Origin of the sequence: Sphingobacterium lactis (assembly GCF_051951495.1) — a bacterium.
In the GTDB taxonomy this organism is placed as follows: domain Bacteria; phylum Bacteroidota; class Bacteroidia; order Sphingobacteriales; family Sphingobacteriaceae; genus Sphingobacterium; species Sphingobacterium lactis_A.
This window is the reverse complement of sequence record NZ_JBNHAS010000003.1, coordinates 173,015-230,685: the sequence shown is the minus strand read 5'-3', so window position 1 is coordinate 230,685 and position 57,671 is coordinate 173,015. Positions and strand designations below refer to the sequence as shown.

Sequence of the window (57,671 nt, the reverse complement as noted above, 5' to 3'; positions counted from 1 at the left end):
TAAATTGAATTATCCCAAGCTGGATTAGTTTTGGTTTTATCCGCCCAGGTTTTTATATTTCTTTTTTTTGCCAAAGCTCCAGGCATAATAGTTTCGCCGTCATTATCGATAACATTCAGCTCGAACCTGATACTTTTATCTTGGGAAGGATGAATGCCCAATGAGTTCCAAGGTATTTTACATTCATAAATATATCCCATATCATATTCCTTATAAGAAGATTTAATTTCAGAAAAAGAACCAACAGTAGTTATGTCTCTGCCTTGAAGGCTAATTGTATCTGCCCCATAAGTAAGCCTGAAATAGCTAACCGTATTTTCCTTTTGCTCTTTCAACCCGTTGTCAAAATATAGCTCTATGCCATCGAGCTCTCTAATTCTAAGATCGTAAACTCTTTCTATCTCAGACTCTGCATAAACAACAAACCGTTTATCATCCTCAACTTTAATTAGAAAATATAAGTATTCGGAGTCCCACAAACCTTTAAAATTAGCTTCCAAATCTTTGGGTTCTACTATGCTAGTCCGGGAAAATCTTACATTGGGGACGGGCTCCCACTCACATACGTCCCAAGAACTCTCGATATCTGCGTCTATTACTATCGGTTGTTTGGTTTCCTTGAGGGAGAGAGTTTTAACTTCATGTCTGACACAAGCATTTAAAAAAAAATAGGCTTGTGATAACAAAAAGCACTTTTGATGCTGTTTTCATAAGAACATATATCTAGTGTTGGAAGAAATTATTTGCTATCAAAGAATCAAACAGAGCGTTAGCTATCATTGTGTGTCCGCTTTCATTTATGTGGCTATCAGGATACGATATATTCTTACGGTCAAACTTTAGGTTCAGAAATAAGCTACTGATCCCATGTTGACTAAAAAAATGAGCCAAATTATTTTTTTCAGGATAATAGGAAACTAGTATAAGTTTGGCCCCGCTCTTTTTTACCTTATCATTTGCTGCCACTAACAACTCCACCGTCTTTGCCGTACTTAAATAATGCTCCTCCATCTCGTCGCCTCTTGATATTTTATCCCGATACACCCTCATTAAGGCTGCGCGGCGAGATTTAGTAACGTTATTTATATCTACTCTACACAATGCTCTGTATATGTAGGAAGAGTTATACATGAATCTAAATATTTTCATATCCTCTAACTCGTCCACCATATCCTTCGCTACCATTTTTGTAGATTCACTTTTGTATGTTAATGAATAACCTTTGTAAACATCTCTGTGCATAACGCCGATACTTAGTGGGAAGCTCATCTCGAAAAATATTATATCTGGCCGATAATCGAGAAATTCAGATTCGATCATTTTTAAATTCGATAAACCCCTGCCTAGTCCATCTATACTGAGGTTAACAACTTCTACCTTCCTTTTTGAGTGATTAAGTAATTCCTGAAGTTGGACCGCATAATTTTTCTCTCCGTCCATATAAATCCCTGTAGCGAAAGACGCGCCAACAATTGCTATTCTCAGTGCACCCGGTTGCTTCTCTTTCTTCATCTCAGGATTATACAGCCCATATGAATTAATCCTCACATGTCTTCTTCCAATTCCTGGCTTACTTAAGAACCCTTCACTTGAAGGTATATGCCTATAGCCGATAGCACTATCTGGTCGAAAGATCGTCGGAGCAGCTTGGTCTTTTAACTCTTCCTTGTAATAAGTCCTAAAGAAAACTTCGAACAAACCAAGTACTGCCAACGCGATAATCAAAGAAAATACGATTATTTTTTTCATTATAATATTTTAAATAGTCTATATTTTATTACCTCCAACTTATAGCTAACTGGCTTTTTCAAAAATTTTCTGATAATTATAATATTGGTGATAATAAATATCGAATAGGGCAATATATACTGCCATGGTGCAGATTTGACAATTGGAAAAAGAATCATTATAAAAGTGAGCAAGATCGAGGCTAAATCAAAATACTTACGATTCAAGCGCTTTTTTTCCGTCAGAACAAAAGATGGTATAAGTACAAACGTTATAATGATGGGATAGGCACCGGCACATAGAGATATCTTTAAATCGAAGAATTGAAAAAACCTTCAAAGACTCAAAATAAGAAATCGCTGAGATTAAGATAGATGAGGGAATTTTATGATTATAGCTCTCCATTTTATGTAAAACAAAATAAAGAGCAAATAAGATGTATTTTTCTCAAGAGTCCTCTATTCCTAAACATCTTCACAAAGAAATAGTACCTTCAGTTTTGTTAAACAATGGAGTGTAATTAGCCTGAAAACTAAATTCGTTATCTAGGCATAAACCGTTATCTCGCATTTGCAGAAAATACAACAGATTTGAAATTGTCAGATTTTTTCTCTCTTATGCTACTGCGGAAAGACCGCGTATCGGATTGCTTCTTCCGAGAAAATATTTTATATTTAAAGCATATAGCAATTGCAGCTAAAACGTATGTCAAACCAGTGAGCGATTCGGTGAGTAGGGAAACCGAAAGTTTGCAAACTACTGATAAAGAGACTGATGCCCGAAGGGTGTTATTCCCCTACGGGCTACGGAAAAAAGCGACTTGAAAAAGTCGCTTTTTTAGTATATAGTAGTTAGTATTTAGTAGTTAGACCTATTGCTGCTAAGGGATTCGATCACAGAGGTTTTCTTGGGTAATAAAAAGCGCGATTCTTTCATTAGGATCCATAATGGACATTTTAATTTTTTAGTAACTTTGGGAAAGTGAGATTAAGATGTTCTGATATGGAAATCAAAATAAAAATTGATAAGCGAAGTAAGCAAGCAAAAGTATTCTACGAATATCTTAAAACGCTTCCTTTTGTTGAGATTGAGGAACCTAGTTTCAATAAGGATACTGATAAGGCAATAAAAAAAGCTAAGGTAGGAAAGGTGAGCAAAATTAGCCTTGAAGATTTTAGAAAAGAACTTTATTCTTAATGTACTGACTGCTCACTCTTGGAAAAGAATAAACCTCACAAGTTAAATGGTAATTATAAATGAACTAAGTGTTTTGGCATCAGGCTTCTGGTGGATATTCTGTATATTTACATTAACAATTCTGTAAAAAATGCATGAAAAAAAGGAAGATGACAGTGGTTGTTAACCAAGTAAAAAAAGAAGATGAAGACCAACTGGATATTGAGTTTTGGTTAAGTCGTCCTGCTTCAGAAAGGATAGCTGAAGTGACAAGATTGCGTAAGGCATATTATACTTGGTTGCTCGGAAGCTATCCCCAAAACATGGAAAAGGTAATTACAAAACGTAAGAATGTTATTTGACCAAGATTTTATCGACTTCATCGATCTACTGAACAAGTACCAAGTAAAGTACATGGTGGTCGGGGCTTATGCTCTCTCTTTTCACGGAAGACCGAGACATACTGGTGATCTCGATATTTGGATAAAACCAGATTTAGAAAACGCAAATAAAATGGTCAAGGTTATAGTAGAGTTCGGCTTTGGTCAGCTTGGACTTATTGAGGAGGACTTTTTAAAAGAAGATTATGTCACTCAATTGGGTTATCCTCCATTGCGGATAGATCTCCTAAATACCATATCAGGTGTTAACTTTGATGAAGCATACCATACTCGATTAGAAACCGAAATTGACGGTTTACAAATATCGTTGATCAGTGTAAATGACCTCATACGTAATAAACTGGCAGTCGGAAGACCCAAAGATATTGGTGATATTGAAGAACTTGAAAAACTAATTAAGAAGAAGAGAAAGGATAATTCCAATAAGGGGTAAAATGGACTTTAAAAAATAAACTCTTACTCCAACTATAAATCCAATCCATTTAAAATTTCCCATAATTCTTCTTTCTCTGAAGGTCTTGGCGCATTATAATCCACAATATTGCCGTTTGGATCTATAATTATATATCTTGGTATGGAATTAACAGCATACCCTAAAATAAATTCATCATTTTCTTTGTTCACCAATAACTGGATTCCTTTTAATTGATGTTTTTGTCTGGTTGTTTTCCAAATTTCTTCATCTTTATCTATGGAAATACCTATGATCTTTATGTTTTTACCTCTTAATTCTTTTTCTAATTGATTTAAATACGGCAATTGAACCCAGCAATTCACACACCATTCTGCCCATACATCGATGTATAGATAACTTCCTTTCAGGTCGTCAAGTGATCTTGTTCCTCCATCAGATGATTTATAACCATGGAATTTAGGGGATGGTGTTCCTTTTTTCAATGATGTAAGCCTTAAGTTAGCATCTAGCATAACTTCTTTAAAGGAAGAATTGGTACCGGAATAATAACTAAGAAAATCTTGATAATTGGATTTAACATCATCAGATTCTAATAGAAAATTATATCCATAGCGTTCAAGAAATGCATTACGAATATTTTCATCTAAAATTAGTTCATTCGTCAATCGAAACTTAGTTTTGTGTTCTTTTCTAGGTTTCAAAGAAAGCGATTTAAAGGTTTTATCAATTTGTGCACTATTGTAATCGTCTACTAAAGCTCGATAATAGGAATGCTGTCTATAATGTGATAAGTTACTGTAATTAATATCAAGTTCAGATTGATCTTTAGATGTTGGTAAAAAGGAAGAATCTTTCTCCGATAGATAATCTAAGTAGATATTCAGTCGGTTTAAATATTCATACCTGACTCCGATTCTTTCAAATTTTTTCAGACTATCAGGGAGTTTGTATTTCTCGATTCTTTGTAGTGACTGTTCATACTTTTCATTGAGGAATTTTCTTTGTTCAGCTTCGGTTTTATTTTCACCATAGACATCGATGAAAGCTTTCTGTCTTTTGTCAAGATAATAGTTGTTGATGTTTTCGTCAGGTCCATTGAAATTGATCGGGACAGTTAAAAACTTACTGGCATCATATTCAATTTGATTTTTACTGTCAGCGGCAAGGTGTAATCTGAAATTAAATCGACCGTCTTCAATCCTGTAGTCATTACCTGTTCGATTTATTGTATCGAGGAAATTTCCCTCCTTATCAAGATAGATCTTTTTGATAACGGTATCTTGATGATAATCGCTTATGATGAGGAAAGGTCTTCCGTTTTCTTCTTGGGTGACATTTGTGACTTTTCCAGAAAGGATTACTTTATTCGTTTGGGAATAGGTTGTTGACCATGAAAACATAATGCTAATTAATAAAGCATAATATAGTTTAAAGGAAGTCCTTTGATTGATTTTCATAATCTTTTTTCTAATGTACTTTATAATAATTTAAAAGAGAAAGGTGATTCTATTAAAAATCACCTTTCTCACCTAATATTAACTATTTCCTTGCTTACCTATTAGGTATTCATACAAAAGAAGTCTTAAAGCCTTTTAATTATTTAGTCTTTCCATTGATATAATCTGACAATATGCTGCTGTGAACTGTTGGGAAGTCTAATTTTATATTGCTTATACTGATTCCGCTATCGTAGGCATTTTTCACCTTCGTTCTATTTTCTGCTAGCTTATCGTTGTTTGGCTTTTCCCCAAAAAGCTGGAAATAATTAATTGGGCCTTGACTGGATAGGGTGATTATTTTTTTACCTGCGTAATTAACATCGTAGTTAATAACGTGGAATCTAATTTCCTTTTCTGCTTCTTGAATAATGTTTGTTGGGATGCTGCTTGCGGGTATAATTTTACCATCCTTGGCAATTACTTTCAAGATTTTCACATCCGTATAGCTGGAATTAAGGTTTAATGATGCTCCCGATGAGTAATTCTCTTGATAAGTTGCCTTTACCACAAATGAAATATCTACTGTATGGAGACGGTTGTAATTGTTCTCTGTTGGCTTTGGATGCACCCATTGAACAGGACCTTTAAAAACCGTTTTTTGAGCAAACGCTTGTCCGATAATAAATAGTAACATCGATAATAAGTATAACCTTTTCATATCCTAATAAATAAGTTAATAATGAATTAAAGTTATAGCCATTCACTAAACAATAAAATAACTAATTCTCGGTATTTTGCAGTTTGAATAACACCTCTTATTTGGCATTAATATTCCTATTTGTTATGATTGGATAATTTTAAATTAAAAAAATTCATTTAAAGAGCATTTGGCATCATGTAGGGCAACATTATTTAATGCTAGTTTTTATACCTCTTTTGGCTTGTTATTAAGGATAAATATTTGATGTTTTAGGGGTCATTTGCATGATGATTTTGTGGACCAAAGAAAGAAAAGTTACCTCCTCTGAAAGCATACTACATCGTTTTCGTATGTTACGCAATCGATTGATAAACCCATCTTACCTCCTATTAACACAAATATTATACAATATTGTGGCGTGATAGAACCTAAATTCTGAAAGAGCTTCTCTCTCGGAGTTTATGCCAAATTATGAAACCATACTAAAGAAATTTTACATGAAACAGTTGTACACGCAATTCTTTATTGTGTTTGTCTGGTTGCTACCAAGCCAAGTTATGGCAAGGGGTGAATCTGTTGGCTCTAGTGTATTTAAAGAATCCTTTGATACCTATAATATTAGCCAAAAAGACACAAATGAAAATCCGAACGCTCTCAACGTCATCAAAATCGGAAGCACCAAATTCAAACTCAGTAATGATTCAGTTGCGGTAAAAGAATTAGCTAAATATCCATTGACTTCGCTTCAACAGGTATTAAAAGGAGCAACTTCTGGGGTATATGTTCAACAATCGTCTGGTGAACCCGGTACGATTAAAGAAAATATGACCATCCGCGGAATTAGTCGCCCTATATTGAATGCGAAAAACTTCAGTGATAATAAACCCTTGGTTATCGTGAATGGCATTCCATTGATTGAGGATCCTAATCTGGTTTATGATATTCAGAACAATGAGAACACACCTGTTGGTGCTGCAACGAATATCTTTTCACTAATGGATTTGGATAATATCCAATCCATCCATGTATTAAAAGACCCTAGTACAACAGCCATCTATGGACCTCGAGCAGCCAATGGTGTAATCTACGTAACTACCAAAAATGCAAGCTCTGGAGATCGTAGAATTTCCATTAATGGTTATACAGGTTTTGCTACTCCACCTAGTTTATATACCATCAATGCAGAGTTTGAACGTGATTTCCGTCAGCCCTTCTATGATCGCTATGCTACTGAGGCACAGAAAGCAACCTATCCAAGCTATTTAAGTGATTCTTCCAATGTCAATTATTATGGACCTTCGAATTGGGTAGAAGAATATTATAGGACTACACCAATTTATTCCTTAAACGGTAGTCTGGAAGGTGGAGGCGATCGTTCTAACTTCCGCTTCTTTGCGAACCATATGAAAAATGCCAACTCGGCAGATGATACGAAACTAAAGCGTTATATGGGAGCCTTCTATGTAAATATGATTCCTACAACTTGGTTAAAAGTAACCGGAAATATCCAATTAGGAAGATTAGAACGTGGAAGAAATAGATCTTTAACAGAACGTTTCGCTGAAACTAACTTTGTACCCGATTTAAGTACACCATTTGCACCAAATAAATCCCTATACAGCAAATATCTTTACGAGTATGATAAAAAGTCCTTTGATGATAATATCAATACCTCGCTTTTAGGTCTTTTCTCTTTAGACTTCAGATTAACTAAAGACTTGAATTTCATGTCTAGAATCAGCATGGATTACAATGAAAACCGTAGAGATCTGTTCTGGCCGTCTACATTGATGACCTATAATAATTACGCATCCAATTACTTTGGTTATAACGAACGATTGTCATTTGACAATGTTGTCAACTACCGTAAAGAGCTAGGTGAAGGGTCAATCTACTTAGAAGGTGGTTTTTCTGTTCAGGCAGATAAACAGAAGTACAATTATATTCAAGCATACAGAGGACCGAACGATTATATTAAAATCAATAAAGTAAGTGGCGATAAAAATAAAGCCGAATACTTACAGTCTATTGGTTTTATTCCCTATTTGTATACCGACAAAACACAGCATCGTTTAATTTCTGGATTCCTGAAAGGGACTTATAGTCACGATTCAGGATTTGATGTTTCTGCCTTGTTCCGTCGTGACGGCTCATCGCTATACCAAGCTTCTAAGCGTTGGTTTAATTCCTTTGCATTTGATGCCAAATATGATATAAATAAGCTGATTGGTTCTGATGGTTTTGATTATTTAAAAGCTAGTGCTTCCTATGGCCGAATGGGTAATTTACCATTGAGCGATATGGAAGCCGCTGGCTTACAATATTCATCGGCTTTGGGTTGGGACGGTAATAAAGCTGTTCTTTCTTATAATGGAATCGGAACGATCAGTAGACCGTATTCTTTCGGTTGGGTGGGATATGATATCCCTTGGTCTTACCAAGATGTAATAAATCTTGGTTTAAGCCTTAAAACTAAAAGTAACTTCGGTGCTAATATCGAGTATTATCAAAAACAATCCCACAATGTGTTATTCCCTATTCCAACTGTAGCCGAGTCAGGTTATAAGTTTGAATACTCTACAGGTATGGCTGTTAAGAATAACGGGGTTGATTTAACATTAAATTACAGCTTGCCAACTGATGAGAATAAGTTTGGCTGGAATTCCTCTTTTAACATCTCTTACAATACCAATGAACTGACCAAACTTCCTAAAGGATTTGATGAATTGGTAGTTGGAAGAAACAAGTTAAAAGTTGGAGAACGTGTAGATGCTTATTGGTTATTGGAAAACCAAGGTATTTATGTGAATGACCTTGATGTTCCAGTTCGTGCCAATGACTATAAGATCATGACTTATAACGGGGTTGATATGAAAGGTGGAGATCCTCGTTGGTTAGACAGAAACAATGACTTTGATATCAATAACGATGACCGTAAGTTAATGGGTAATATCTTACCAAAATGGACTGGCGGATTCATGAACCAGTTTACCTATAAGAATTTCGATTTATCCTTCTTGTTGTACTTCAACTTGAAACGTGATATCCTAAATCAAAATGCGGCTCGTTATTATGATTTCGTGAATGTTTCGGAGTCCACTTCGCTAGCAGGTGTTCGTGAGATTACTTATTGGGAGAAACATTTTGATACAGATAAATATCCTTTATACAATCCTTGGTCTTCGGTATCACCCTATCAGGTAGAGCAAGACATGTTTTTAGAAGATGGTTCTTTCTTGAAATTGAAAAACTTGTCTTTGGGATATGATCTTACCAAGGTCTTGAATAATAAAAAAGTTCAACGAGCTTATGTCTATGTAACTGGATCCAACTTATTGACCATTACCAAATACTCCGGTCGTGATCCAGAATTAGTGAATTATTATGGGTATGACACAGGTGCAGGTCTTGGCTTGGACAAAACATTCACCCTAGGTTTTAAACTTGATTTTTAAGAAGATGATGCGCTGTTTAAAAAATTGGAAACGTAGTGGTATTGCTATCGTTTTAACAGGAAGCTTAATGCTTTCTACGGTAAGCTGCGATAAGTTTTTGGATGTTGAATCCAATCATATTGTGAATGAAAAGAATAAGTGGAAAGATATTAACGATATCCGAAGCTCCTTACTGGGTGTCTATGGTTTACTGCGTACAGCATTAGCAGAGAAGAATGCACACTGGATGTACGGAGAGTTAAGAAGTGGAGATTTTCAATCTGTATCTCGTCGTGACTTACAAAACATCATAGATGGTGAGTTGAATACTTCTTATGACTTGCTTACAAACATGTCAGACTGGAGAAGATTCTATGCGGTTATTAATGCTGCCAATTTGTTTATAGAACGTTCAGCAGAAGTTATTGAGCACGATTCGCAATATACAGCGATCAATAATCAAGCTGATATTGCACAAATGAAAGTTATTAAAGGCTTTGTGTACTATCTATTAGCACGTACTTGGGGTGATGTTCCAATTTGGGACAAAGCTTATGAAGGGACATTCCCGAAGATTAAAGCTAGTAGTGTAAATGAGGTCCTAACCTATGCAGAGAATCAAATTCTATCCGTAAAAGATGCTTTGCCTTATCAATATGGCATATCTACCGATCCTGTTCTACCGATGGACAGGTATTTAGGCTTTAGTTCTTCAAAATGGAATGGTGTTTTATTTAATCGCCTTGCGGCATATGCTGTATTAGCACACATTAATGCTTTTGAAGGTAACTATCTAGAAACCGTATTCTATGCAGACTTTGTTATGGCAAATGCCGCTAAAGCTAACTTGACCCAAAATGATTTAAATACTTTAACTGGGACAACCAATACTGGATTTTATTTTGGAAATCGTGCTGCTCATTTAATAGCTTTTCCTTTCCCGAATGGCTCAAACGAAGGGACACAGGAGGGGCATATCGAAAGTTTAACCTTAGCGGCACCTCTAGTCTCTAAGCCAACCCCAGATATGTTTATCCCTGTAGAAAAGATCGTAAGTATTTTCAATGAGCCAGGTGATAACCGCTTCAATATCGATAACACAGGTAAAGTTACTACACGCTATTTCTCTGAGTTCGGAGGTGTAAGACCTATCTTCTCCAAGATAAGAATGATACGTACAGGTACTTCGGGTACAGATGGTTCAATTCCTTTGTACACCTCTACCATGGTATTTACGCGCTTTGAAGAAATCAACCTGCTTCGCGCGGAAGGCTATGCAGCATTAGGTCAAATTGACCAAGCGAGAGCAATTGTTAATCAGAACAGAAAAAACAGAGGATTAGCTGATTTGAATCCTGCGGAAAATATTGTGGATGCGGTATTCAATGAACGCCACAAAGAATTGATGGGTGAAGGATGGAGATGGTTCGACTTAATTCGCTATCAAAAAATTAAGAACAACAACCCAGCATTCTTAAGCCTTATCAGCAATAAAGGAATTTTCTGGCCAGTAAATAAACAGGTGTTATCAGCGAATGACCAATTAGAACAAAACCCTTTCTGGAAATAATATGAAACAGATAAAATCACTACTCGTTTATACTGCTGCCCTTGTATTTCTTATGAGCAGTTGCAGCAAATATGATGGCTATTTCGATTATGAAAATACAGAGAAGGTATTTCAAGGAACTAGCATTTCGTACCTGGAATCTAAAAAAGGCACATTTGACTCTCTTTTAGTGGCATTAAACAGATTGCCAGAATTGAAGCAGGCATTGAATGATCAGGAGCTTACCTTATTTGCGCCTACCAATGCCTCCTTTCAGATTGCTATTAACAATTTAAATCTCGTTCGTAGCAACCAAGGGAAAAGCAAGCTGTATATACAGAATTTAAATCTTGTTGAACTAGATACCTTAATGACCAAATATATGGTTAAGGGGATTGTTCCTACAGATTCCATGAACCGTATTGACGGTTTATTCGTAGAGACCTTTAAAATTTCACACCCTATGCACGCACAGCGTATCAAAGAAGATGCAAGTGGTTTTGTAAGTGGGGGTATGGAGTTGGTTTACTACAGCGATACGAAAGACAACAATTTCATCTCGCAGTGGAATCGTACAGCCTCCCAAGCTGTAAATATTTATACCACTACTGGTATTGTTCATGTTTTGGGGAGTAAGCATGAATTTGGATTCGGGGATTTCTTAACTAGAATGAATAAGTAACATGAAAAGCGTAAAGAAATTATTTATAGGCCTGGCTTTACTAGCCCTTAGCTTACCTGCTTTGCATAGCTGTAAGAAATATTGGCCAACAGAAAACGATGCTTTCAACTTGGATATGAATTTTTCTGTAACAGAGTTTAAACCTATCCTTGGTCGTAACACCTATTACACAAATGTTTTCAATGACAACCAATCAACTTTGCCATTGACCTTCCGTGTGCTGAATTTACGTTCTTTTGATGGTGATCCAGTTCCTGAGTTACTGAAGTTATTCCCTGTTCGTATTTGGACGAAACCATATACAGGTCTTGAGAAGAGCCTAGATGAAATCTATGCGAAGACCGATACGATTATGCGTCCTATCTGGGAAATCGGAAAGCACTCTGGAGCATTTACCATGTGGGATGTTGCCGGATCTGACTTGATCAAAACCGAGCCTGATTCGTGTTATCTTTTTGATGTAGAAGTGAGCAACAATGGTGGACGCCGTTACTTCCGTGATCTGAAGTTAAAACCTCAGGTAGAAATGGCATCAGAAATCAGTACAGGATTTTCGGTTAATATCCTTGGCGATTCTACTCGTCAGAATATTAACGATATCAAATATTGGGTGAATCGTAAGGGAGATGGAAACAGTATCACGTTCAAATTCTTAGATCCTAAATTAAAACCTATTAAGCTTTCCAAATTCAACGATATGAAAACCGAAGATTGGAAAAAAATAATCCATGGATTTAATATGAGGTTCGCTGCGGATTCAACTTCTGTAACCTATGATGTTGCTTACCCCATTCCATTGGTGCCAACATTAAACACAGATTATAATCAGGGTACTTTAGCATCCTCAAATTTCGGGTATAGCCGAACAGCTTTCGGTGGATCTAGAGAAAGCTCGATTTTATCATTGAAATACAGAATTTTCCAACAAGGAGATTGGGAAATAGTTGTGTATTTCCCAACCGAGGCTCCATTATTTAAAAACGATTAACCTAAGTTGAAATGAAAAGATATATACTAGCCATATATTTAGTCCTGTTTTCCTTATTGACTTTTGCTCAAAGTTCAGTGACGATTACTGGTACTGTAACGGATGCGGTGAGTAAAAAGCCACTGGAAAGTGTAAGTGTAAGATCGGCTAAAACCAATAAATCCCTTGGGGTTACTCAAGCAAACGGTTCTTACCGAATTACGACTAGCTCCGATGATATTTTGAGCTTCACGTATGCGGGTTATGAAAAAAGTACCGTAAATCTTGCCGGAAGAACAAATCATACCGTCAATGTTTCTTTAAAAGAAGCAAAAAATTTCATTGAGGATATCGTTGTACAAGGTTTTACAAAACGTTCTAGAAAAACCTTAACAGGATCATCCATCAATATCAGTGGTAAAGACTTACAAGATAATCCTGTACCCAATTTAAATGAGCTCCTTCAAGGTAAGGTTGCGGGTCTGAATATTCAGATGAACAATGGTACACCAGGGGTTCGTGGATCGGTATTCATGCGTGGTCTTTCCAACTTGTCCATTCAAGGTACCGGGGTTGACTCTTATTTGACACCAACTTCACCATTATATATTGTCGATGGTGTTCGTGTTGATGATAACACCAACTTCGAATATGGTTTTGCAAGTGCTGGTACAGGGATTAGTCCTTTATCACTTATTCCACCTGAAGATGTGGAATCGGTGGATATCTTGAAAGATGCAGCATCAACTGCATTATACGGTTCGCGAGGTGCTTATGGGGTAATTATTATTACCACCAAACGTGGTAAATCTCAAGTGCCGGTAATTCAATATACAACCAATCAGTTCCTTTCTGTACCACCACAATTACGTGATGTATTAGGTGGTAGACAAGAGCGTTTGTTGCGTATGAATCAGGTGTTGAATTATTCGGATAGCTACTGGAAAGGTCGTGATGATTTAAATCAACAACAGATTCTAACGGATAGTTTGAACCCTTATTTTAATAATTCGACCAATTGGCAGGCGGTTTTTATGAAACCTACCTATAACCAATCGCATAACGTTTCTGCTTCTGGTGGGGATACCCGTTTTAATTATAAAATCAACGGGAACTATTACCAAGAAAAAGGTATTATTCAAAATACAGGATTCAACCGTTATACCTTGGATATGAATTCACAGTATCAGCCGAACAACCGTTTTAGAATGTTTGCTTCGATGTCTGGTAAATTTGGTGAACAACAAACAGGGTCGGGTACTTCAGTAACGCAGGGTGGTGTTGCCTCAGCTTCATCCGCTTCATCGTTATTACCTTCTCCAGAACAGGGTTTTGTAACCGGTGATTTGGTATCTGCTTTAGATGGCCGTAACGATAACCGTAGCACCAACCTTGTTGGTATGTTGGAACTTGACTTTGAGATTCTGAAAGATTTCCGTTTCAAAAATACTTTCTCCTACAATTACTCAACCGATCGTACAGACTCGTATACACCAGCTATTGCCAATAACAACACCTCTAAATTCTATAATTTCGATGGTCAACGCAATACGTTAAATAACATGGCTTTCTTATCCTACTTTAAGAAAGTGAATAAACATAACTTCAGTTCCTATCTCTTCAATGAGCTAGACATGAAGAATTATTTGGCAAAAGCTTATTTAAAGACAGGATTCCCGAATGATCAGTTAGAAGGTCCTTTTGGTTATGCAAGTTCTAAAGGTGGAGCAATCTCCCTAGAAGATTACCGCAGTGCGGGTTTTGGGGCAACCTTTGCCTACAACTACGACCTTAAATATGTGTTGGATCTTTCTTACCGTATTGACAAAACATCTACTATTGGTCCTGAGCAACCTTGGGTTAAGAATCCTGCGGTTTCTGTTCGTTGGAACATGGAGAATGAGTCTTTCTTAGAAAATGCAGATTGGATTGGAAACTTAGCACTTCGTGGTTCTTGGGGAAAGAATATTGTTCCTACCGGAACTGTGTTTGATGCCTATGGTAAATACATCTATACGGGTTATTTCAATAATCAACCTACCATTGGATTTAACTGGGGACAAATGCCAAACCCGGCTTTAAAACCATCAACGACAACAACATTTAGTGCAGCTTTAGAAGGTGATTTCTTCGGCGGAAAATTCAATACCATCCAAGAGGTATATTACAAACAAGTGGATAATGAGTTGTTCAAAATGGACTTAGCAGACCACAATGGTTTCGGTGCTTTAAACTCCAATGATCTTGCTCACGTAACATACTGTTATGAATTTACTTTCAGCTTTAGACCATTGCCAGCTACAAGTGACTGGTCATGGCGCTTTGAATTAAATGGTGCTTTAAACCGTGATGTGTTAACCTTATTGCCTTCTCAAAATCGCCGTGTATTAATTTATGATGCAACGAATAAATATCATACACTTTATATCTTAGGTAGAAATGCCCTTTCGCATGTACTTTATGATTATCGTGGTGTGTACAGCACAGACGCTGATGTCCCGGTGAACCACGTTACTGGTGAACGCCTAAAAATGATCAACGGCAATAATGTCCACTACTTTGAAGCTGGTGATCCAATTTGGACAGATTTAAATGGTGATTATATTATTGATGACCAAGATTTAGTTCCAAAAGGAAATGCACAACCTCGTGTAACAGGTGGTTTCTCTTCTTTCTTAACCTATAAAAATTGGTCTTTGAACTTAATGTTCTCTTATGTTAAAGGTAGAGACATCATCAATGCAGCATTAGCTAACCAGCTAAACTCTTATTTCGATCCATTGATGACTTCTGATCAAGGTATTGGAGGTAAGAAAAACTCCGCTTTATTACCATTAGACAAATTTAACTTCTGGACGAAAGAAGGTGATGTTGCAGATTATCCTAATCCATATAGCTATTTAAGACAACAAGGTATGACACCTTTTCGTCCGAACCAGACTTTATTTATGGAAGATGGTTCATACCTGAAATTTAATTCAGCAACTGTACGTTATTCCATCCCAAGAGATTGGACGAAACGTTATCATATTTCTGCCATGAGCATTTATGCTACGGCAAACAATATTTATACTTTCTCTACTTATTCAGGCTTAAACCCTGAAGGAGTTACGGATATGGGCTTTGACCGTACGGATGGATATCCGAACAGACGATCGTATTCCCTTGGTCTTAATATTCAATTTTAAGCTTTCCAATTATGAAATCGATAAAAAGACATTTAATTAAGATAGCAACAGCGACCATGCTAACATTTTCCTTAGTTAGCTGTGATAAATTCCTCAATGTTGAACCTGTAGATAGTTTATCAGGGAATAACTTTTGGAAAGATGTGAATGATGCAGAGACATTTACTTTGGAGATTTACCGTTTATTCCGCGAGTCAGCACTTTTAAAAGGCCCTTACTTCATCATGGGTGAATTAAGAAATGCTCCGGTAAGAAAAACTGGCTCATACCCTAATCGTTGGGATATTCAATATGCTGCAGAAGGTAATGTTCCTAAACTTGCTTATGAGGTAAGACCTACACCTGGAACAGACGCTAACCGCTTTTGGACTTATAATGTGGAGTGGGATATTCTTGATGATTGGACACCATTTTATAGAGTGATTCAAGGATCTAATATTTTATTTGAGAACATCGATCGTTTAGCGAAAAATGATCCTTCCATCTCCTCCAATATTATTCAATCCTATCAAGCGGAAGCCGTTTACATGCGTTGTTTAAGCTATTTCTTCTTGTTACGGTTATATGGAGATGTTCCTTACTACACCAATGCGAACAACTCCACACCGCTTCCTCGGTTGGATCATGTTCAAGTAGCTAAGAATTGTTTGGCAGAATTGGAAAAAATAAAAAATAATCTTCCTTGGACCTATGAGGAACCAGCTAATCGAGGCGTACGCGCCATGAGAGGATCTGTACTAGCTTTAATGATGAACCTGTATATGTGGATGGCTGGATTTGACGAACCTAATGCAACAGGTTATTACCAAAAGGTAGATGTCTTAGGCGATGAGCTGGTACAACAAGGAATGAACGGAGCACATGCATACGAGTTGATTCCATTAAATCGTATGGATGAAATCTTCCAAGGCCGTTCAAGAGAAACCTTATTCGAAATCCCAAACAGTGTCAACTACCAAGGTTTCGTTTCTGCAAACTCCAGAAAAATGATTCCATTCTATGTATTAGATGGTTTCATGGTCAATTTGAATCAGGACAAAATCAATTCTGAATTAGCCTATTCACCAGATTACCTAAAAGAGATCTATCCTGAGGGTGTTGCTGATGGTCGTAAAGGTGTATGGTTTGATGATTCTAACTGGTTATCAGGTGATGGGAAGTTCCGTTTTTACAAATTCCTAAACTTTGAATTTAAAGGAGCCAACTCTGCAGAAAACTATGGTAACTCCATTACCATCTTCCGTATGGCCGAGTCCATCTTATTACAAGCGGAGGCAAATGGTAAACTTGGAAATGAAGAAAAGGCAGCGAGTTTACTAAACTTGGTTCGAGCTCGGGCAGAAGCAACACTTTATCCAGGAAACGGATATGATAATATCAATGAAGCGATCTACTACGAACGCTGTAAAGAATTAATGGGGGAAGGTTGGTATTTCTTTGATATCGTACGTACGAAAAAGATTATTGACATCAAGTACGTTAGCCGGCCTATGAGTTATTCTTTGTTCCAAGCTGGAGCATGGACTTGGCCAATTGACCGCAAAGCGCTGACAAATAACCCATACATGAAGTTAAACTATTGGAATCAATAAGCATGAAAACGAACTTAACAATCTGTATACTTTTTCTAGCATCCCTATTTTTTGCTAGTAGTTGCAATAAAGATGGATACTTTGATGATTCAGGTGTTCATGATCCGAATTATAATGGGACGATGCTGGAATACTTCCAAAACCATAGCAAGGATAGCACCAGCCTTTTTGATACTTTATTGAATGTGATCAAAATCGCGGGACTTGAAAATACAATCGCAAATGAAAACATTACTTTCTTTGCGCCTACTGATCCATCGATTAGAACGGCTATTAAGGAATTAAACCTGCAATTATATAATGAAGGTAAAGACACAATTAGTAAGCTTGATCAAGTTGATGCTTCTGTATGGAATAAATTCCTGAGAGGATATATGATCAAAGAGAATAAAGGCATCACGGATTTTCCACAAGTGGATACCATGGCTCTAAACTCTTATGGTGGTCAGTTGTACCAAACCTTAGATCAGGATCTTACTGTCAATATCGGTGTTGTCTATCACGATTTGAAAAATGGTGATGTAGTCATTAAATACCAAGGGCCTAGACAATTAGTTATTTCCTACATACCGGATGTCAGCAAGCCTTTGGAAAACTGGCTAACAGGTTATGTAGCAACCTCCAATATAGCTCCTAAAAATGGTCGATTACATGTCATCCGTTATTTGGGTCATTCCTTTGGATTTACTTATAGGCGATTTGCCAATGCAGCGATCGAAGCAGGGATAAAATATAACTAGTTAGGTCATGAAGAAATTATTTATATATACAAGCATCTGTCTAGCTGTGCTTACAGCTTTTACAGCATGTAATAAAAAAATGAATTACGGTTCTGATCCTTACGGGGGTCAAGTGGAACCACTAGGGATTAAGTTCGCTGATAAGTTACCTAGTCCTAGTCAAGCAAGACCAGGAGAAGCTGTAACCTACCGTGTGGAAGGAGCAAGCAAATTCCCGAATATGGAATTTTTTGTAAACAATGTGAAAGTGACTGTTTCTACAGTTACAGATTCTACGGTCACCGTACAACTTCCCTCCGTTATTAGTACTGGAAGTGCAAAGATTGTAGTCGATGGACAAACATTCGCTGGTCCTCTAACACCTATTTTAGGGAAAGTCAGTATCGACCCAACTTTTAATCCTGGAACTGGAGCTAACGGAATGATCAATAAAATCATTCGCCTGAAGAATAATCAAATCTTCATTGGTGGAAATTTTACGGATTATAACGGTAATAAATCCTTAGCGGATATTAACGGTCTTGCAAGAATTAACTCGACCGGAGAATTCGTTACAGGAATGAGCTTTGGTAAAGGAGCGCAAGAAGGTTCTGCTGCTGGTTATGTGAGTGGAATTGAAGAGCTTTCTGACGGTAAACTATTGATCTATGGTACTTTCAATTCGTATGACTCCAATGCTAATGTGAAGAATATTACGGTATTGAACTCCACTGGTTCTCTTTATAAAGAATCCGTTTCCATTCTAAACCTTACAGAGGACCCTGAGAATAGTACCATGCTTGTTCCAGCTTTTAATGGTGGAGCAAATAAAAGTATAAACAAGGTGTTTGTTAGAAATTCTAAAGTAACCGCAATTGGAAACTTTTCGCAGTTTACCAATAATTATTACGAACGTTCAACCTACAACAGTATCCTACGCGATTATTTTGAGTTTAATAACATCTTTCGCATGAATATGAATGGAAGCTTAGATTCTACCTTTTTGGTCAATCACAGTTCCTTTCCTAAACGTGGTAGTTTTGGTGTGAATGGTTTTGTAAATGACGGTTACATGGATGCCAATGGAAAAATTATCCTAGTAGGTGCCTTTACACGCTTTAACAACGCTGTAAATGCAAACAACATTTTGCGTCTTAGTGCAGATGGGAGTTTTGATAATTCACTAAATATTGGTGCTGGAACTGATAAAGAAATAACGAAAGTAATCCCATATACGAATGGACGTTACTTTTTAATCGGGAAATTCGACCGATATAATGGACAAGAAGCGAATAGAATTGTCTTAATTAATGCAGACGGCTCCGTAGATCCAACTTTTAAAGCGTTTAAGTTTACCAATGGATCTCCTAATTACCTAGCTGTTCTGGAAAATGGAAAGATCTTAGTTGGTGGAACCTTTACAAATTATAACGAAGTGATTCGTGAAGGTTTGATGATCTTAAACCCAGATGGGACTTTGGCAACTAACCATAACAATACCGGTAGGCTTGTAGGAAATATTTATGATTCCTACCAAGGCACCAATTCCCTAGGTCAAAAGACGATAACGCTTGTGGGGTATATAAGCTCTTTTAATGGAAAATTAAATTTGGGAAATATCGTTCGATTAATTATTCAAGATTAACCTTATGAAAAGAAATAACAAATCATTTAAGTTTACCCTATTGCGCAGTATCTTTTTATTGTCTCTGCTCATGTTTGCCTTTTCGTGTAATAAGGAATTGGAAAACAAAATAGATATTGGTAAACCAGGAGAGCCTGTTATCATTGACGGGAAATCTTATAAGGTAGCATATATCGTAGTTGATGGTGCGGTAGGTTCAGTTGTTGGTACTCAAGCTACGGATTTTAACAACATGCCATTTCTTGGAAAACTTACAGAAAACGGTTTATTCAGCTGGAACTCCATTACCCAAGATAATGCTCAGGATATTACTTTCTATGCGGATTTATTGACAGGTGTCAATGTTGCAAAGCACAAAGTAAGCAGTTCTAACCTTGCTTCAGCGAACCTAAGCCAGTACCCATTACTTTTTGATCGTTTGAAATCAAGCTTAGGTCTGCGTACTTCTGTCATTAGTAATAATGGAGATGTGGCAAGTTTAACTCAAAACTCGACAATCGACAATAAGAAAATTACAAGTTCGGATCAGGAAACCCTTGAGGCTGCAAAGGCAGAACTTGCACTTGAAAACACGGGTTTTACCTTACTTACGTTCAATGAAACAGATGTGGTTGGTAAGGCTGAAGGCTACGGACCTAATTCTGCCCCTTATGTCGCGTCTTTGAAAAACATTGATAATAAGATTAAGGATGTAATGGAAACCATTCAGAAAAGACCGAACTACAATACAGAAAAATGGTTATTAGTGGTGGCTTCTAACCGTGGTGGGAATTATGTGATTGATCCTAATCTCAATGATAACTCCTTGTACTCCATTCCAAAAAGGAATAACTTTATCTTGTACTATAACAGTCAGTTTCAATATAAAATTATTCAGAAAATGGACCTTTCAGATCCTACCTATGATGGATCTGCCATTCGCTATACAGGATCAGCTACAACAGCTACCCTTGCAGCAAACAGAGCTGACAAATTTAACTTAGGTTCGGCAGCTACTGATGGCGAGTACACCATTCAACTCCGCATTAAAGTCCATGCTTTAGGAACAAACAACCCAGCTATGATTTCCAAAATGAATCATACTGGTAACTCTACAAATGGCTGGTCGTTTATTTATAATGGAGCTTTTGGTTGGCGTTTTAAAATCTTTGGCACACAAGCCATCGATCCTAAACCTTTTATTTTAGACCAATGGTATACTTTGACGGCAAAAATTTACAACGACAAAGGCGTTCGTAAAGCAAGAGTGTACACCAATGGTGTGTTTGTTGCCGAAAGTACCATCACTAACGCGCAAGGAACCTCTACTGAGCCTTTAAAATTAGGTTATAGTACAGCCTATGGTACCAATGGTTCCCATTCCATTACTGACGTGCGTATTTTTAATACGGCATTACCAGATGATTATATTGCAAAAAACTATTGTTCGACTGCTATTTATAACGATTCCCCTTATTGGAATAACTTATTGGGCTATTGGCCAGCAATCGATGGATCTGGAAATGTTATCAAGGACTTCTCACCGAATAAAAACGACTTTGATTTGACTGGTACTGTAGCTTGGAATAGCTTCTCAGAACGTTCTGGTTCCCTTTGTCCTACAGCTCCTCAAAACTTGGAGATATTGACCATCCGTAGTGTAGATGTGCCATTGATGGTCTACAACTGGTTCGGGGTAAAAGGTATTGAGAAATTTAACTTGGACTCCAAGTTTTGGTCACCTAGTTTTTCTGAAAATTAAGCATGATTATGAAAAGGATATATCAATTAATATGCCTTAGCGCACTTACTATCTCCGTTGTAGGATGTAGTAAGGACAATAATGTAAATTTTGTTGACGGTTATGATTTGGAAAGTAAAGAGGATACCTTAAATATTCAGCTTGATACCAATAGAAACTTTATCAATAAAAGTAAATATACCCAAGCACGTGTATTTCCCGGCTTAGTCGCTGACGCCGAGGTTCGTGTAAAGGATTTTCCAGTTACGGTGGACTTAAATTATATCGCCGTTCCATCTTCTGACTTACGAATTACCGTTACTCCGGGTGCTTGGCAGAGTACCGCTATGTATGCTCCTGCGGGTGAATTGGTGGAAATTGTTGTTCCAGAAGGTGTATATGGTTTGACTGCTTTGGTCGGTGCACATGTGAATAAAAGTGTGGATGGTATTCCTGTCCCGCAGCGTGACTTGGACATTACCATTCAAAAGGTGCTATTCCCTGGAAAAAACTTTGTTAGAAACCTATATGGTGGCCTAGTCTATATTTTACCTTCTGCACCTTTGGGAAGGACTGTTGAGCTTAAATTTACAGGCACTGTGAAAGCGCCAAGCTTTAAATTGGGAGTAACTGACCCCGCTCAATGGAAAGAGGAGATTAAGAAGTCCTCGGTGCCTTGGTTCGAATTAGAGGGTAATCGTATCGTCTTTACCCTGCAAACGCAGAAAGCAAAGACCATTGGTGTGGATGATCCTAAGGAATTAATGGAGACTTGGGATAAAGCCATTAAAGTAGCCTATTGGGATTGGACAGGTTTAACTGAAGGTAACCCGAATCCAAAACACCGTGCCCCTTTCAATAAATGGCGCATTGTACACGATGTGTTGTTCAAATCGGGTGTAGCACAGGTATCAGGTTACCCAGTTCGCGCTAGAGCTAACGACTCTTACTTTAAACAAGCTACAACCATTGAAGAAGTAAAATACCTGAACTGGGGTACTTACCACGAGTTAGGGCACAATATGCAACAAAATTCCATTTGGAATATTTCCACTTACACTGGAGAGGTAAGTAATAACCTGTTTCACTTCCGGGTTTCCAAAGTATTCGGTAAGCAATCCTATAAAATTGCCGAAATTTGGAATAAAGGAATCGCTCAGAAATTTATTGGCTCAGGTGTGAAATGGAATACAACTTTCGCAGATCACTTGGATATTCGTTTGATTTTCTATGCACAGATATTCGAACGTTATGGTTATGAGTTTATGACCTACCTATACACACGAGCGAGAAATGCACGCTTCCTATCAGCAAATGATCAGTCGAAAAATGACTTCTTCTATGAAGCTTTATGTGAATACACAAAAATCGATATGTTGCCTTTCTTTGATAAATGGGGTTGGACAATTTCAGATGTTTCCCGTAGGTATGTAGAGGAACAATTAGCATACCCTAAGCTGACTGAGCAAGTATGGTTAGCAAGTCCAGTAAGGGTGTATTAATGGTGGTTTAAACCTAATAAATTATGAAAACGATGAATTTAAATAAGATATTTTTAGCTTGCAGCCTTAGTCTTTTGGTGATGGCTTCCTCTTGCCGTAAGTTCCCTGATCCCCCTTTGGTATTCGAAGAAGAGCCTGAATTGGCTTTTAAGAAAGATCGAAAGGTGCTATTGGTGGTTGTGGAAGGATTAAATGGAATTGAATTAGAGAAGGATACGCCTCCGACAATCAAGTCCATGTTGGCAAACAGTAAATATACGTTTAATGGATTGAGCGATGGTTCTAAAGATGCCTTGACCTGGTCAAATATCCTGAGTGGGCAATGGTCTGATGTACATAATGTACACGGCAATTCATTTGATCCTGAGGATATAGATGATGACGACATTCATGACCACGAAGGAACTGGTGGTGCGGAAGGCTTTGTTTCCATCTTTCAACGTGTAAACGAAGTAGGCCGTAAAATGACCTCCGCAGCTATTGGTAATAAAGGAGATCTGACAGATTACGCCTTCAAGTATGCCGATAAATTAGTAGAGGTTGACTCGGATCAAAAAGTAAAAGATAGTACGGTAAATGTGATCAAGGCCATGGATGCGCATGCTTCCTTAGCTGTAGTGCAATTTAGTGATGTTCGCAAAGCCGGATTGGCCAATGCTTTTAGTATGAGCAATGCGGGATATAAGGCTGCGGTTGATAAAACAGATGGCTATGTAAAAGAACTTTTGGACGCTGTCAAGGGCCGTTCAACTTATGATAAAGAAGATTGGTTAATCATCTTAACCTCCAATCATGGTGGTATTGAAAACAAATATGGGAGCGATAGCTTCGAGGAGTTAAATACGTTTACTTTATACTATCACCCCTTATTTAAAGCGCAGAAAACTTCTGCGGATTTAATGAATTATCTGCGTTTTCACGGATGGTATGCTAATGAAACCATTACTACGAATAGCAAAAGTATTTCCTACCCAGAAACTGGGGTTCATGCCGTTAGTGCGGGTGGTGCAGGAGATGATATTTACAACATCGCTAAAACTGGTGAACTGACTATTGAGTTTAAAATCAATTTTTACAAACCATTGGAGTTGCCAAATTTTTCAGCTTATGTGAATACTTATTCTTTTTGGTATCAAAACATCCTGAGTAAAGATAAAGAAGGTGGATGGGTTGGAGCAACAGTAGCTTCAGCTGTTCAAACTCCAGGGTGGTCAGTGAATGCTTATAGCTCAGATTCTTACGGTATAACCCTTCAAGATGGGAAAACAACTAAAAGCGTTCGTATCCCGGGCAGAAAGAATCAAACTTGGCAGCATGTAGCCATCACGTTGAAGAAGTCAGGTACTAAAACCATGATGATGGCATTTGTCGATGGAATAAAACAAGCCCAAGAAGAAATGGAGGTCAATGTAACAGATTTGGACAATATTGAACCTATTATCCTAGGTTTCAGTAGAAGATTCCAATATGGTCTATTAGACTTCTATATGACCGATGTACGCTTTTGGAATAAGGCTTTGGCAGATTCTGAAGTGAGTCAAGTGGCCTGTCTTGCTGATATCCCAAATAATCATGCTTTAAATGGGAACTTGATTAGTGCATTCCGGAAAAGTGAAGGGAATAAACTTAAAGATGCTAAAGGGAATGCCGCTCGTGACCTTTCTTTAACAGGTACACCAGTTCAAAAAACAGCATTCAATTATACGCTTTGTTCATCAGGAAATGTCCTGCCATACTCATTGGTTGATATTGCGCCACAGATTTATTATTGGTTAGATATGCCGATTGCTGATGCATGGCTGTTAAGCAGCAAACCATTCCTGAACAATTACGAAGTAGAATTTATGCAAGAACAGACCAAATAATACCAAGATTATGAAATTATATAATTCGATTATTGGCCTAATAACCATTCTATTCCTTATTGGATGTGCGAAGGATGGTCTTTGGAATCAGGATACTGAGGTTCAACGTGGCCGAGTGGTTGGAACCCTTACCTCTACGGAGGATGGTTCTCCATTGTCAGGGGTGAAAATATTGTTCGAACGTCAAACCAAAGCATCCGGTGCAAACAGCTTTGTGGATACCGTGGGCACAAATGCGGAAGGTAAATTCTCCTACGAGATTCCTTTCCCGAATAAGGTGCGCGTCGTACTTCGCGATACTGGACGTTACGTAGCGGATACGGCTTTTGTGGATGTAGCTGAAGGAACGGAATATAACATTGCTTTACAGACTGCTCCTCGATTTGGCGTAGCCAAAGTAATCTCCACTGTGGTTGATCAAAATGGAAAACCTCAACCAGAGATTAAAGTTGGACTTTTCCTACGCGAATCGAACAATGAGTCTTATGTTGCAGCGGATACAATAATGACCAATGTGCAAGGACAAGCGGCTTTTGAAAACATTGCTTTCCCTGTTAACTATATGGTGAAGATTGTTGAAAATCCAAAAGCTTATGAAATTGATTCCGTTCAGAATAAATTAACAAGCAAACAAGATGTCCAAGTGGAGCTGAAAACCAGAACGAAGTACGGAAAAGGAACCATTGATTTGATTGCTAAAAACTACCACTCCTTAAAGGCTTTAAAAGGTGAAACCGTGAATATTCAGGTGAAGTCGGTTTTTGATGAGGATTTTTCAGCTATAAAACAATATCAATTAGATGCCAATGGTAAAGTGTCAATCCCTAATTTCATCTATCCTGCTGAAATCAAGATTACACCAACTAGTACTGGACATCCATTCGCTCCTGCTACTTTCAGCTTGGAAGAAAGCAATATTGCCAATGGATTTACTTTTGAAATACGTGATTTGAAACCACGATATGAAAAACCTGTTTACACCAATCTTAAGGTGAGTACACTGGATGTAGGTATGACCTTAGCTAACCCAACAGGAATAGCAAACGATAGTAAAGGAAACATCTACTTTTCAGATGGTTCGGGACATAAAATAATCCGTGTTGATCGCAAAGGTGAAGCTGAGGTGTTGATTTCAGGATCAGCAGGTACTGTAGATGGTCCTTTAGAGACTGCCACAGTGAACCAGGTTTGGGGATTAATTGTTGACGGTGATGACAATATTTACTTTGTCGATAATGGTGCTTCAGGTTCTAGTCATAAAGTCCGTAAGATTACATTTGACGCTGAAGGTGGCGGTGTAGTTTCTACGATTGCTGGTTCAGGTGCCAGTGGTGGAACAAACGGCGTTGGAACAGCTGCAACGTTCAACCGCCCTGCAGGCTTAGCCATCGATAATGATGCACAAATTTTATATGTTGGCGAATGGGGTGGACATCGCGTTCGGAAAATTGACCTCGCAACGAAAACCGTAACCACATTAATGGGAACAGGAGCCGCTGCGAATACCGAAGGCTTTGGTGTCAATGCCGCCATTAATCAACCTGCTATAGGATTAGCCTTAAGTCCAGATAACAAGAAATTGTATGTTGGTGGTAATGCATCCAATTCCGATCCGAACTCTAGAATCGGGGTAATAGATGTCAGCACTGGCGCCTTTAAATTCTTTGTAGGAAATAATGGTGATTATCGTGCAGGAGCTCCACGTGGAATGTACATCACCTCTAGTGGTGATATGATCTACTCCGCAAACGCTGCTGCTTTACGTGAAATCCGTATCGTCAATCTAAATCAAACGGTTGGTGATGCTCGATACACTAAATTAGCCGGATCAGGCGCAGGATATATCGATGGAAATGCCTTAACAGCCAAATTCGCTGGACCATTAGGAATAACGTATAACCCATGGACTGGAAATTGGTATATCGCCGATGGTGATGGATCAACCAAAAACATCCGGATCATGCGTTCCGCAGATATTGACTAAATACTACACGATGCTCAAGCCTAATGAATTGCGTAAAATGGGGCTTATCAGAGAAAGCGATCCTTCGGGGTCGCTTTTCTTTTTTCCATTCTGCAATATAAAGATTCATGTTTAATCTCCCTTCATTTCCCTTTTTGTATTTGGCCAATTTTGTCTGTGTGTACTTCGAGACTCTCAAGGAATTTCTAGGGATCTGATATGGATCTCGTTCGGATCTCGTTCGGTCGGAACCGAACGAGATCCGAAGGAGTTCCGAACAAGTTCCGAAGGAGATCCGAAAGTGTGGCGAATAAAACCCTTGGGAAAGACGATGAGACTACAGACAAAAGACAACAGACTAAGTAAGTAAAAAGTAGAAAGAAAAAGTAGATTTATCATTTACAACTCAGAGCAGAGCGAAGAGTCTGAGCCCTATGGGCAGTAGTTAGTATATAGTACGGAGTATTTAGATGTATTGACGGACAATAATTTCGTCACTTACAACTCAGAGCATAGCGAAGAGTCTGAGCCCTACGGGCAGTAGTTAGTATATAGTACGGAGTATTTAGACCTATTGGCGGATAATAATTTCGTCACTTACAACTCAGAGCAAAGCGAAGAGTCTCTTCTTCCCCCAACAAGATCTTGTCATCTTGAGGCTTGCCGAAAGAACCTCAATTCATGCTAATCTGCAACAGTAAATTTATTAGATATTGAATATTGGACAACGGTCGAAGCATGCTTCGACCGTTTAAATAAATAATATATATCATTTTGCATTGTAAGGTTTCCTAGAAAATAAAATTGAGCAGATTATTGAATAATGAATAAAAAATGGTCAAATTAGGCCTGATACAAATTACAATAGAACCAATTAAAACTGTTCATGGAACAAAGTAGGGATAAACTGCAACTGAGGTTGATGTGGGAAAGGATTCGCAATGGCGATGAGGCTGCCTATTTTGATCTATATGCTCAGTTATATCCTGAATTGGTTCGATTTGGTATTCGAAGTTTTGGCGATGCGGACTTGGCAAGCGAAGCTACGGATAATGTCTTCCTTAGTATCTGGGAGAGGCGAGCGAATTTGGAGCGTGTAGAGCAGGTTCAGAGCTACTTAATCAGCATATTGAAGCGGAAGCTCATACGGCTTACAGAGCGCCGTCAGAAGCTCTCTAAAGCCTTGCAGGCAGCAATAGATCAAGATGAGTGGACGGAGATGTCCTATGAGGAGTTTATTATTCGGGTTCAGTCTGATGAAATTGTGCAATTTAAACTCAAACAGGCACTAAGTAAATTAACTTTTCGACAGAAACAAATTGTTCAATTGAAGTTTTTTGAAGGATTAACTTATGAACAGATTGCCGAGAAGACGGATATGACTGTTAAGACCTGCTATAATACTTTATATGATGCTTTGAAGATCATGCGTAAAGAATTCTATGATTTTTAATCCCTTGTAATCAGTCAATTATAAATTATTTTCATTTTTTCTTAGGCAATTTTGCTGTTTTCAGGCACTATTAAGTAAATACCTAAGTAATGAAAGAGACCAGCTTTGTGGAGATTGAAGATTTTTTAATTGATTCGACTTTTCAACAATATTGTGCTGAGGAGAACTCCTTGAGTACAGCATATTGGGAACGGTATATCGAAGATCATCCCCATCAGTTGGAAACCATCTTACAGGCCAAGCAACTATACCATATCTTAAGTGCGCATGCTAGGCCAATTCCAAAACAACTTGCTTCCCTAAAAGAAAAAATTCATGCCGTTGAGGATAGTGTTAGTTTACCAACTAAGACCTCTTGGCGTAAATGGTTTGCTGCAGCGGCAATCCTTCTTGCTGTAAGTACTTTTTCCTATTGGTGGATCTCTAGACCAGAACGCGCTTATAATCAAACACTAGCCAACAGCAAACAAGAAATTATTAAAACCCAAAAAGGTGAAAAGAAGCAATTTACCTTAATGGATGGCACAATAGTGACGTTAAATTCTGCATCGGAGCTACGCATCAGCAAAACGTTTAACCAAGAAGACCGACGGGTAACTTTAAAGGGTGAAGGGTATTTTGAGGTGGCTAAGAATGCCGAAAAGCCATTTTATGTAGAGACACAAGATTTTGATATCCGTGTACTAGGAACGGTATTCAATGTTAAATCTTACCCTGAAGATAAGGAATCTGAAGCCTTTTTATTGGAAGGACTCATTGAGATGCAAAGCAAGGACAAAAACAGCAATGCCATTCTTATTAAGCCAAACCAAAGGGTTTCGATTGGCCGGGGAATTAAACAACAGCAGGCAACTTCGCAACAGCAACAGCATAATCGACTTAAAGGTATTCCTGCAAAGGAAATCTTGATTCATGAACTACAAGATGATTTGCCGGCAGATGAAATCGCTGATATCGCCTGGAAAAATGGTCGACTTGTAATGACTGACCAGGATTTTTTGGAGGTAAAACAATTATTGGAGCGTTGGTATAATGTGGAAATAGATTTGAAGGATGCTGATTTAGATGCTTATCGATTTACAGCTACCTTTTCTAAAGAGAATATTCATCAGGCATTAGAGGCTTTACAAAAAGTGCAACCTTTTAAATTTAAAATATATGGGGAAAAAATAACTATCACTAAAAACTGAAAAAGGACAGTGCGCTAACACTATCCTTTATACGATTAAATCAGTCGGCAGTTACATCTGAACACGTCTCTGCCAATTATAAACTTTAACCAAGTACTAAAATATGATTAAAAATGACTTGTTGCAAACGCAATATAACCGGCGTTTGTACTTTAGATTCATTATTCGAATGAAACTAACCTTAATTATGATTCTATTCTTTCTGTTAAATGTCAATGCGAATGTATACTCGCAGCAGAAAGTAACACTTGATTTAAAACACACGAAACTTAGTAAAATCCTCAAAATCATTGAAGATCAGAGCGACTTTTACTTTGTTTTTAATCCGGGTATTAAACATTTTTCCAAGGAACTCAATTTGTCGGCAAAAGATGAATTGGTGTTGGACCTTCTGCCTAAATTATTTAAGAAGAATAATTTGAGCTACACGGTTTCGGAAAATGGTTTAGTGGTGGTGAATGAAGTGAAGCAAAATAAAATTCGTGGTCTTGTCACTGACATGGAAGGGCATCCTTTGGTGGGTGCTACCATTCGTATAAAAGGTTCTTCAGTAGGAAAAGCCACCGATCTAAACGGACAATTTGAGATGGATCTACCAAACGGGACTTTCCTCGTGATATCCTATACCGGTTTTTTAACGAAAGAAGTTCAAGTAACAGGTAATGGCGAATTAAAGGTGGAATTGGTTCCTGATCAAATGATGTTGAATGAGGTGGTGGTAACTGCACTTGGTATTACCCGTGAGAAAAGAACATTGGGATATTCGGTGACCCAGGTAAATGGAGAAAGTTTAACCCAAGCTCGTGAAAACAATGTGGCTAATGCCTTGGTAGGTAAAGTTGCAGGTTTGGATATTACATCGACATCCGGTGGTGTCGGTTCGGCCACATCGGTCATTATCCGCGGTGCTTCCAGCTTAAGCCAGACCAACCAACCTTTATATGTCATCAATGGTGTGCCCATGGAAAATGCACCGCAGGGAATTACCAATACCAATCCGAATGGTAACCGTGGTAGCCAGTGGGACAATGCCCCCGATATGGGAGATGCCATAGGGAATTTAAATCCTGATGATATCGAGAGCATCTCGGTACTGAAAGGAGCAGCAGCTTCGGCACTATACGGTTCTCGTGCTAAGGCTGGTGTAATCTTGATTACGACAAAATCCGGTAAAGGCTCAGGTATAGAGTTCAGCAGCAATTTTGTAACAGAACAGGTAATGGATCGTACAAATTGGCAGTATGTTTACGGGCAAGGAACTAATGGAGAGAAACCTGCAGACGGTGCTGCGGCAGCACAAGTAGGTGGATCCAGTTGGGGAGCTAAATTAGATGGTAGCTCTGTCCCTCAATTTGATAATGTTTCCAGACCTTATGTTGCCCAAAAAGACAACATCGAGAATTTTTACAAAAATGGTTATACATGGACCAATTCAGTAGCCTTAAATAAATCTTTCGATTCGGGTTCATTACGCTTGTCGATTAGTGATCTGAGAAATGAATCCATTATGCCGAACTCTGGACTGAACCGTCAATCCTTTGGCCTAGCGGGTACTTTTGAGCCTATTAAACGCCTCAAAATAGATGCAAGGTCAACCTATATTCTGGAAGATGCCAAGAATAGACCAATGTTGTCTGACGGTGCTGGTAGTGCCAATTATAATGCTGTATTCTTGCCTACGAGCGTGGATATTCGTGATCTACAACCGTGGAAAACAGAAACAGGAAATGAAATCGCCTATAACCGGGGCAATCCTTGGGATACTAACCCCTATTTTGCGGCTTATGAAATCGTAAATAATACCGATAGAAACCGATTGATGAGTTCATTATCGGCTCGATATACATTGGATAATGGTTTGTTTGTACAAGGACGTGCCGGACAGGACTTCTATACCAACGCTTATTTTTCCGTATTTCCAGAAGGCTTGGCATACACTCCTCCAAATAACTTAGTTTCTCAAAAAATGAGGTTCTCCGATATCAATGCCGATTTATTGGTTGGGAAATCCTTTTCGGTAAATGAAGATTTTGGTATCACACCAAATATTGGGGCAAGTTTTAGAAATACGAAAACCGATGTGACCACCAATCAAGGGACAAAATTCTTAGTTCCGGGAGTGCATACCATTGCTGGATTGAAAAATAAATCCTTGGCCTATGCCGAATCAGAACAAGAGACACAGTCTGTTTATGGAACATTGGAGTTGGCCTATAAAGATTACCTCTATTTAACGGGTACAGTACGTTCGGATTGGTTTTCTACCTTAGCGGCTCCTGGACTAAACAATAAATTAAGTGTGGTTTATCCTTCCTTAAGTGGTTCATTTGTTTTCTCTGAGCTATTACAGTCGGATTTAATAAGTTTTGGTAAACTTCGTGCAGGTTATGCGGTAGTTGGACAAGCAACAGATCCGTATCAAACAGCTTTGACGTATAACTTCATGAGTCAATCTTTAAATGGAGCAGCTTTAGGTCAAATATCCTATGATTATATCCCCAATTCTTCGTTAAAACCTTCTAAGGCTACAGAATTGGAAATCGGAACTGACATTCGATTCTTCAATGATAGGTTGAATTTAGATCTAACCTGGTATAAGAAGCGTTCCGAGGATGAGATTATCAGGGTGAGTATCCCAACAACAGTAGGCTATAGTCAATCGGTATTAAACTCTGGATCGATTGAAAACATGGGTGTCGAGGCTTTGATTACTGGAGTACCGGTTCGTAATGATGCTTTCTCTTGGACAAGTTCATTGAACATGACATATAACGATAATAAGGTGATATCCTTAGCTGAAGGACTAGATGAGCAATTGATAGCAACTTCGCGTTCTGGAGTAGGATTTTTAAAGAACATTCCTGGAAAAGCCATGGGACAGATTGTTGCCTTTGACTATGCATATGATGATCAAGGAGTGATCCAAAAGAATGCCGATGGCACTGCTAAACAAGGCGAACTGAAAGCATTTGGTTCTGCTTATAATAAATGGTTCGCCGGCTGGAATAATGATTTTACCTATAAGAATTTCAGTATGGGCTTCTTGATTGACGGGAAGTTTGGTGGGAAATTGTTCTCTGGAACAGATTACTTAGGGTATATCAAAGGCTTGCACCAAGGTACTTTGGAGAATCGCGAAGAGTTAGGTAATAAAGCGCCTAAATTCTATGAAAATACAGCAAACAACATATCGCACATTTTTGTAAATGATGCCAGCTTTATCAAATTCAGACAGTTTACATTGGGTTATAATTTCCCAACAAGTTTATTTAATGATCGGGTGAAGAGCTTAGGCCTGAGTCTGGTTGCACGTAATCTTTTCATATTAATGAAAAAGACGGATAACATCGATCCAGAATCAAGTTACAACGCTACTTTCCCTGGTTTGGAGCTTGGAGGAATGCCTCCAGCAAGAACCTTTGGTTTCAACTTAAATGTTAAATTTTAATCCTAGACTGTTATGAAAATAAAATCGATAAAAATAGCTGCACTGATCTTATTGGCAGGTACGAGTTTACTTCAAAGCTGTACGAAAGATTTTGAGAAAATTAATACCGATCCAGTAGCTTATGGACCAACTAATTTTGATCCAAACTTTACCTTTACAACATCCCAATTGACCTATACAGGAAGTATAGACTTTGCCTATGAAACATGGCGTGCAAATTTGATCTATGCGGGCACTATGATGCAAGGCCTTTCTTCAGTAGTTTCTTATTGGGCTGGCGACAAATATTTATTGACTCCTTGGTACACTTCTGCCTATTGGGAGCGAGCTTATGCTGAACAAGTTAAGCCGATTGTTGATGTGGTTGAAGTAACTCGGGATAATCCAAAATATAAAAACCTGCACCAAGCGGCGAGAATATGGAAAGCCCTAGTCTTTGCCCGAATAACAGACCTTTATGGAGATGTTCCATATTCGGAGGCTGGTATGGGTTACTACCTGAAAAATCTATCGACCAAGTACGATAAGCAACAGGATATCTATATGAATATGCTGAAGGAGCTAGAGGAAGCGGTTGCAGCTTTAGGTACAGGTACGGATGCTATCAGTGGCGATGTCATCTATGGTGGAAATGTAGACAAATGGAAGCGTTTCGGAAACTCCTTAATATTGCGTTTAGCAATGCGTTTGACCAAGGTAGATGAAGGGACAGCTAAAACCTATGTCAATAAGGTGGTTGGAAAAACCTTCACAGCCAATGAGGACAATGCATTCGTGAAACATGATGAATCCGGAGCTCGTGTAACGCAGAATAGAAATAGCCAGGTTTTATTAGGTGATGGTGGACAGGAACATTATTACGTGAAATGGTCCAATACCTTTATTAATGAGTTAAAGAGTGCAGCAGACCCTCGTTTGAAAGTTGCGGTGGTGAATTTGTGGATGAAAGACGGAGAAAAGGTTCAAAATGCCGGTTATAGCAATGACCCTTTGAAGCAAAAAGGAATGCCAAATGGGAAGGACCTAGGCAATAATGCAAGTTATGCCATTAGTAAGGATCCATCCTTTACGAGTATGCCCGAATATTCTTCTCCACATCCAAAGATGTTAAAAAGAGATGGAGTAACCTTTATTCTGACGTATACCGAATCGGAGTTATTATGGGCAGAGGCTGCTCAACGTTGGGGAATTGGTGGTTCCGCTGCTGATCATTATAAAAAAGCAGTCAAATCTGGTATTACCTTCCTTGGTCAATATGATGTTTCTTTAGCCATTGCAGATGCCGTAGCTGAAGATTATGCAAATACGCATCCTTTAACGGCTGGGTTAAAACAAATTGGAATACAATATTGGATTCACCAAAATACAGCTTTAAACTTTTATGAGTCCTGGTCTAATTGGCGCCGTACAGGATTCCCGGAATTGGTTCCTGTAAGCTACTTAAATAGCGATACTAAAGGGCAAATTCCTCGGCGTTTCCCATATCCAGTGGCAGAGGCTGCAAGTGCCAATGCCGAATATTATAAAGCTGCAGCTGCTGCGGTGCCAGATGGCGATAATTTAATGGGACGTGTATGGTGGGATAAAAAATAATTTATAATTAAATAGTCTGTTTTTGAGTGCAGTCTCCTTAGGGAGACTGTGCTTTTTTTGTTTAAGTGGGTAGTGTCCAACAATAACTTTGCTCAAAATCCCCAATTTCCTACCTCAGTCGCTTGGCGTAGACTGAGGTGAGGATTGGGTTTTGTTCAACTTATAATTTAACTAAAATGAAGTCTTTGAATAGGGCATTTCCTTACAAGATGATTTAGCTTGATTTGCTAGAATCAGGGAAATACTGATAACCATAATAACTGCCGCGATTCCTAATGCCTCATGGGTACCGTAAATAGGATACCGTAATAATCCAGCAACCCCTTGAATCATCAGCATAAATTCATTCATAAATATGCCGAATAATAAACCATAGATCCCGAACCTTATTCCCTTGTTAAGCTGCAAGCTTTGATTTTGGAAAGCATAGCCTAGGATGAATAGGGATATAATGACCAGTAATACCAAATGCAGGTAGGCAATGACAATTGGCCTAAAGCCGTAAACCAATTGGCTTAAGCTCGGGATTATGGATATAGCTTGTAGAATCAATTTTACACTCACCGCCAAAACAACGCAAACCCAGATAAGTGTTGTTTCTTTTGACAAGGATAATTTAGAATCTTGTCTTTTGATTTTCAGAAAACGTAAAAGAAGTATGGTCCAAAGGATAACTTGTAAAGTAACGGTTAGCAATAATAAGACATATAACCAACTGGGAAATCCTTTCCACCACAATACCGATAGAAAGTATGCAGGAAGTACGGTAAAGGCATACACCTTGGCAAAGCCTGCAAACATTATTTCCTTTCCTGTCCTATCGTAAATCCAATAACTTGCTAAACTGAGACAGGCAAAAAAGAACCAACCATTGTATTGGAAGTGCAAAAAGAAATATACGGAGGCCAATTGTTTTAAAGGATCCAGCTGATGAGTAACCTTTAGGATAACCAAAGCATAGGTTCCCAAAGAACTTAAAGCCAAATAGATTAAAGAGGCCTTTATCAATACAACAATCGATAATGGTAATCTCGTTTTTTTGAGTTCTTTCCATAAGATGATAGCAAACCAATATGATGCAAGAACACTTAAAAATGAGAAGCTTATGGAGAAGAAAGCATATCCTGTTATGCTAAAGCTAATCAGCATGCCATATGAGGATAAGAGGTTGAACCAGAGTATAGGTTGATACTTCTTGGGGATTCCCTCTTCTGCTTTTAAGCGGAGTACTGCAGCAATCAAAAACACCATTAATGCCTGAGATACCCAGCCTGCAAAAGCAAAATGAGAATGGGCATGCATGATGTTTTTCTGATCGAGCCAAGGGATGGGAAATAGGAACTTAAGGCGCATCAGAAGCCCAAAAACAGCCACTAATAGAAAATTTAAGACACTGAGACATATCCAGTGCTTACTATTCATTAATGACCATTCTGCTTTCATGTTGAGGATGCTGCTAAAAATTCTTCTTATTATTCTATTCCATCAGATGGGACAAATACTTTCCCACGTATAATTTGCAATTTATCGGACTTTTCCATCATCTTCATGGTGCGGATGACCGTCTCTACCCTTAAGCCCGTCATATTCGCTAATTGCTGACGAGTCAGCATCAGTCGATTACAATCGGTACATATTAACCTGCGCTCTTGATTTAACCTGTGGAGTAATTGGGTAATAATTTCCTCAGGACAAGCATTGCAGATAAGCTTGGTCAGGAATATTTTAAACCTTAAATCATGTGCAATCTCTTGTGTAATAAGCATATGTATGCTCGGGTACTCCCGAAGGATTTCTAAAAAAGAACTGGAGTTTATCTTATATACAGTACAAGGACTATCCGCCACAGCAGTTGCGATGTGAACTCCGGCATCCAAAATGGCCAATTCGCCAAGACCCTCATTCGCACAGACCATCTTATGAAGGACCTCTTTTCCATCATCCAAGAAGTTACTGATTCGGACTCGACCAGTCTCAATTTGAAAATAAAAATTGGAAGGACTATTCTCTTGAAAGAGGATTTCCCCCGCTTGCATCTTTTTACAGATGGCCCCTTTTTCTAAAAGTAGTTGGGTTGGTATCATAAGATGTAATAATTAATAGCCCTTTCTTTTCGGACAAATTTATCCACGATAAGGTTTGTATGTGCTGACTTCGGTCACCTCAAATAGTGATTAATATCAATTTACCCATTAGGTCATTGAATATCAATATGTTGACTTGTGGAATTCTGAATTTTGAAAGGCGGTAGACTTACATTATGATTTCCCTCATAAAATTCGGGGAAGGCATGCGGGTAACTTTGTCATAAATAAAATACAAAGTAAATCATTTGAGAAAAAAAACCGAGAAACTATGAAAAAGCTAATTGTATTCTGTTTGATGAGTTTGTTCATATACGCATGTTCATCAAATAACAGTGAGAAAAAGGCAGACCGCACCTATGCTGAAGAGAGTGCGCCTGCTGCAAGCGATCCGAATGCTTACGATCCGCACCGTGGGGAGGGAAAATTCGACAAGGTAGACTTGGGTGATAAGTTAGATGTAGCGATGGCGGAAGCTGGTAAAACGATCGTTGATTTAAAATGTGCTTCCTGCCACAAGATGACTGATGAGAAATTAGTAGGACCAGGCTGGAAGGGTGTTTCAGAGCGCAGAAAACCGGAGTGGATTATGAACTTCATTACCAACCCTGATGCGATGTTAGATAAAGATCCGGAGTTACAGGCACAATTAGAACTGTGTTTAGTTCGTATGCCAAACCAAAACTTATCGGATGATGACGCTAGAAAAATCCTAGAATATATGCGTCAGAATGACGGAGTAAAATAATTTTTAAGAGCGTTTATTAACCTCAAAATTTATCATACCATGGAATTAAAAAAATATCTATTAACAGGTTTAGCAGCGGCGACGTTGTTTTCAACCTTTCAAGCCTGTAAACCGAAAGGTGCCGGTGAAGCTGTAAGCGGTAATGCTGCAGAGAAAACGTATGTTGCCCCAGGCAAATACGATGAGTTCTACAACTTCGTATCCGGTGGTTTTAGCGGACAATTGTCTGTTTATGGGCTTCCATCAGGAAGATTACTTCGGGTAATTCCTGTCTTCTCTTTAGATCCAGAAAAGGGCTGGGGCTTCAGTGAAGAAACAAAACCGATGTTAGAAACATCCCACGGAAATGTGCCTTGGGACGATTTGCACCACGTGCAATTATCAAAAACAGATGGTAATTATGATGGCCGTTGGGTATTTGCCAATGCCAATAATACACCACGTCTTGCACGTATTGACTTAACAACTTTCCGTACAGCGGAGATTTTAGAATTGCCGAACAGTGGTGGTAACCACTCCTCGCCATTTATTACCGAGAATACGGAATATGTCGTAGCAGGAACGCGTTTCTCCGTACCATTGGATGGTGAAGGGGGTGATGTGCCAATCAATACCTTCAAGAAAAACTTCCGTGGAACTTTAAGCTTCGTGAGTGTGGATAAGAATGATGGTAATATGGAGCTTGCATTCCAAATTGAAACTCCAGGTGTAAACTACGATTTAAGTCGCGCCGGTAAAGGAGTATCCCATGGATGGTTCTTCTTCTCTACTTACAACACGGAGCAAGCAAATACCTTATTGGAAGTGAATGCTTCGAAAAATGATAAGGACTTTGTCTTGGCAGTGAACTGGAAGAAAGCAGAAGAGTATATCAAAGCTGGAAAAGGTAAAAAAGTTAGTGGATTGAAATATGCACACAACAAATACGATGAGAAATCGCATACTTCAAAAACTGAATTTAAAACCGAAACGCTTGTTTTGAATGCTGAAGAATTAGAAGGATTATGTTATTACATTCCATGTCCTAAATCTCCACACGGAGTAGACGTAGACCCTTCAGGGGAATACATCGTAGGATCAGGAAAATTAGCTGCTTTAATCCCTGTATTTTCATTCAGCAAAATCCAGAAAGCAATTGAAGGAAAACAATTCGAAGGTAAATTCGGTGGTATTCCAATCATTAAATACGAGGCTGCTTTGTATGGTGAGGTTGAAAAACCAGGTTTAGGACCATTACACACCGAATTTGATGGTAAGGGTAATGCGATTACTTCCTTCTTCGTATCCTCTGAGTTAGTGAAATGGAATATCAAAGACTTAAAAATCATTGACCGTGTTCCTACTTACTACTCAACAGGTCACTTAATGATTCCTGGTGGAGATACTAAAAACCCAGACGGAAAATATGTGATTGCCTACAACAAAATCACCAAAGACCGTTTCTTACCAACTGGACCTGAGTTGTCACAGAGTGCTCAAATCTTTGATATCTCTGGCGATAAGATGCAGTTGATATTAGACTTCCCAACGATTGGAGAACCACACTATGCACAAGCTATCCGCGCAGAGAAAGTGAAGGATAAGAGTGTGAAAATCTTCAAAATCGAGGAGAATACCAATCCACATGTCACCAAGGGTGAGAAAGATGCCCGTGTAGAACGTAAGGGTAATCAGATCCATGTGTATATCACATCGGTAAGATCGCACTTCTCTCCAGATAATATCGAAGGGGTTCAACTGGGTGATGAAGTATTCTTCCACGTAACGAATATCGAGCAGGATTGGGATATGCCTCACGGATTTGCTGTTAAAGGAGCGAAAAACGGAGAGCTATTGGTTATGCCTGGAGAAACACAGACTTTAAAATGGGTACCAGATCGTATAGGGGTATTCCCATTCTATTGTACTGACTTCTGTAGTGCATTACACCAGGAAATGCAAGGATATATTCGAATTTCCAAGAAAGGTAGTAATGTGCCATTGACATACAGTTTGGGCACTAACTTACCAGCCGAAGGTGCTAACTAAAACTACACAAAGATGAAAACTACAAACAATATGTCTGGCTTACATCGCATCTTAATGGTGCTATGCAGCTTGGCGTTGGTAGCCGTCATCTTCCTTCCTATATGGCGTATTGAGCTGGACGCAGCTCAATACCCTGAAGGGTTGGAACTGCAGATCTATAGCTATAAGCTAGCCGGACAAGTGGAGATAATTAACGGGTTGAACCACTATATCGGCATGAAGACCTTACATGTGGAAGATTTTGTAGAGTTTACTGTTCTTCCATATATCATTGGGGTTTTTGCCTTGGCCTTTCTTGCAGTCGGCATTGCCAATAAACGTAAATGGGTGTATATCCTGTTTGTTGCCTTTTTAATCTTCGGTATTGTAGCCATGGTTGATTTCTACATTTGGGAATACAATTATGGTCACAACCTAAGTCCAGATGCACCAATCAAGGTCCCTGGAATGTCTTATCAGCCACCGCTGATAGGTTATAAACAATTACTCAATTTTGGAGCCTATTCCATTCCGGATATCGGGGGCTGGATATTTATTGCCTGTGGGCTGATCCTAGCTTTCGCTGCCATACAGGAATGGCGTAAATCCAAAACAACTAAACTCGCGTAACATGAAAAACTTTAAACTATTCTGGATTTGTTTAAGCAGTTTATTGCTGCTTACACTCGGATTACAAGCATGCCAAAGTAATAATGGGCCTAAACCGATCAAATACGGGACTGATCAGTGTGCCTATTGTAAAATGACAGTTAGTGATGCTCGGTTTGGCACACAACTACAAACTAAAAAAGGTCGTGTGTACAATTTTGATGATGTACAATGCATGATTGCTTTCGTGAAAGAAAGCAAGGTGAAAAAAGACGAAGTATCGGCTTTCTATTTACCAGACTACTCAAGTCAAAAATTAATGCCCGCAGAGAAGATGTTCTACCTGAAAAGTGAGGAGCTAAAAAGCCCAATGCGTGGAAATATTGCTGCCTTTAGCAATGCAGCAGATCTTGAAAAAACCAAGGAAACAGTAGGTGGTACCACCTTGACTTGGGATGACCTGTGGAAATAAATGGAGGAGCATGAAACGTTCAGCCATAAAAATATGGAGTGCCTTATTTTGTTTACTAATGACTGGGGGCATACTACATGCCTCCAGCATTAAAGTAGGAAATAAGCAAACCATAAAATCCATCAAGAAAGGAATTGAACTGGCAAAACCAGGAGATACCGTATGGGTAGATGCTGGACTCTATAAAGAGGGCAATATCCAAATTGATAAATCCATCACCCTAATCGGAATAGGTAAACCTACCTTAGATGGGGAGAAAAAATTCGAACCTTTATCAATCAAATCTTCCGGTGTAACCGTTCAAGGATTCACCATCAAAGGATCTGGACATTCTTCCATCAATGATATCGCAGGTATTAAAATTTACAATACCCATCATATCAAAGTGCTGGATAATGTATTGGAAGATAACTTTTTTGGAATCTACTCACAGAATTGCAAACATCTAGAAATCCGTGGAAATAAAATCCAAGCCTATGGAACTGCCGAGCAGTTGATCGGAAATGGGATTCATGGATGGAAATCAGATAGTTTAGACATCAAAGACAATGAAATCATCGGTCACCGAGATGGAATTTACTTGGAGTTTGTTACCAATACACATGTGATTAACAACTTGTCTAAACAGAACCTGCGTTATGGATTGCATTTCATGTTTTCCCACGACAATAGTTACGTTGGAAATACCTTTCGTGCGAATGGTGCTGGTGTAGCAGTCATGTACACCAAGCATGTGCACATGGAGAACAATAAATTTGAAGAAAATTGGGGCGATGCAGCCTATGGTCTGCTCCTAAAAGATATATCGGATAGCCAAATAATCAATAATCAATTTGACCGTAATACAACGGGGATTTTCATGGAAGGATCTAACCGGATTCATCTGGAAAACAATAATTTCAAGGGGAATGGTTGGGCGATCAAAGTACAATCTAGTTGCATGGATAATGTTTTTAAGAACAATAATTTTCTACAAAACACCTTTGACGTAGCAACCAATGGAACCTTGGCTCTGAACAACTTCGAAAACAATTATTGGGATAAATACGAAGGCTATGACCTGGACAAGGATGGTATTGGCGATATCGCATTCCGCCCGGTAAGTTTATTTTCCATGATGGTTGAACGATATCCTTCTGTGATGTTGTTGTTCCGAAGTTTTATGGTCACCTTATTTGACCGTACCGAGAAGCTATTACCCAGCTTAACCCCCGAAGGGTTAAAAGATGAAAAACCAAGAATGAAATCGATACAAGTATGATACAGATCCAACATATAACCAAGGACTTTGGCAAGTTTAAAGTATTGAAGGACATTAACCTCAATTTAGAAGGTGGTCAGTGTGTCGCATTGATAGGTCCAAATGGTAGTGGGAAGACGACGTTAATTAAATCTATCCTAGGAATGGTTGTTCCTACTGCAGGAACAATTCATTTTAATGGACAGAATATTCAGCATAAATGGACTTATAGAAATGATATTGGTTACATGCCGCAGATTGGTCAATACCCAGAGAATATGACTATCGGGCAGGTGCTGGATATGATGAAGGATATTCGTAAAATTCCTGAACCAAAGTTGGATATGGATTTATATCGTGCCTTTGATCTACCGAGCTTACTGGGGAAAAGAATGGGCACCTTATCTGGTGGAACTCGCCAGAAAGTGAGTGCATGTCTAGCTTTTATGTTCAACCCCAAAGCATTGATATTGGACGAGCCAACCGCAGGTTTAGATCCCTTGTCCACCGAGATATTGAAGGAGAAAATCAAGAAAGAATTGGGTCAAAATAAATTGATAATCATCAGTTCCCATGTACTTTCAGATTTGGATGATTTGGTGTCTCAGATTATTTATTTGCAAGACGGTAATTTATTATTTCATAAGAGCTTGCAACAATTGAAAAGAGATACAGGCACGGACAAGCTGTCAAAAGCGATTGCACATGTCATGTCTGAATCGATTACCTTAAAATAAGCGAATTCATGAATAAAATCATACGATATGTTTTTGCTGACCTATTGAGGAATAAAACTATCCTATTCTATACCGTACTACTCTTTGTTTTATCAATCAGTGTATTCAGTATGGAGAATAATTACGAAAAGGGTTTGGTCAGTTTATTAAACATTGTCTTGTTTGTTGTTCCTCTAGTCAGCATTGTGTTTTCGAGTATCTATCTGTATAACAGTGCTGAGTTTATAAACTTATTGGTAAGTCAACCCTTGAAAAGGGAGATTATTTGGTTGAGCATTTTTATTGGATTAGCCGGAGCTATCAGTCTTTCTTTTTTCGTTGGGGTTGGAATTCCCATTTTTCTGTATGCCTTTAGTGGGTCAGGATTAACCTTATTGGGATGTGGATTGCTCTTATCCGTGATTTTTGTCGCCATCGCGATGTGGACATCGGTTTTGATACGCGATAAGTCTAAAGGTATCGGACTGGCCATTTTACTATGGTTGTACTTTGGGCTATTATTCGATGCTTTGGTCTTGTTCCTTTTGTTTCAATTTTCCGATTACCCAATCGAAAATATGATGGTTGCCTTATCCATGTTTAACCCCATAGATATTAGTAGGATTTTGATCTTATTACAATTGGATCTATCGGCTATGATGGGTTATACAGGAGCTATATTTCGAGACTTTTTTGGAACTGGATTGGGTATGGGGATTACCTTATTGGTGATGGTCTTATGGGCTATTATTCCGGTCTACTTTTCTGTTCGATATTTCAAGAAGAAAGATTTGTAAAAGATAAACTAAACGAATTATCATGATAAAATCAGCCATATTAGAGGTCTATAACATAGAACCTCGATTAAAACACCCAACTATATTTGAGCACTTCGATGCTTTGGATTCCGGTGAGTCATTTATTATCAAAAATGATCATGATCCTAAACCGCTATACTATCAATTATTAGGGGAAAGAGGTAATGGTTTTACTTGGGACTATTTGGAATCAGGGCCTGAGATATGGCAAGTAAGACTAGCTAAACCAATAGCTGATGGGGAGTCTGAAAACATCGGGATAATTGCTGCTAAAGATATTCGAAAAGCTGAAAAACTGAAGCAACTGGGAATAGATTTCTGTTGCGGAGGTCAACAATCAGTTAAAGATGCTGCTGAGTCCGTAGGACTATCAGAAGAAGATTTACGCGTTCAGTTGAATGAATCTGTTCTGCAGGAAATTCCAAGTACCAAATTGGATTACCAAGATTGGGATATTGATTTTTTGAGCGACTACATTAAACAAGTCCATCATAAATACGTACGTGAGAAAGGACCAATTATTCTGGAGTTGGCAAAGAAAGTCGCTATGCTACATGCAGGTGAACATCCTTCCTTAGTTCGTCTTTCTGAAGAATTGGAAGAATTTCTTTCGGAACTGTATTGCCACTTTGAAAAGGAGGAAAAACAGCTGTTTCCAGCAACAAAGAACCTCCATGAATTATCCAGCAATCAAGCAAATCAATTAATAGATTTCTTGCGCTTGGAGCATGAGCATGCAGGAGATGAGTTAAGGAAGTTGCGAAAGCTAAGCAAGGATTATCATTTGCCTGCCAATGCTTGCAACTCACATAGTTCATTATTTGAACAGATGAAAGCCTTTGAGGCCGATTTGTTTCAACATATACATTTAGAGAATAACATCTTGTTTCCAAAGATGACAAAAGCTTACCGAGTACAGATTAGTTAAGTAGCCATGAGGATTAACCAACATACGAAGATTTCCGAATTGATCAAGGCCAATGAATTGGCTATTGACGCCATTGCCTCGATCGCTAAACCATTACGTAAAATAAAAATCCCGTTATTGCGTAAGGTATTGACACCTCGGGTCAATATCGGTGAAGCATCGAAAATTGCAGGGGTTTCAATTCTGGAATTTCGACGTGTGTTGGAGCCTCTTGGTTTCGTTTGGGAGGATACTAACCACTCTTCCCCTTTGGAAGTTCAACAGGAATCTGGTAGACCTGATTGGTTGAAAAATGCAAGTTCATTGCAAGCTCTGGATGTTAGACCACTGCTTGATGCAGATAAAGATCCTTTGAAAGATATATTTCAAGCCTATAAGGCATTGCCGCTTCATGGGGTTCTATACATCATCAATTCCTTTATTCCTGTTCCTTTAATCAAAAGACTTGAAGAACGAGGTGCATTGTGCCATACAGAAAGTATAAGCGACAATGAATACCACAGTTATTTCTACAAAACTAAAGAGGATAAAAAAGAAAAATCTAAAGCTCAAAATATCGCTTTCCTGACTATAGAAGAGCTTGAAGAAAAGATAATGTCTTTAACAGACTCTAAAAAAATTGAGGTTGATGTATGTTATTTACCCATGCCCCAACCGATGGAATTAATTCTACATTTCTTAACAGATTTAAAGAAAAACGAATATTTATATGTTCTGCATCGTAAAGTTCCATTACATCTATTAGAAGAGTTAGAACAATCATCCTTTCAAATCTTCATTTGCGAACCGGTGGAGGGAGATGTCCGCTTATTGATATTTCCTAAAGAATAGATAAGTAATGGCTAATATTTCCATAAATAAGGCCCCAGAAGGATATGCAGTTATTCCATTTTTTATAACAGCGGCTATATTCTTTTTTGCATTCAGCTTATTGTTTCAACAGACTGGAAGCCAAATTTTGGGGCATTATTTTCAACCGAGAGTATTAGCGATTGTACATACTTTGGTATTGGGTTGGGGAACTCTGATAATCCTTGGTGCCGCCTACCAGTTGATTCCAGTCATCTTTGAAAGAGAGTTGAAAACCCCAAGCCTAGCCTTTGCTAGCTATATCTCCTTGACTATAGGTACCTGCTTATTGATACACAGCTTTTGGTCTTTCCAAATCGGGTGGATGATGATCTTAGGAGGAAGTTTCGTATGTATAAGTTCCTATTTGTATTTCATCATTCTTTGGAGAACATTACGAGATTCTGAACAAGCATTTGAACTGCATCTGTTCTTTATGTTATCTGCATTTTGGTTTTGCTTTACATGTAGTATAGGCTTATTGTTGGCCATTAATTTGGCGCATCCATTTATTGAAAAGAGCCATTTGGACATTCTGAAACTACATGCACATGCAGGTATTGCAGGTTGGTTCTTGCAATTGGTGTTTGGTGCAGCAGCAAAGATGCTTCCTATGTTTCTATTGGGAAAATCCAATAAACGGAATTACCTCTTTGCCTCTGTTATTCTCATAAATATCGGTTTGTTGCTATTCCTTTGGAAGGGCTATAAAGATCAAGTTGATTTGTATTCGCTGCTGTTTGGGGGAATTGTATTTGCCGGGTTTATCTGTTGGGTACTGTATATTCTGGACTGCTTTAGGCATAGGGCAAGAAAGAAGATTGACATTCCAATGAGACATGCATTTATTTCTATTCTCTGTCTGTTATTGGCCTTTGCGATACTGCCTCTGGTGCTTCAAAACAGCTCTGGACAGTGGATTACCTTATATGCGATATGGATATTCCTAGGTTGGATAACGAGTATCATCTTGGGAATGACTTTCAAAACCCTGCCTTTCATTATTTGGAATCTTCGCTATAAAGGGATGAATGGTCTGGCCAATTTACCAATGCCAAAAGATCTTTATAGCCAAAGGCTATTGAACGTCCAATACTATGTTTTTCTCTTGAGTTTGTTGGCTACCACTTTGGCGGTAGGATTAAAATTGAGGTGGGCTATTAATGCCTGTACTTACCTATGGATCATCCTTGCAGCTAGCTACCTCATCAATGTGTTTAAGGTGCTTTTGCACAAAAGAAAGGATCAACATGAAAATTGATTTAACATCCGCTTATGCAGGAGAACAATTAAAAGCACAGCAAGCTTTAATGATGGTCATGGACCCCGAATTGGGGATCAATATCGTCGATATGGGTTTGTTGTATGATTTAGATTTTTCAACTGCCAACGAAATAAAGGTCGAAATGACCCTATCATCCCCCTATTGTCCCATGGGAGATTCTATCCTTACGGGGGTAGAGAAATGCCTTCAAAAAGTCTTTCCCGATCGTGAAATTATTATCGACCTGGTCTGGCAGCCAGCTTGGTCTATTGATCGGATGAGTGATGAAGGTAAAGAACAATTGAATATTAAGTAAGAATAATTTGACTTTAAGAACAATGCTATGAAAAAATTAGTTTATGTCATCTGTCTGAGCATCACTGCTCTATTTATGGGCTCATGTGATAAAGATGAAGCCCTAGAATTACCATTACAAGGGAAAGTAAAGGTTGCTGAAACGACTCTTGCCACTGGCGAGCAGTTAAGCATATATTCGGATAATGAGCTCTCGGTGGGATACAATCCATTATATTTTCAACTGACTAAAGACGGTAAAACTGTGCGCAATGATAAGCTCAGTTTCACCACGCTTATGGATATGGGCACCATGAAGCATGCTTCTCCTTATGGTACTTTAGCCTATTCCAATCAATATGATGCTTATGCGACCTACGCCATATTTACCATGCCTTCGGGAGAATCTGGTTCTTGGACATTGGAGGTGAAAGCTGACGATAAAACCATCGCTGTTCCAGTAACGATTAAACCAGCAACAGCTGGAAATGTGCCTGTAAAAACCATTACTGCCAAAGATGGATCACGATATGTATTGGCATTGGTTGAACCATCAAAACCAAAAATCGGATTGAATGAATTGCATGTAATGATTTTTAAAAGAAATTCCATGTTTGATTTTCCGGCTGTAGAAGGTTTGACTTTGGCATTTCATCCAGAAATGACTTCCATGAATCATGGATCGAGCAACAATCAAAATCCTGTCGATGCCGGAAAAGGCCTTTATAAAGGAAAAGTAAATTTCAGCATGACTGGTGATTGGCGTCTGTTCTTCACGATCCATAAAGGAGGTGAGTTACTGGCCGAAGAGGTGTACTTAGATGTGTTGTTCTAAGTTTATCCCAATTAACACATGAATTAATTAACAGAAATAATTTAGTGCCATGAGAGCTATTCCATCTATATTCCTTTGTGTAGCTACTTGCTGTAGCATGCAAGTCTTTGCACAAGAGCATAAGCATAACGATACATTGAAAAACATTCAGATTGAAGAAGTTCTAGTTACTAGCCAGGTCGGTATTAATAAGCGATTGGAACAAGAACAACGAGCTTCCAAACAGGCAAATATTGATCAAGTACTAGATCGCATTGCTGGTGTGCAAATGATTCGTCGAGGCAATTATGCATGGGAACCAACCATACGCAGTTTAAATGCCGCGCAGATAAATTTGAGTATAGATGGAATGGCAATCTTTGGCGCTTGTACGGATAGAATGGATCCGGTAAGCTCTTATATTGAACCCAGTAACTTACAACAGATCAATGTGAATCTGGGTCCTGGATTTAGTAATTATGGCTCTGCCATTGGGGGAGGTATTGACTTTAAGCTTGCCAATCCAAAACTGACAGAGTCAGCCCAATTAAATGGTCTTTTGGGAACAGGATATGAAACAAATTCACAAGCTTTTCAAACACTTGCTTCCCTGCAATACAGCACAGCACGTTATGGCCTTTTGGTAAATGGTATTTTCCGTAAAGCCCAAAACTATCGTGCAGCAAAACAAGCTGAAATAGCGAACTCTCAATTTCAAAAATGGAATGCCTCTGTAGCTTTAAAATATAAAATCAATTCCAAGAATGAGATTCAAGCACAATACTTAGTCGACTATGGTCAGGATATTGGCTATCCAGCACTGACGATGGATGTGTCTTTTGCCAATGCAAATATCGCTTCCATTACCCATGTTTATCAACCAACATCTGAGGGAATAGACCCTATAAAAAGCAAAGTTTATTTCAATCATATTGATCATGCCATGGACGATACAAAGAGACCGGCAGAGACTGTGCCTATGCATATGGATATGCCTGGAGTATCTTGGACAGCAGGTTTTTTTTCAGAATCAGGAAAATCTATTGGTAAGCACAAACTTCAAGCACGTGTCAGTGCTTATGTCAATCGACTGACTGCAAATATGACCATGTATCCGGAAACCGGTAGTCCTATGTTCATGTTTACTCTGCCAGATGTTCAACGTGGATTTGTAAGTTTAGATGTTTCGGATAGAATATTATCCTCGGATAAATGGGCTATTGATCTTTTAGGTAATTATAGTTTCTCACATTCTGATTTATATAGTCAGGCTGGCAAAGATCAATTGTCAGGAATGAAAGAAGGCAGCTTAACACGTTCCAATCATCTTGGCAATGCTGCAGTAACAACACATTTCCAAGCAAATGAATACTGGCACTTAATGGCTAAAGTGGGCTTTGCAAATCGTAGTGCTTCTTTGCAAGAATACTATGGTTTCTACCTTTTTAATCGACTGGATAATTACGATTACCTAGGCAACGTAGATTTAAAAACCGAGAAAGCCTTACAATCTAGCTTAGGGATGACCTTTAAAAAGGATATTTGGCAGATTGAAGCCAATGGCTTCCATTATTATTTCCGGGATTATATTGCTGGGCTAATTAATCCAGATTATGGATTGATGACCATTGGAGCAAGTGGTGTAAAGCAATACCAGAATTTGGAACATGCTGCCTTATATGGCGGAGAAGTATCATTCCGTGTTAAACCCTTATCCTATCTAGAACTGATCAGTACATTGGCTTATACCGAGGGTAAAGATCATGATGGAAATGCTTTGCCGTTAATTGCCCCATTAACCAATAACAACAGTCTTTTATTGAATTATAAAGGCTGGAATGCACAACTTGATTTATCCTATTTTGCAGCTCAAAACAAAGTAAGTCCAGCAGTATATGGTGATTCAAAAACTCCTTCAGCAACACTTTTACATGCTGGCATCAGAAAACAATTTTCATTGAAGCAACAACGAATTACTTCTAGTTTTCGAGTAGAAAATATCTTGGATCGTTATTATTATAGGCATCAGGATATCATGAAGATTGCTAGGCCTGGTCGCAATTTTATAGCGCAGATATCTGTGTCTTTTTAGCAACTTAAAAGAGGGTTAAAAGTGATTTCTAATAAGAGATATCCTTTTATTATATGGGTGTTTTAAATAGAAGATATTTTCAATTTTTCTTTGCTTTCTATTTTAGGTTAGAAATTAACTAAATTTATGCTTAGTTAAAAGAGCTTAAAGATGGAAATGAAAACCTTAATAATAGAATTGCCTGAAGAGGAGACTAAGTTATTCAAACAACTTCTAAAAAAGCTAAACGGGAGAATTGTTTCTAAAGACAAGATTCCAAATAAAAAGACCATTGCTGCTATGAAAGAGTTAAAGAATGGTAAAGGAACTAAGTTTTCCAGTGTAGTGGAATTGTTTAGGTCTGTTTAACAAAACAAAGTACACCTGATTTATAATTTCTTGAATTCTTTTTTAATGATTTGGCATGAAAATGAACAACTGTTTCTATTGGAGCTTGTAAGAACTGGAACTCACTCAGATTTGTTTAAATAATTCCTCTAAATTCTGTCATTTTTTATAATTCTATCGCTTTATGTTTGCCCTCATAAATAATTAGGTTATTGTTGATTAGCTTTATGTAATTCCTTGGAATTCTATCGCTTAACACAAAAAATCTATTACTATGAGAAACGTCATAAAGCGTGATGGAACATTTGAATCTTTTCAGGCTTTTAAAATTGAGGATGCCATAAAAAAGGCATTCGAGAGTGTATCTGTGCCCTATGATAATGAAGTTTTCCTAAGCCTTCAGTCAGAAATTTCCGCTACCGATTTATTGGATGTTGAAGATATACAAGATGCCATAGAAAAGAAGCTCTATGCATTCAGTTATTTTCCCGTTATGCGCTCTTTTATGCTTTTTCGGCATACCCGAAAATTGCAAAGAGAGCATATCGATCGTTTCGTTGATTCCAGTACCTATGTGGACAGTAGCCATGCTGTAGAAGAATATATTTATCAGCACGACTGGCGAATACAAGCTAATGCCAATAACTCTTTTTCCAATGCCGGATTAGTCAACAACACGGCTGGAAAGATTATTGCCAATTATTGGTTAGACAAAGTCTATAACCGATTGGAAGGCCATGCCCATCGAAATGCAGACATCCATATACATGATCTAGATTGTTTGACTGGCTATTGCGCAGGTTGGAGTCTCCGTGTTTTATTGGATGAAGGGTTTAATGGAGTTCGTGGTCGGGTGGACAGTAGGCCTGCTTCGCATTTTAGGGAAGCCTTAGGACAGATGGCCAACTTCCTAGGTATCTTACAAAGTGAATGGGCCGGCGCACAAGCCTTCAGCTCCTTCGATACGTATTTAGCACCTTATGTCTTCAAAGATCAATTAAATCAGGTTGCGGTTAAGAAGGCTATCCGAAGTTTCGTGTATAACTTGAACGTTCCAGCACGGTGGGGGCAATCACCATTTACCAATATTACTCTTGACTGGGTGGTACCACAAGATTTACAAGATCAAATACCGACTAAGAATGGTCAACATTTATTCCGGGGAATAGACATGCCACACTTGGAGCGGATAGCGCAAGAACGTGGTATCATTAACCTGGAAGATCTATGCTATAAACATTTCCAAAAGGAAATGAATATGATCAATAAAGCATTCTATGAGGTCATGACTGAAGGAGATGCAAATGGTCAGCCTTTTACTTTTCCCATACCAACGGTAAACATCACTGAGGATTTTGATTGGGATGGAGAAAACGTAGATATCTTATTTGAAAATACGGCCAAGATTGGTTCTTCCTATTTCCAAAACTTTATCGGTAGCCAATACCTGATGAATGATGCAGGAGAGCGAATTGAGAATCCTGAAGCTTATAAGCCCAATGCTGTGCGAAGCATGTGCTGCCGTTTACAGCTAGACCTTAGGGAATTACTGAAGCGTGGAAACGGACTGTTTGGAAGTGCTGAAATGACCGGTAGTATTGGGGTAGTCACCATCAATATGGCTCGCCTAGGATACTTATATCCAGGAAAACGTGAAGAACTCTATAACCGAATTGATGAACTTCTTTTAATAGGAAAGTCCACCCTAGAAAAGAAACGTAAGTTCATTCAAGAGATGTATGACAATGGTCTCTACCCCTATACAAAGCGCTATTTGCCGCATTTCAGAAATCACTTCTCTACCATTGGCGTCAATGGCATGAATGAAATGATCCGAAATTACACCTTCGATCAGGAAAATCTGGTAAGCCCTTGGGGGATAAACTTTGCTACGGAAATATTAGAATACATCCGCACCAAGCTACGTAGTTTTCAAGAAGAGACCGGCAACTTATATAATCTGGAGGCCACTCCAGCCGAAGGAACTACCTATCGATTTGCTAAGGAAGATAAGAAGCGATTCCCCGATATCCTACAAGCTGGTCAGGAACAGAATATCTATTATACCAACAGTTCTCAAATCCCGGTAGACCATACCGATGATCCTTTTGAGGCGCTGTTGCTGCAAGATCAACTCCAATGCAAATACACCGGAGGGACGGTATTGCACTTATACATGCGTGAAAAGATCAGTACCTCTGATGCTTGTAAGGACTTTGTCCGTACTGTATTAAGTAATTTCCGCCTACCCTATATTACCGTTACTCCTGTTTTCAGTATATGTCCAGTACATGGCTACCTCAATGGAGAGCATGAATATTGTCCTAAATGTGACGATGAAATCGTTAATAAACAAAAATTAAATTTTGATCATGGAAACATTACAGAATGAAAGACTGCAAATTCTGCAGCAGCAACAACAAGAACGTAGTAAATGTTTGGTGTATACCCGCGTGATGGGTTATCATCGACCGGTGGAAAGTTTTAATATTGGTAAACAAGGCGAGCATAAACAGCGGACTTTATTCAATGAAAGGCATGGCCAAACCGCTTTATGATATAAGTCCATTTACCTTATTAGATTACCCCAATAAAGCAGCCTGCATCTTTTGGTTTGCAGGCTGCAATATGCGTTGCCTATATTGTTATAACCCAGATATAGTTTTAGGAAAAGGTAAGATTGGGATCGATGAAGCTAAGCTATTTCTACAATCCAGAAGAGGATTGCTTCAAGCGGTGGTTTTTTCCGGTGGGGAATGCAGTATGCACCCTGATCTTATGAAGTTGGCTAAGATAGCTAAGGAAATGGGCTACCTCATTAAGGTGGATACCAACGGAACTCGACCTAAGGTTTTAAAAACCATGTACGAGGAAGGTTTATTGGATTATGTAGCTTTGGACTTTAAAGCCTTAAACAATAAATATAAAGCCATTACCGTATTTGACGATTTTAAGTCTTTTGAACAAAGTCTTGAATTTTTAATTTCAACTAAACTAACTTTTGAAGTTCGTACTACAGTGCATGGTCAATTGTTGTCAAATGATGATTTACAAGAGATGTTGTTTTTCCTAGAAGGAAAAGGTTATATAGGAAATTACTACCTACAAGCTGCCTTAAATAACGTGAAAACATTATCCGATTTAAGCTATTCTTCCTTTGGAACTGAAAAAATTAACTATTCTTCAAGGAACATCCAAGTCATTATGCGCGCCTAGTAGAGGTTTGAGCTAAAATTAGGAAAAAAGTGCCTTATTAGCTGTTTAAACACGTTTTTATTTATTACTAAAACTTTTTTATTGGCACTTAATTTGTTTTGATTGAAGAAAATTTTTTCAAAACAAATCACTATGAAACGCAATTACTTTATTTTGCTCTTATCTGCCATTGCCCTTTTCTTTTCGGCAAGCTGTTCGAAGGATAACGATGGGGAAGATTTAAAAAATGCTACGCACAAGGCCGTTATTTACACACCAGCAGTGGGCTTACAACGATTTACCGACAGTAAGGTTTTCCTCAGCGAAGCTCCTTTTGAAAAGTATGAAAATTTTACCCCTTTAAAATCATTGAATCTACCAGCCAACCGTACCGTAAATGATTCGGTAGTCTTTAATGTTAGCGATTATGTTGGTAAAACAATATATGTTGTTGCTCTCCGCAAAAAATTACTTTCCGATGGGTATTACAGCATCACCAGTACAACCTCTCAACCCTTGAAGAACATCAAGTTCACCGTTGTAGAAGATAAACCTGTTTATCAAGTAGCATTTGTTACTGCAGAGCCTGACCCTAAATCTTTTACTGCTGATAAGGCTGTTCTAACTTTGAAGGTTAAAAAAGGAAATACATTAGTTTCCAATCGTGAAGTTTATTGGTATGGTACTACGCAGCTTTGGAATGATCAACATAAGGCCTTAATCGAAAAAGAATATAAAGATAATGGCCGCATCTCTGCCACCCTAATGAACAAAACCGATGTAGAGGGATTATCAAAAATAAGTATTCCAGTGAATGAAGCAGGAACGGTGAAAAATGGTGATAAAGTTGTCAATAACAATGAGCATGTTTTCTTCGTAATGGAAGCAGGAAAAGTGAAAGAAATTATTGTCAATGTGGATAACCTGACCTTAGCAAAAACATTAGATATATAATCGATCAAAGTATACTTCAGGCTACCTTATGGTTTCCTAAAAAGGTAGCCTGAATTCAGATAGGCTAAGACTCTAAAATTGTTTTATCAGCAGGTCTAATTGGTTTAAGACTGTCATAAAAAAGCAATAAGTATGCTATAATAGCGTTCTGCATTCTATACACTATTGTAAACAGAAATTACTAGTGCTTATAGCTGAACCATTAACCTTCACTATTCAGATTATATAAATACAACAACCTTAAAACCTGATTTGGACATCTTTCTAGGCAGAATCTGTTTGTTTTGTAAGGATATTTACGAAAAGAACTTAACCCAAAGGATTTTTGGTACAAGTTGTGTTAAAGTATAGTAACATATTAACAGAATATAAACACTTAATTATTACTTCTATGGATTCTAAACTGCAATCAATTTTAAGTTATTTGGGAATTTTATGGTTAGTTGCCTATTTCATGGGTAAAGACCAACGCGATGATTTTAGTCGCTTCCATTTAAAACAAGGTCTAGGTTTAATTATTTTCTCCTTCATCTTCTCTATTGCCTTGGGAATTATAGCTTCTATTGTTCCAGCAATTGGCATCTTTGTGAACATTGCTAGTTTATTGGTATTGGTTCTACTAATTATCGGAATTGTGAATGCTGCCAATGGAAAAATGAAACCACTTCCAATTATTGGAGATTACTTTAGTAACTCTTTTAAGTTTATCGATCAGAATTAATTGATCAACAAAAGGGGTATTCGTAAGGTGTAAGGTTTTCATGAAAATGACAGATTTAATAAACGGTTTCATTTTTATTTTAGGATTAGGATTACTATTAGCAAGTATATTTCTATTCTTAAGGACGCAGAAGTTCATGCAATCAGCCATCCGTACGGACGCGGTCTTGATTGAAAATAAAATGGTACAGTCCAGTGATAAGGATAATAGATCTGGCTCATGGATGTATCAACCGGTTTTAGAATATGAAGTCAATGGAAAGAAAATGACCTTTTCACCTAATGTTAAATCAAATCCTCCGCAATATAATTTAAACGAAAAGGTACAGGTGATGTATGATCCTAATGTCCCTGATAAAGCGCAGATCATAGGTTATTATCACCTATTCTTAGGGAGCATCATTTGCATGTTATTTGGGCTCCCCATGTTTGTGACAACCTTAGGTTATTTCTTGTTTAAATTCGGAGTCTTTTAAATTAAATGATAAAGTCATGTCAGAATTATATTCATTATTTGTGAAGGTTAAAATTGCTAAGGATCAATTACATAAATTCAAATCTTCCCGTCCTGTTGCTCCAGCACTGAATAGTTCTTGGACCAATTGGTGGGATAGCCGCGAAATGTATGATAAGCATGCCTTACAAGTTATTCAATCTTACCATGCCGAAAGTTACGGACAGGTTATACAGGAAATAATTGACGAAAAATTCTCGGGATGCCAAGAGCTATATGATCCGAATTCTGGCACTTGGTACTTCTATGTGCTGCAGTTCAGTGAGAATTTTCAGGAGATTATACCCATGATGGCTATGTTGAAGGATTTAGCACAATATTTAGAACCTGATGCTACAGGACATGCATTCTTGTACGACTACATGTGGGGTAGTAAAGATGTGATGTTTGAAATTACCTATCATAATAAAGAAGCCAAATTAACTTCTGCAGCAAGAGAAGGGCAATTACCGTCTGAAATAGTTACTGAAGCAAACCAGATTTTGGATGCTTGGTCAACGGAGTTACAGAAGAGATACGAAGACTAGCTATACACCCAATATTTCTCATTCATGATTGAAATAAAACTTCTCTTTTTTATTCTGGGTAGCTTCTTTATGCTGGAGCAACCGAATCTTTTTGCTGAAAAGGTAAAAGTATATTTGGATCCTGTAAAGAAAGAAGTGCGAATTGAACAATATGGTTTATTGAGTTCTGAGATAGAATCTGATATCGCCAAAACAGAGGAATATAGGAAAATAAAAAATAACCAGGTTAATTGGGTTAAGGAAACAGATTCGTTCACAAATAAGCGCGTAGAATGGCACCTTTCGGATAAGGAACCCAAATTGGTTATTCATTTCAATTATAGCCACCCTGCTGATCTAGAAGCTATGGGTATTTATGCCAAGGATGATGAGGTTTCTGTATTTGAATATGAAAACATGAAAATCCTTGCCGGTAAACCTACAGAAGAAGAAAACTTTGTGACATTTAATAACAAGGAATTAATTGCTTTTGAATTGACCTTTCCAGTCGAGAATTTTGTGGAATTAAAGGATGGGAAAAAACTAATTCGAAATGATTTGCGAGGCAAGCCGCTATTTGGTAGGAAATCAGATGATTTTAGAGGAAAGTTATTTCAAGTCGCTGAAAACAAAGGTCAATTCCCAACGGCCATTAAAAATGGAAATACTTTTCTCTTGGATGAAGAAAGCAACAAGGTGACTTTTGATGATGATAATAAAGGGATCATGGATTTTTTGGATAATAATCAAATCCGAGTTCAAGTAGGGAGCCCCAATAGTAAAACTGCTCCATTTCATGAAGGGGATCAAATCTATTCCTATGAGTTAGATAATCTCCAATTAAAACTTACGCCAATAACCAAAGGAAATCAGCCTCAAAAGAATAAAGAATTCTACTATTTTGTGGTAATTAATTAAGGGTTTTTATTAAACAGCTTTTTGGAAACGATTCTTTATTTCCTGATTAACTTCGCTTAGACGAAGGTAGATTGGAAGTAAGGAAAATAAAGATACTGCTGTGATAATTGGGAAACGAAGCAAGTCTCCTTCTACAAAATATAGAAGAATTACAGCTATCATAATAGACATAATCAAAGCTCCCCCAGCCAAAAGACATAATAAACACTTCCGCTTAGATGTAAGTTCTGTTACCGTATTTGTAGCTAGACTTTGCTGTCTCATTTGTAGTCCTATGGGTTAATATCTTGTTTGTTTGGCTTTAAAGCAACTTTTTATGTAGTTAATCAGCTACTTTTTGCATTGGCTAACTTAGAAATAAAAATTAATATTTTCATAAACTTTTGTTAAAAAATTAATGAACTTGGCTTTGAAAACAATAAAATATTAACCAGTGTACTTGATAAAACTATTTAGCAGGGCTAAAATAAATTCCATTAAAGAATAGGATCTAAATAGGACCAAGTAAAAAATAACCAAAGCATACAGAACAAAACATGAATTACCGTTTCTACGGTTTGCCCTTTCCATAAAGAAGGAGAGTAGACAAATAGTTGAAAAACAAAACGTATAGCCCAGAATATAGCGATCCCAAGACAGATTCTGTGACCCAGCTCTCCCTGGATCAACAGGTGGGAAGAGGTCAAGCTTAGTACTCCAAGCAAAAACAACAACAAAGCAATAAAGAAAGTATGCACTTTCATTATCTGACTATTCAAGAGAGATAGTCTTGGTAATTCTGCCTCCCAGTTAAATTTTCTAGGAAAACCAAAATGTAAGAGCGCTAGAAGTATTTGTAGTGCTCCGGAGAGTTTAATGGCTAGTTCCATATTTTTTCAGTTTATAAGTGGTTATAAGCCCATATTGTTTAGTCGCGTTTACTAAATTTAACGCAGCTTCTTTAAAGATTCTACGCCATTGCCGATCCGAATAAAAATGTAGAAAACCAATCTGATAGGCTAGAAAATTCAACCAATCTCTTCGATGTTCCATGACTACAATTTCCCCTTCAGGTTTTAATACTCGTTTCAATTCCTTAAAAAACAAAACCCTTTCTTGGTCGTTTCTGATTTCATGGGCAGCGAATATGACAAGTATACAATCAAAAGAATTATTAGAAAATCCTAAGTTTAAGGGATTTACGGCCTTACAAGACGGGGAGTTGGGATACTTTTTTCTAGCCCTTTTGATAGA

At 38.1% G+C, this 57,671-nt stretch carries 49 protein-coding genes (2 of these 49 running past the window's edge); 41 read left to right on the top strand and 8 right to left on the bottom strand.

Annotated elements, in window-relative coordinates:
- On the bottom strand, positions 1 to 686 hold the 5' portion of the coding sequence (locus ACP6L2_RS13025; protein ID WP_260042013.1) for a CBM9 family sugar-binding protein. Its footprint begins 112 nt before the window's first position; 686 of the gene's 798 nt are visible here — the first part of the coding sequence; the start codon lies at positions 684 to 686; its stop codon lies beyond the left edge, outside the window.
- Positions 687 to 723: 37 nt separating this feature from the next.
- Entirely contained in the window at positions 724 to 1,749 is a 1,026-nt protein-coding gene (locus tag ACP6L2_RS13020; RefSeq protein ID WP_260042015.1) for a hypothetical protein, read from the bottom strand.
- 981 nt (positions 1,750 to 2,730) lie between these two features.
- Here ACP6L2_RS13020 and ACP6L2_RS13015 point away from each other — a divergent pair.
- The 3 genes from ACP6L2_RS13015 to ACP6L2_RS13005 all read left to right on the top strand — a co-directional run bounded on the left by ACP6L2_RS13015 (position 2,731) and on the right by ACP6L2_RS13005 (position 3,738).
- Positions 2,731 to 2,925 (top strand): hypothetical protein, encoded by a 195-nt coding sequence (locus ACP6L2_RS13015; RefSeq protein WP_440509794.1) that lies wholly within the window; start codon positions 2,731 to 2,733, stop codon positions 2,923 to 2,925.
- Between the two features lie 134 nt (positions 2,926 to 3,059).
- A complete protein-coding gene (locus tag ACP6L2_RS13010) occupies positions 3,060 to 3,266 on the top strand; it encodes a hypothetical protein (RefSeq protein WP_440509793.1) in 207 nt (68 codons plus the stop codon).
- Positions 3,256 to 3,738, top strand: coding sequence for a nucleotidyltransferase (locus ACP6L2_RS13005; protein ID WP_440509792.1), 483 nt, complete (start codon positions 3,256 to 3,258; stop codon positions 3,736 to 3,738). The genes ACP6L2_RS13010 and ACP6L2_RS13005 overlap by 11 nt, the downstream gene beginning before the upstream one ends.
- A 32-nt stretch (positions 3,739 to 3,770) precedes the next feature.
- On the opposite strand, the gene ACP6L2_RS13000 is transcribed toward ACP6L2_RS13005, so the two are convergent.
- Together ACP6L2_RS13000 and ACP6L2_RS12995 are read right to left on the bottom strand one after the other, a co-directional pair.
- On the bottom strand, positions 3,771 to 5,177 hold the full coding sequence (locus ACP6L2_RS13000; protein ID WP_440509791.1) for a TlpA family protein disulfide reductase: 1,407 nt from the start codon (positions 5,175 to 5,177) through the stop codon (positions 3,771 to 3,773).
- 139 nt (positions 5,178 to 5,316) lie between these two features.
- Positions 5,317 to 5,877, bottom strand: coding sequence for a hypothetical protein (locus ACP6L2_RS12995; protein ID WP_440509790.1), 561 nt, complete (start codon positions 5,875 to 5,877; stop codon positions 5,317 to 5,319).
- Positions 5,878 to 6,356: 479 nt separating this feature from the next.
- On the opposite strand from ACP6L2_RS12995, the gene ACP6L2_RS12990 reads away from it, so the two are divergent.
- The 16 genes from ACP6L2_RS12990 to ACP6L2_RS12915 all read left to right on the top strand — a co-directional run bounded on the left by ACP6L2_RS12990 (position 6,357) and on the right by ACP6L2_RS12915 (position 34,369).
- The gene (locus ACP6L2_RS12990; protein ID WP_440509789.1) at positions 6,357 to 9,314 is read left to right on the top strand and encodes a SusC/RagA family TonB-linked outer membrane protein; all 2,958 of its coding nucleotides are present in this window, start codon (positions 6,357 to 6,359) and stop codon (positions 9,312 to 9,314) included.
- The gene (locus ACP6L2_RS12985) at positions 9,304 to 10,863 is read left to right on the top strand and encodes a RagB/SusD family nutrient uptake outer membrane protein (protein ID WP_440509788.1); all 1,560 of its coding nucleotides are present in this window, start codon (positions 9,304 to 9,306) and stop codon (positions 10,861 to 10,863) included. Before ACP6L2_RS12990 ends, ACP6L2_RS12985 begins: the two co-directional genes overlap by 11 nt.
- A gap of 1 nt (position 10,864) precedes the next feature.
- Positions 10,865 to 11,524 (top strand): hypothetical protein, encoded by a 660-nt coding sequence (locus ACP6L2_RS12980; RefSeq protein ID WP_440509787.1) that lies wholly within the window; start codon positions 10,865 to 10,867, stop codon positions 11,522 to 11,524.
- 1 nt (position 11,525) lies between these two features.
- Complete coding sequence (locus tag ACP6L2_RS12975) at positions 11,526 to 12,512, top strand: DUF5007 domain-containing protein (RefSeq protein WP_440509786.1); 987 nt, start codon at positions 11,526 to 11,528, stop codon at positions 12,510 to 12,512.
- An 11-nt stretch (positions 12,513 to 12,523) separates the two neighbouring features.
- Positions 12,524 to 15,679 carry a SusC/RagA family TonB-linked outer membrane protein gene (locus ACP6L2_RS12970; RefSeq protein ID WP_440509785.1) on the top strand — a complete coding sequence of 1,052 codons (3,156 nt, stop codon included), beginning with the start codon at positions 12,524 to 12,526 and terminating at the stop codon, positions 15,677 to 15,679.
- An 11-nt stretch (positions 15,680 to 15,690) separates the two neighbouring features.
- On the top strand, positions 15,691 to 17,271 hold the full coding sequence (locus ACP6L2_RS12965) for a RagB/SusD family nutrient uptake outer membrane protein (protein WP_440509784.1): 1,581 nt from the start codon (positions 15,691 to 15,693) through the stop codon (positions 17,269 to 17,271).
- A 2-nt stretch (positions 17,272 to 17,273) separates the two neighbouring features.
- Complete coding sequence (locus tag ACP6L2_RS12960) at positions 17,274 to 18,011, top strand: fasciclin domain-containing protein (protein ID WP_440509783.1); 738 nt, start codon at positions 17,274 to 17,276, stop codon at positions 18,009 to 18,011.
- Between the two features lie 7 nt (positions 18,012 to 18,018).
- Positions 18,019 to 19,635 (top strand): DUF5008 domain-containing protein, encoded by a 1,617-nt coding sequence (locus ACP6L2_RS12955; protein ID WP_440509782.1) that lies wholly within the window; start codon positions 18,019 to 18,021, stop codon positions 19,633 to 19,635.
- A gap of 4 nt (positions 19,636 to 19,639) precedes the next feature.
- On the top strand, positions 19,640 to 21,376 hold the full coding sequence (locus tag ACP6L2_RS12950) for a LamG-like jellyroll fold domain-containing protein (RefSeq protein WP_440509781.1): 1,737 nt from the start codon (positions 19,640 to 19,642) through the stop codon (positions 21,374 to 21,376).
- An 8-nt stretch (positions 21,377 to 21,384) separates the two neighbouring features.
- A complete protein-coding gene (locus ACP6L2_RS12945) occupies positions 21,385 to 22,857 on the top strand; it encodes a M60 family metallopeptidase (protein ID WP_440509780.1) in 1,473 nt (490 codons plus the stop codon).
- 23 nt (positions 22,858 to 22,880) lie between these two features.
- Positions 22,881 to 24,722, top strand: a complete 1,842-nt coding sequence (locus tag ACP6L2_RS12940; protein ID WP_440509779.1) for a LamG-like jellyroll fold domain-containing protein — start codon at positions 22,881 to 22,883, stop codon at positions 24,720 to 24,722.
- A gap of 10 nt (positions 24,723 to 24,732) precedes the next feature.
- The gene (locus ACP6L2_RS12935; RefSeq protein WP_440509778.1) at positions 24,733 to 26,706 is read left to right on the top strand and encodes a hypothetical protein; all 1,974 of its coding nucleotides are present in this window, start codon (positions 24,733 to 24,735) and stop codon (positions 26,704 to 26,706) included.
- A gap of 865 nt (positions 26,707 to 27,571) precedes the next feature.
- Entirely contained in the window at positions 27,572 to 28,138 is a 567-nt protein-coding gene (locus ACP6L2_RS12930) for an RNA polymerase sigma factor (RefSeq protein ID WP_440509777.1), read from the top strand.
- 89 nt (positions 28,139 to 28,227) lie between these two features.
- Positions 28,228 to 29,328: a FecR family protein gene (locus ACP6L2_RS12925; protein WP_440509776.1), complete on the top strand. Its 1,101-nt coding sequence runs from the start codon at positions 28,228 to 28,230 to the stop codon at positions 29,326 to 29,328.
- A 169-nt stretch (positions 29,329 to 29,497) separates the two neighbouring features.
- A complete protein-coding gene (locus ACP6L2_RS12920) occupies positions 29,498 to 32,776 on the top strand; it encodes a SusC/RagA family TonB-linked outer membrane protein (RefSeq protein WP_440509775.1) in 3,279 nt (1,092 codons plus the stop codon).
- 12 nt (positions 32,777 to 32,788) lie between these two features.
- Positions 32,789 to 34,369, top strand: coding sequence for a SusD/RagB family nutrient-binding outer membrane lipoprotein (locus tag ACP6L2_RS12915; protein ID WP_440509774.1), 1,581 nt, complete (start codon positions 32,789 to 32,791; stop codon positions 34,367 to 34,369).
- Between the two features lie 171 nt (positions 34,370 to 34,540).
- Here ACP6L2_RS12915 and ACP6L2_RS12910 read toward each other — a convergent pair whose 3' ends face one another.
- Positions 34,541 to 35,812, bottom strand: a complete 1,272-nt coding sequence (locus ACP6L2_RS12910) for a hypothetical protein (protein WP_440509773.1) — start codon at positions 35,810 to 35,812, stop codon at positions 34,541 to 34,543.
- Positions 35,813 to 35,841: 29 nt separating this feature from the next.
- Positions 35,842 to 36,453, bottom strand: coding sequence for a Crp/Fnr family transcriptional regulator (locus tag ACP6L2_RS12905; protein WP_344675390.1), 612 nt, complete (start codon positions 36,451 to 36,453; stop codon positions 35,842 to 35,844).
- Between the two features lie 271 nt (positions 36,454 to 36,724).
- Here ACP6L2_RS12905 and ACP6L2_RS12900 point away from each other — a divergent pair, with 271 nt between their 5' ends.
- The 22 genes from ACP6L2_RS12900 (at position 36,725) to ACP6L2_RS12795 (ending at position 56,438) form a co-directional block, all read left to right on the top strand.
- Positions 36,725 to 37,201 (top strand): c-type cytochrome, encoded by a 477-nt coding sequence (locus tag ACP6L2_RS12900; RefSeq protein WP_344675391.1) that lies wholly within the window; start codon positions 36,725 to 36,727, stop codon positions 37,199 to 37,201.
- Positions 37,202 to 37,240: 39 nt separating this feature from the next.
- Positions 37,241 to 39,229 carry a Sec-dependent nitrous-oxide reductase gene (gene nosZ, locus ACP6L2_RS12895; RefSeq protein WP_440509772.1) on the top strand — a complete coding sequence of 663 codons (1,989 nt, stop codon included), beginning with the start codon at positions 37,241 to 37,243 and terminating at the stop codon, positions 39,227 to 39,229.
- A gap of 12 nt (positions 39,230 to 39,241) precedes the next feature.
- On the top strand, positions 39,242 to 39,838 hold the full coding sequence (locus tag ACP6L2_RS12890; protein ID WP_440509771.1) for a hypothetical protein: 597 nt from the start codon (positions 39,242 to 39,244) through the stop codon (positions 39,836 to 39,838).
- 1 nt (position 39,839) lies between these two features.
- Positions 39,840 to 40,289, top strand: a complete 450-nt coding sequence (locus tag ACP6L2_RS12885; RefSeq protein ID WP_344675394.1) for a nitrous oxide reductase accessory protein NosL — start codon at positions 39,840 to 39,842, stop codon at positions 40,287 to 40,289.
- A gap of 10 nt (positions 40,290 to 40,299) precedes the next feature.
- Complete coding sequence (locus tag ACP6L2_RS12880) at positions 40,300 to 41,550, top strand: nitrous oxide reductase family maturation protein NosD (RefSeq protein WP_440509770.1); 1,251 nt, start codon at positions 40,300 to 40,302, stop codon at positions 41,548 to 41,550.
- Positions 41,547 to 42,266 carry an ABC transporter ATP-binding protein gene (locus ACP6L2_RS12875; RefSeq protein WP_440509769.1) on the top strand — a complete coding sequence of 240 codons (720 nt, stop codon included), beginning with the start codon at positions 41,547 to 41,549 and terminating at the stop codon, positions 42,264 to 42,266. The genes ACP6L2_RS12880 and ACP6L2_RS12875 overlap by 4 nt, the downstream gene beginning before the upstream one ends.
- 8 nt (positions 42,267 to 42,274) lie before the next feature.
- Positions 42,275 to 43,042, top strand: coding sequence for an ABC transporter permease subunit (locus ACP6L2_RS12870; RefSeq protein ID WP_440509768.1), 768 nt, complete (start codon positions 42,275 to 42,277; stop codon positions 43,040 to 43,042).
- A gap of 22 nt (positions 43,043 to 43,064) precedes the next feature.
- On the top strand, positions 43,065 to 43,991 hold the full coding sequence (gene ric / locus ACP6L2_RS12865; protein ID WP_440509767.1) for an iron-sulfur cluster repair di-iron protein: 927 nt from the start codon (positions 43,065 to 43,067) through the stop codon (positions 43,989 to 43,991).
- A 6-nt stretch (positions 43,992 to 43,997) separates the two neighbouring features.
- The gene (locus ACP6L2_RS12860; RefSeq protein WP_440509766.1) at positions 43,998 to 44,822 is read left to right on the top strand and encodes a DUF2249 domain-containing protein; all 825 of its coding nucleotides are present in this window, start codon (positions 43,998 to 44,000) and stop codon (positions 44,820 to 44,822) included.
- A gap of 7 nt (positions 44,823 to 44,829) precedes the next feature.
- Entirely contained in the window at positions 44,830 to 46,101 is a 1,272-nt protein-coding gene (locus ACP6L2_RS12855; RefSeq protein ID WP_440509765.1) for a hypothetical protein, read from the top strand.
- Positions 46,091 to 46,420, top strand: a complete 330-nt coding sequence (locus ACP6L2_RS12850) for a metal-sulfur cluster assembly factor (protein WP_440509764.1) — start codon at positions 46,091 to 46,093, stop codon at positions 46,418 to 46,420. Before ACP6L2_RS12855 ends, ACP6L2_RS12850 begins: the two co-directional genes overlap by 11 nt.
- 27 nt (positions 46,421 to 46,447) lie before the next feature.
- On the top strand, positions 46,448 to 47,233 hold the full coding sequence (locus tag ACP6L2_RS12845) for a FixH family protein (RefSeq protein ID WP_440509763.1): 786 nt from the start codon (positions 46,448 to 46,450) through the stop codon (positions 47,231 to 47,233).
- Between the two features lie 97 nt (positions 47,234 to 47,330).
- Positions 47,331 to 49,304, top strand: coding sequence for a TonB-dependent receptor (locus ACP6L2_RS12840; protein ID WP_440509762.1), 1,974 nt, complete (start codon positions 47,331 to 47,333; stop codon positions 49,302 to 49,304).
- 156 nt (positions 49,305 to 49,460) lie between these two features.
- Positions 49,461 to 49,652 (top strand): hypothetical protein, encoded by a 192-nt coding sequence (locus tag ACP6L2_RS12835; RefSeq protein ID WP_440509761.1) that lies wholly within the window; start codon positions 49,461 to 49,463, stop codon positions 49,650 to 49,652.
- Between the two features lie 253 nt (positions 49,653 to 49,905).
- Positions 49,906 to 52,023: a ribonucleoside triphosphate reductase gene (locus ACP6L2_RS12830; protein ID WP_440509760.1), complete on the top strand. Its 2,118-nt coding sequence runs from the start codon at positions 49,906 to 49,908 to the stop codon at positions 52,021 to 52,023.
- Complete coding sequence (gene nrdD, locus ACP6L2_RS12825) at positions 52,004 to 52,189, top strand: anaerobic ribonucleoside-triphosphate reductase (RefSeq protein WP_440509759.1); 186 nt, start codon at positions 52,004 to 52,006, stop codon at positions 52,187 to 52,189. Before ACP6L2_RS12830 ends, nrdD begins: the two co-directional genes overlap by 20 nt.
- Positions 52,170 to 52,847, top strand: coding sequence for an anaerobic ribonucleoside-triphosphate reductase activating protein (locus ACP6L2_RS12820; protein WP_440509758.1), 678 nt, complete (start codon positions 52,170 to 52,172; stop codon positions 52,845 to 52,847). Before nrdD ends, ACP6L2_RS12820 begins: the two co-directional genes overlap by 20 nt.
- 132 nt (positions 52,848 to 52,979) lie before the next feature.
- The gene (locus tag ACP6L2_RS12815) at positions 52,980 to 53,780 is read left to right on the top strand and encodes a hypothetical protein (RefSeq protein WP_440509757.1); all 801 of its coding nucleotides are present in this window, start codon (positions 52,980 to 52,982) and stop codon (positions 53,778 to 53,780) included.
- A gap of 391 nt (positions 53,781 to 54,171) precedes the next feature.
- Positions 54,172 to 54,501, top strand: coding sequence for a DUF4870 domain-containing protein (locus ACP6L2_RS12810; protein WP_440509756.1), 330 nt, complete (start codon positions 54,172 to 54,174; stop codon positions 54,499 to 54,501).
- A 46-nt stretch (positions 54,502 to 54,547) separates the two neighbouring features.
- On the top strand, positions 54,548 to 54,976 hold the full coding sequence (locus ACP6L2_RS12805) for a DUF3592 domain-containing protein (RefSeq protein WP_440509755.1): 429 nt from the start codon (positions 54,548 to 54,550) through the stop codon (positions 54,974 to 54,976).
- A gap of 16 nt (positions 54,977 to 54,992) precedes the next feature.
- Positions 54,993 to 55,541, top strand: coding sequence for a hypothetical protein (locus ACP6L2_RS12800; protein ID WP_440509754.1), 549 nt, complete (start codon positions 54,993 to 54,995; stop codon positions 55,539 to 55,541).
- Between the two features lie 24 nt (positions 55,542 to 55,565).
- Positions 55,566 to 56,438 carry a hypothetical protein gene (locus ACP6L2_RS12795; RefSeq protein ID WP_440509753.1) on the top strand — a complete coding sequence of 291 codons (873 nt, stop codon included), beginning with the start codon at positions 55,566 to 55,568 and terminating at the stop codon, positions 56,436 to 56,438.
- Between the two features lie 9 nt (positions 56,439 to 56,447).
- On the opposite strand, the gene ACP6L2_RS12790 is transcribed toward ACP6L2_RS12795, so the two are convergent.
- Positions 56,448 to 56,702 (bottom strand): hypothetical protein, encoded by a 255-nt coding sequence (locus ACP6L2_RS12790; protein ID WP_440509752.1) that lies wholly within the window; start codon positions 56,700 to 56,702, stop codon positions 56,448 to 56,450.
- A 588-nt stretch (positions 56,703 to 57,290) separates the two neighbouring features.
- Positions 57,291 to 57,671 carry the 3' portion of a class I SAM-dependent methyltransferase gene (locus tag ACP6L2_RS12785; RefSeq protein ID WP_440509751.1) on the bottom strand. Its footprint extends 375 nt past the window's final position, so the window shows 381 of its 756 coding nt (coding positions 376-756); the start codon falls outside the window, past its right edge; the stop codon is at positions 57,291 to 57,293.

Coding starts and splice junctions, on each gene's coding strand:
- ACP6L2_RS13020 (WP_260042015.1), bottom strand. CDS start 1,749: ATGAAAAAAATAATCGTATTTTCTTTGATTATCGCGTTGGCAGTACTT.
- ACP6L2_RS13015 (WP_440509794.1), top strand. CDS start 2,731: ATGGAAATCAAAATAAAAATTGATAAGCGAAGTAAGCAAGCAAAAGTA.
- ACP6L2_RS13010 (WP_440509793.1), top strand. CDS start 3,060: ATGAAAAAAAGGAAGATGACAGTGGTTGTTAACCAAGTAAAAAAAGAA.
- ACP6L2_RS13005 (WP_440509792.1), top strand. CDS start 3,256: ATGTTATTTGACCAAGATTTTATCGACTTCATCGATCTACTGAACAAG.
- ACP6L2_RS13000 (WP_440509791.1), bottom strand. CDS start 5,177: ATGAAAATCAATCAAAGGACTTCCTTTAAACTATATTATGCTTTATTA.
- ACP6L2_RS12995 (WP_440509790.1), bottom strand. CDS start 5,877: ATGAAAAGGTTATACTTATTATCGATGTTACTATTTATTATCGGACAA.
- ACP6L2_RS12990 (WP_440509789.1), top strand. CDS start 6,357: ATGAAACAGTTGTACACGCAATTCTTTATTGTGTTTGTCTGGTTGCTA.
- ACP6L2_RS12980 (WP_440509787.1), top strand. CDS start 10,865: ATGAAACAGATAAAATCACTACTCGTTTATACTGCTGCCCTTGTATTT.
- ACP6L2_RS12975 (WP_440509786.1), top strand. CDS start 11,526: ATGAAAAGCGTAAAGAAATTATTTATAGGCCTGGCTTTACTAGCCCTT.
- ACP6L2_RS12970 (WP_440509785.1), top strand. CDS start 12,524: ATGAAAAGATATATACTAGCCATATATTTAGTCCTGTTTTCCTTATTG.
- ACP6L2_RS12965 (WP_440509784.1), top strand. CDS start 15,691: ATGAAATCGATAAAAAGACATTTAATTAAGATAGCAACAGCGACCATG.
- ACP6L2_RS12960 (WP_440509783.1), top strand. CDS start 17,274: ATGAAAACGAACTTAACAATCTGTATACTTTTTCTAGCATCCCTATTT.
- ACP6L2_RS12955 (WP_440509782.1), top strand. CDS start 18,019: ATGAAGAAATTATTTATATATACAAGCATCTGTCTAGCTGTGCTTACA.
- ACP6L2_RS12950 (WP_440509781.1), top strand. CDS start 19,640: ATGAAAAGAAATAACAAATCATTTAAGTTTACCCTATTGCGCAGTATC.
- ACP6L2_RS12945 (WP_440509780.1), top strand. CDS start 21,385: ATGAAAAGGATATATCAATTAATATGCCTTAGCGCACTTACTATCTCC.
- ACP6L2_RS12940 (WP_440509779.1), top strand. CDS start 22,881: ATGAAAACGATGAATTTAAATAAGATATTTTTAGCTTGCAGCCTTAGT.
- ACP6L2_RS12935 (WP_440509778.1), top strand. CDS start 24,733: ATGAAATTATATAATTCGATTATTGGCCTAATAACCATTCTATTCCTT.
- ACP6L2_RS12930 (WP_440509777.1), top strand. CDS start 27,572: ATGGAACAAAGTAGGGATAAACTGCAACTGAGGTTGATGTGGGAAAGG.
- ACP6L2_RS12925 (WP_440509776.1), top strand. CDS start 28,228: ATGAAAGAGACCAGCTTTGTGGAGATTGAAGATTTTTTAATTGATTCG.
- ACP6L2_RS12920 (WP_440509775.1), top strand. CDS start 29,498: ATGAAACTAACCTTAATTATGATTCTATTCTTTCTGTTAAATGTCAAT.
- ACP6L2_RS12915 (WP_440509774.1), top strand. CDS start 32,789: ATGAAAATAAAATCGATAAAAATAGCTGCACTGATCTTATTGGCAGGT.
- ACP6L2_RS12910 (WP_440509773.1), bottom strand. CDS start 35,812: ATGAAAGCAGAATGGTCATTAATGAATAGTAAGCACTGGATATGTCTC.
- ACP6L2_RS12905 (WP_344675390.1), bottom strand. CDS start 36,453: ATGATACCAACCCAACTACTTTTAGAAAAAGGGGCCATCTGTAAAAAG.
- ACP6L2_RS12900 (WP_344675391.1), top strand. CDS start 36,725: ATGAAAAAGCTAATTGTATTCTGTTTGATGAGTTTGTTCATATACGCA.
- nosZ (WP_440509772.1), top strand. CDS start 37,241: ATGGAATTAAAAAAATATCTATTAACAGGTTTAGCAGCGGCGACGTTG.
- ACP6L2_RS12890 (WP_440509771.1), top strand. CDS start 39,242: ATGAAAACTACAAACAATATGTCTGGCTTACATCGCATCTTAATGGTG.
- ACP6L2_RS12885 (WP_344675394.1), top strand. CDS start 39,840: ATGAAAAACTTTAAACTATTCTGGATTTGTTTAAGCAGTTTATTGCTG.
- ACP6L2_RS12880 (WP_440509770.1), top strand. CDS start 40,300: ATGAAACGTTCAGCCATAAAAATATGGAGTGCCTTATTTTGTTTACTA.
- ACP6L2_RS12875 (WP_440509769.1), top strand. CDS start 41,547: ATGATACAGATCCAACATATAACCAAGGACTTTGGCAAGTTTAAAGTA.
- ACP6L2_RS12870 (WP_440509768.1), top strand. CDS start 42,275: ATGAATAAAATCATACGATATGTTTTTGCTGACCTATTGAGGAATAAA.
- ric (WP_440509767.1), top strand. CDS start 43,065: ATGATAAAATCAGCCATATTAGAGGTCTATAACATAGAACCTCGATTA.
- ACP6L2_RS12860 (WP_440509766.1), top strand. CDS start 43,998: ATGAGGATTAACCAACATACGAAGATTTCCGAATTGATCAAGGCCAAT.
- ACP6L2_RS12855 (WP_440509765.1), top strand. CDS start 44,830: ATGGCTAATATTTCCATAAATAAGGCCCCAGAAGGATATGCAGTTATT.
- ACP6L2_RS12850 (WP_440509764.1), top strand. CDS start 46,091: ATGAAAATTGATTTAACATCCGCTTATGCAGGAGAACAATTAAAAGCA.
- ACP6L2_RS12845 (WP_440509763.1), top strand. CDS start 46,448: ATGAAAAAATTAGTTTATGTCATCTGTCTGAGCATCACTGCTCTATTT.
- ACP6L2_RS12840 (WP_440509762.1), top strand. CDS start 47,331: ATGCAAGTCTTTGCACAAGAGCATAAGCATAACGATACATTGAAAAAC.
- ACP6L2_RS12835 (WP_440509761.1), top strand. CDS start 49,461: ATGAAAACCTTAATAATAGAATTGCCTGAAGAGGAGACTAAGTTATTC.
- ACP6L2_RS12830 (WP_440509760.1), top strand. CDS start 49,906: ATGAGAAACGTCATAAAGCGTGATGGAACATTTGAATCTTTTCAGGCT.
- nrdD (WP_440509759.1), top strand. CDS start 52,004: ATGGAAACATTACAGAATGAAAGACTGCAAATTCTGCAGCAGCAACAA.
- ACP6L2_RS12820 (WP_440509758.1), top strand. CDS start 52,170: ATGGCCAAACCGCTTTATGATATAAGTCCATTTACCTTATTAGATTAC.
- ACP6L2_RS12815 (WP_440509757.1), top strand. CDS start 52,980: ATGAAACGCAATTACTTTATTTTGCTCTTATCTGCCATTGCCCTTTTC.
- ACP6L2_RS12810 (WP_440509756.1), top strand. CDS start 54,172: ATGGATTCTAAACTGCAATCAATTTTAAGTTATTTGGGAATTTTATGG.
- ACP6L2_RS12805 (WP_440509755.1), top strand. CDS start 54,548: ATGACAGATTTAATAAACGGTTTCATTTTTATTTTAGGATTAGGATTA.
- ACP6L2_RS12800 (WP_440509754.1), top strand. CDS start 54,993: ATGTCAGAATTATATTCATTATTTGTGAAGGTTAAAATTGCTAAGGAT.
- ACP6L2_RS12795 (WP_440509753.1), top strand. CDS start 55,566: ATGATTGAAATAAAACTTCTCTTTTTTATTCTGGGTAGCTTCTTTATG.
- ACP6L2_RS12790 (WP_440509752.1), bottom strand. CDS start 56,702: ATGAGACAGCAAAGTCTAGCTACAAATACGGTAACAGAACTTACATCT.